The organism is Paenibacillus sp. 1011MAR3C5 (assembly GCF_003591485.1).
Lineage (GTDB): Bacteria > Bacillota > Bacilli > Paenibacillales > Paenibacillaceae > Pristimantibacillus.
This window is the reverse complement of record NZ_QZCF01000002.1, coordinates 915,321-967,991: the sequence shown is the minus strand read 5'-3', so window position 1 is coordinate 967,991 and position 52,671 is coordinate 915,321. Positions and strand designations below refer to the sequence as shown.

Sequence of the window (52,671 nt, the reverse complement as noted above, 5' to 3'; positions counted from 1 at the left end):
TACGGACGGGATAAGCGCTGAAAGCATCTAAGCGTGAAGCCCCCCTCAAGATGAGATTTCCCAATTAGTAAGACCCCTTGAAGACGACGAGGTTGATAGGTTCGGGGTGGAAGCACAGCAATGTGTGGAGCTGACGAATACTAATCGGTCGAGGGCTTATCCTACTGCTTAGGATGATTCAACAGTTACTTTCGTATCCAGTTTTCAAGGTGCAAAAGCACATTTAACCACCTATAGGTGGTTTTTATTTTGTCTAAAATGAATTGTCATTTTCAAAGTTTAATACGGTGGAAGTACGAGTGCAGATTTCAGATACGGATTGTTCTTCAGGAGTTCCCAATAACTTGGGATGAACTCTTGCAGACGTATAACATGCAGATGCTTTCTTAATAATTGATTGTCATCACATAATCATCTCTACAAAGCCCGCCAACCATGAGGTTAGCGGGCTTCACTTTTTTGATCAAAAGCTGCAACAATTTTTATAGGAAACATGGAATGTGGTGTTTATTTTCCTCTAACAACTCTGGTTGTCAGGACGCTTAATGCATCCTTCGTTTTCCTTGCAAAAGCAACCGGATTATCGATGGATTCCCAGTGCATAAACATCAGCCGCGGGCTGTCAAACAACCAGTGATTGTGAATCGCAGTTACCTTAATTCCATGTCTGCGAAGTCTGCTTGTAAACCGGTTGATTTCCGATTGCAGAATGACCGTTTCACCACTGCAAAGTGCACGACCATCTTTTGTCATAGATTCAAAACTAAACATTTGAGGAACCAGCAAAAAAGAATTGCCACGTCTGCCAAGAACGACAGGTTTGATATTCGTTCGTGATTTCATTACGGTGCATACGCCATTTTGTGAGGTATGCATGCCTCCTAGAATCCTTCCAAATTGTCTACACGTATTTTCGAATGAGCTCACTAGTTGTAATCCTCCCTATTTTGTCGATACTTTCCCTCGGATAATCCGTGACGTAAGTACACGATTGGCAAAGCGTACCTTTCTCGCAAAATCAAGTGGTTTATCGATAGCTTCATAGTGGATATACATGAGACGGGGGGAGTCAAATAGCCAGTGATTATGAGTTGCTGTGACCTTGATGCCTTGTTTCCGAAGACGCGAAATAAATGGGTTTAATTCAAATTGCAGGATCACCGTTTCCCCCAAGCACAAAGCCTTCCCCTGACTGTCGACATTCTCAAAAGAATAGGCTTGAGGGACAAACATAAATGATTCTGCTCTTCTGCCTAACACCCGTGGTTTGATGTTCGTTCGGGACCGTGTTGCGGTGCATACACCATTAATAACAGACGGCGTTGCATTTAAAATCTTTGCGAATCTTCGACATAATTCTGTAGGCTGCTTATGCATAGCCAATTTCATCACCTCAACCTCATACTATGAACTTCCAATAGAAGAATATTGTACGATTAACTAAAGCCATTAAGTTTATTTAAAAGCTTTGAAGGGATACGATGATTCAGAATCCGGAATGAGATCAGAGGCTAACGAAGACTAAAAAGGCTGACGACTTCATCCTAAGTATTTGTGATAAAACGGATCGATTGCCCAAATCCATCCACATTGTCAACAGATGAATCTAAGCGGGAAAAAAATTATAGCCTTTGTTCAGCTTCATGCTTGGAATAATAGGGCTAGAGTATGCTTGGTTCAGGTTTACGAGCATTCTTCATGGGGAAGGTATAAACTGGTATACCCGCAAAACGATACTTTTGAAGATGAATATATTGCTTGCATTTTGCAAATGATTAATGTATAACTAAATACATGAGGTGAAGCCAATGGAAAATGTTCGAGGTCTCTTTCAAATCATGACACGCCGGTTTGGGTTTCTTAATAAAAACTGTTGTACAGCTGGCGGATTCGAGATTTCGCTGGTTCAAAGCCATATTCTTTATGAAATTGACAGACAAACCAAACCATCCATACAGCAAGTATCGGAGGCGCTAGGTACGGATGTAACCACTTTTAGCCGGCAGATTCAGGCACTTATAAAAATGAAATTAGTCAAAAAAGTTCCTGATTCCGAAGACAGGAGAGTACAAGTGCTTTCACTGACGACGGAAGGGAAGTACGTAGCCGCAACGATCGATCATCAAATGAACGAATACCTGGATGAAGTGTTCTCTCATATGAACGACTTTGAGAAAGAAACCGTTCTGCGGTCGATCAAGCTATTAAATGGAGCTATGGCCAAATCGAGCATGTGTTGTATCACCCCCATCGGGTGATATTCTTTTGAAAAATACTTGCAATTTGCAAATAATAACTAGAAGGGAGGTGAGAATACATTAACCAACTAGCTTGATGAATGCTGCATGAATCATATCTGAATAATTGGAGGTTATCCCTATGAGTCAATGTTGTTCAAGACCAGTTCCGGTTCAGCTTTCGAGGAAAGCTTCAACTCCTGTGTCAATAAATCATGATTTGCCAGTAGCCATAATCGGCGGGGGGCCGGTAGGCTTGGCCGCTGCTGCCCACCTAGTCACGAAGGGAGAGTCGTTTATTCTCTTTGAAGCCGCTGCGCATATAGCAGGAAATGTGGGCAATTGGGGGCATGTACGTGTATTTACTCCGTGGCCATTTATTGCGGATAAAGCGGCTAGGCAGTTGCTGGAAGCTTCAGAATGGAAATTGCCCAATGAAGAAGCATTCCCAACAGGCAAGGAGATAATCGACGAATATTTGGTTCCGCTGGCACAGCTTCCTGCGATTAAACCATTTGTCCATTATAATGCCAAAGTAGTGGCTGTGAGCCGCAAAGGTTTGAGCAAGGTGAAAACAGCCGGTCGCGATAAGCTGCCCTTTGTCCTGCATGTTCAACAGGAGAATCAAACGATCAGGTATGAAGCCAAGGCGGTCATAGACGCCTCCGGCACATGGTCGAATCCGAATCCTGCAGCTTCAGACGGGGTCTGGACAAGGGAGGAGCAGGCATTAAGCAGCCAGATTACGTACGGCATTCCGGATTTAGGCAAGGAACAGAAGCGATATGCAGCCAAGCATGTGCTTGTAGTCGGAAGCGGCCATTCCGCCATTCATGCGTTGCTGGACCTGGAACGTCTGCAGGAGCAGCAACCGCAAACAACGATAACTTGGATCATCCGAAAATCCAACGTACAAGAGGTTTTTGGTGGACAGGAACGAGACGCTCTTCGTGAGCGTGGTTTGCTCGGAATGCGGCTTCAGGAGTTGGTCGAATCGGGAAAGATCGCGGTATATACTTCTTTTCTAATTAATGGATTTGAGAAGGATGGAGCCAGGATTAATGTTCTGGGCAAAGTGAATGGCGAGACGGTGCGGATCAATGGATTGGATGAAATCATCAGCAATACGGGATCACGGCCGGATATCTCTTTCCTTAGAGAAGTCAGGATTGACATGGATACAGACATTGAGAGCGTAACTGCGCTCGCGCCATTAATTGATCCGAACATTCATAGCTGCGGAACCGTAAGACCTCATGGTGAAAAAGAACTGCGACAACCGGACCCGAACTTTTATGTTGCCGGATCAAAGAGTTACGGTCGTGCGCCTACTTTCTTAATGGCTACCGGCTATGAGCAGGTCAGGTCCATTGTTGCGGCCATTAGCGGGGATTGGGAAGCGGCTGCGAATGTAGAGCTGGATTTGCCAGAAACGGGCGTGTGCAGCGTCAATGGATCGGTTCTATACAGCAATAGCCTTTCAGAAACACAACAAGCAGAAAACCAAAGCAGCCAAACAACAGCATCAAGCACAAGCCATACTTCATGCTGTAACTAATAACTGTACCCGCTGGCCATTACGGTCAGGGGGCATAGTTATTTGGGTCAACATCGTAGAGTACAAGTCCAAGATAGCTGACTGAAGGTCGATGGAACTGTGGGTGGTGCTTTGGGTTTTTCTTTTGTTTACTCCTTATTTCCAGGCTGATTCCCAACGTCCGCTTTCAAATGTCCGTAGGCGACGAGTTTGCTAAATTGGACTGAAACTTCTTCAGCAGGAAGAGGCTTATCGTTCCTAATCCACCATAGGACAATCCCCATGAAAGACGTCACGAGGTATTCGAGCAGCAATTCTTTGGATATTGCAGAATTCCCCTGCGGAGGGTTCCACCCCTCATTTAACTTATCTTTAATCATACTCTCCATTTTAATGTGGAACTGATAAATTCTGTTCTCATCAATCAGCATCGCGTGGTAAAAGGTCATATTCTGAGAGATATGGTCCAGCACGGTGTACATAACGGATTCAACTGCAGCTATGCTATACGGATTCATGCCGATGGGACAAAGAATGACGGCATCCTTTAAATCGCTTAACAATTCATGGATACATGTATCCAATAAGTCGGGTTTGCTTTGATAGTGCAGATAAAAGGTGTTTCGATTAATGATCGCCCGATCTGCAATATCCTGAATGGTGATCGCTTCGTATCCTTTCTCCTGAATCAGGTCATAAAACGCCTTGCGAATGGACTGTTTGGTGCGCACGATTCTAAGATCAATTTTCTTGTTTTGGGTCATTCTTTGGTTCTCCCTACATTTATTTATGGTCGTTAAGCGACAAAGCTTGATGAAATGACTGTTATCCTTCATAACACAGATTTTTGAATATTGAGCGTGATATTCAGCTCTATTATAATGAGCGAGAGATAAATAAACAACATGTGCACATTATTTATCTAATGACTATAAACGTTTAGGAGGATTATTCCATGACCATCCATCATCAGAATGAGCTTGTGCGCAAGGCAATCGCCGTGCTGGAAAGCTTAGAGAGCGGCAATCCAGAAGCGATTGCGAAATACGTTCATCCGGATCGATATATTCAGCACAATCAGGCTTTGCCCGACGGTAGGGACGCGCTGCTTGGCGCATTGGATCATTTGCAAGAGATCGGAACCAAGGTAAGCATTAAGCGTGCAGTAGTCGATGGAGACTATGTCGCCCTTCATTCTGTGTATCATTTCTTTGGTCCTAAAATTGGCATTGATATTTTCCGTTTTGAGAATGGGCTTATCGTCGAACACTGGGACAACCTTCAGGAGATGGTAGAGAAGACACCAAGCCATCATACGATGATTGACGGGCCGGTAACGATCAAGGAAATAGATAAGACAGATGAGAACAAAGCATTGGTTACGAGCTATGTGGAGAATATTTTGCTGGGGAAAAACCCAGATCTGCTAAACTCGTACTTTAATGGCGATCACTACATTCAGCATAGTCCGCATATCGCAGACGGTCTCTCCGGTCTTCATGCTGCCTTGCAATCGTTGAAAGAGAGGAATATCGAATTTCAGTATAATCGAATCCATCAGGTGATTGGGCAAGGCGATTTTGTGCTTACGGTAAGTGAAGGGACGTTCAATGGTCAGCATACCGCTTTCTACGATATTTTCCGTGTGGAGAATGGAAAGATTGATGAGCATTGGGATGTGATCGAGGCTATCTTGCCAGAAGTGAAGAGGAAAAATGCAAACAGCAGATTTTAAAGTTGAATCAGTTGAACCTGAATTACGAAAGCCTATAAAATCAAGCTTTGGATACAGGACGATCAGGGAATGAGTTCCAATTGTGGGTGTAGAATTTAGGGAGGTTCAGTTTGTTGGTTACAAATCCCCCTCCCCACACGAAGAGGCAACGGTATTTCCAAGACTAATTATGGGATTATCGATTATTCCAGAAAAATACTTTTCCGTTCCATTTGCAGCCACGCCCATCGGTTTTGGAACGATTCGGCCAGTTTTAAAGTGAATCTGCGAGCGCTTCGAACCAGTACGCCGGCACAGAGAATGAATTCCCGCCGAAAGCGCTGGATTGTAAAGGAACGATGAATGGGATCACAACATTGGAGTTTCAATCGCTCGAACAGATTGTAGGCCAGCAACTTGAGTAATAGATCGATCTCATTAGCGGCAAAGGATTGGGTCGGGATCCGGTGGATGGAAAATCCGTTCTTTCCTTCTTTGATGTAGTTCTTCATGCAGCAGCGTTGGTTGTAGAAGCGCCATACATCAATAGCCTCCCAGCTTTCAGTGGTGACCATGGCTTCGTACTGCCAGAATAAGTCGAGTTCGAGCTGTGGATGATCGTCATGGCAACGCATCATTTTGCGAATGACAGCTACGCGTCTTGTTTTGTTCCAGGTAGTGGCTTGGTAATTCACGACGATGCCTTCAATGATCCAATCCTCGTCGACGAAGCGCGTCCAGTGCTCGCACTTTCTTACATGTTCAGTAAGGCGATTCGTCCATTTCAGCTTGCCGACCGATGGATTTCGCTTCCTAGAACGCATAGAACTCTTCGCCGCTAAAGCCTTTGTCAATCGGACGTGGCTAACTTTTCGTTCGCCTAATAGTTGTAGCGTCTCTTCGGCAAACGGCAGGACATCTGTAGAACTGCCGGTATTGCCCGATCGCAGCATGGCATTGACGAGTAGGCGCGATTTTCCTTCATAAACGAGCAAAGGATGATAACTTTTACGTCCTCGTTTATGACTGTTGACACCAACAGCGGCGCCTTGTTGATGGCCATAAACGGTTTCTACGGATGAATCCAAATCGAGAATCGAGCATTCAGGCAGGGCCGGTGCGATGATGTCGAGATTGAGTGCTCGCAACTTCGGTATGAAGGACTCCTGCGACTTGCCGAAGCGAAGCAACTCTTTATTCAATAGCGTATGATGGGGCAGACGACCGCCAAGGGCATGCCGGATGAGGGAATCTTGCCTCAGAGATTTAAAATGATAGAGGCGTTCGCACCCGAGCAACCAGCCAATGACGAGATACTGGAGGATGCGATGGGTAGGAAATAACGCGTTGGCTGCTTTGGAAAGACCGAGGGTCTGAAAAGCTTGGCTCAAGCCGATGGTTTCGAGAAAGGCTAGCACCACCTTGCTGCCTGCAAAATTTGTTGCATTTCTCATAGAAAATTCCGTTTTCAAGTTCGAGATTTTTGTGATAGACTTCACTTTAAGGGTGCTCCTCTCTTTGGGTGATGTTGTTCCGACAAACACCATTCTACCAAAGATAGGGGCACTTTTTATATAGCGTTACTTTCGTAATTCAGGTTAAAGGTGAACATCCCTCTGCACCTACGCAAACCAACATTATAAGTCAAAAATCGACAACTGCAAACAAGCAGTTAGACCCATACCAGCAATAATCATTTAGAAGTAATATATATAACAGTAGGCTGAAAAGGGAAATTCTATGAGAATATTTAAAGAAATGCTATAATTCAAATTAGAGTTGAAATATTATTTTTAACGCAGGACATAATGACGAATGATCTTCGCATTTAATAGGGGGGTTCCTGTTGTATTTCGATTGAATAATTGTTTATTTATTCTTTTGAAAGGAGATGAAAGATTGAAAAAATATATAATTATTATTGTTGTTGGAATATTAGCTGTCTTTTCTTATTTAACCTATACAAATCTTACTTATGAATTCAACTATGACAGTGGGGTAAAGGATGAAGAATTAATATCACCTTCAGGAAACTACACCGCACAAGTATATTACCATTATTATGGAGGTGCTGCTGGAGGTGTAAATGTGTATGTAAATGTGATTTTTCATTTGGAAGACGATATTGAGAGGACAGTATATTACAGTGATGCAAAAACATTTTTTCATATAAAATGGTTAGATGATGATAAGCTATCAATTGCAAACATAGGCGGTGGGGATAGAAGTATTGTACTAACTGTCGGTAAAGACATCTATGATGAAACTGGAAAGGCATGCAGAAAATACGTGATTAATAAGAAGTATTCTTGTTATAGTAAAAATTCAGTTTAGTTTACTTTGACTATATGGACCAGATAGTTATATTTGTACAAGTTCTGTGAGCACTAATATGGTATTCCTCCATTTGCTAATATTTATGTGGATTTATAAGGATCTTTCTGTTAACCTTGTTCATTATCAAATATCGATAGGATAGATATTACTAATTACTAGTTCAATCTAGGTTGAATAACTAATCCATACATTTGACATATTACGTAAATTGGGTATAATGTAAAATTGTAGTGACAATATGAAGTTACAAGGAGGTTTTTTTTGAAAAGGATCGTATTAATCTTGCTAGTCATCTCACTAATGTTGTCAATTTCGCCTGTTACTAGTGCGAGCAATCTAATCGAGGAAGTAGATTTAGTAAAAGAAGCAGCGATAATAAGTGATTTGACTGATGAACATAAGCACGAGAATGAACTACTCAAAAGGATTCACACTGAAGTAGTTAATCGAAATGGTCTTTCGCTAAATGAGAATGGACAAATGGAAATTAATGTAACTGCAGAAGATGTATCTTTAGACAAAGAAATATTCGATAAATACCTATTGAAAATTGAAAGATCAAACTATCTTGTTAGTGTAGGAGGAGTCTACTTTGACAATAACTTTGAGTTGGTATTCTTACCTCTTGAGGAAGCAGTGAATGATATATATACAAAAGACATGGAGAAACAGAAATTAAACAATATATTGAATGAGGATGTACAACGTGAATCATCATTAAGAGAGGAGATATTTGCAAAAAACCTGATTCCTCTTAATATACCACCTGATTTATTTGCATATCAAATAGTAAAGGCAAATAAGCAAGAAATTCAAGATTATTACCTAGTAGCTTTGTACATTGAAGGAAATAGACCTCAGGCATTACTGGCAACAACAGCATTATGGATATCAAGAATCACGAATCAAGGTATTTGGGATTATAAAGTACAGCCGGGATATACGCCCCACGATAAAAAATGGATGGCATATACAAGATCCTCACAATATCCTTCCACTAGAACCTCTGAATGGTTTGGAAATTATAATTATGGATTTACTGGTAGATTTCTATTTTCATTAAGTATTTTATATGCAGGTGGTGATGGAGCTGGAATCATGTGGGGCAATGGGTTCGATAGTGTAGAAGATAAAGCAGCTATAAAAATGGGGTATGATGAATCATATTAAAATTAATTTAACGTTTCTTAATAAGTATTTTTAAGTCAAAAGGCCATGGTTCATAGTTTTGAACTATGGTTTTTTGTGTACTTAGCAGCGCAATTGACTAAGGAGTGAGAGTCTCCAATGCACCAAGAGTGAAAGTACGGACGCGTATTGCATTGTCCGTGAGGATAAGTGTAAAGAATGCGAAGGCAAACCGGAACAGACGACATGTTAGGTTAGCCAAGTAGGATAATCTTGCAGAAAAAGTAAAAGCCCCATGCCACTAATGTCTTCAGGAGTTAGGAGAACAAGGCCGTGAAGGCCGAGTCTGTAAAATACTTTGTGTAAACTCCAAAACCTATTAAAATGGAATAAGAAGAAAGGTTGGGAGAACACATGGGATTTTGGACGAAACAGCAGCTACGTGCTTTCATCAAGGAGAATAACTTGGTTACGGCTAAGGACGCTCAGGACGCGCTTAAAGAGCCTTTCGCTGAGACGATCCAAGAGATGCTCGAGGCGGAAATGGATACACATCTGGGCTACGAGAAGCACGATGTAAAGGTCAAGTCAACGCCGAACAGCCGCAATGGCAAGAGCAAGAAAACGGTAGTGAGCGAGTACGGCGAGCAAGAGATCACCGTGCCACGCGACCGTCTGAGCGAGTTTGAGCCGATTGTTGTGAAGAAGCATCAGTCAAACGTGACCGGCATTGAAGACCAAATTATTGCTCTCTATGCAAAGGGTGTAAGCACACGTGAAATCCAGGATCACTTGCAGAATATGTACGGCATCGAGGTCTCTCCTACGCTAATCTCGAACGTTACGAACAAGATCGTGCCGATGATCAAAGAATGGCAGAATCGGCCGCTGCAGAGCGTGTATGCGGTTGTTTTTCTCGACGCCATTCACTTCAAAGTGAAGCAAGACGGCGCCATTGTAAATAAGGCGGCGTACATGGTCATTGGCATCGATCTGGATGGTAATAAGGATGTACTGGGCATGTGGATTGGCGAGAATGAATCTGCCAAGTTCTGGCTCGGTGTCTTAAACGAACTTAAAAACCGCGGCGTACAGGACATTCTCATCACATGCGTGGACAACCTGACGGGCTTCTCGCAAGCCAATACCGCTTGCTATCCCGAGACGGAGATTCAAAAGTGCATCATTCACCAGATCCGCAATTCTACGCGCTATGTCTCGTACAAAGACCTGAAGAAGGTTACCGCTGATTTGAAGCCGATCTACAAAGCTGCGACAGAGGAGGCAGCGCTCGTAGAGCTGGACCGCTTTGAGGAAGAGTGGGGCAAAAAGTATCCGCTAATCGTCCGCTCCTGGCGTAACAACTGGGAGGAGTTGGCCATATTCTTCAAATATCCGCCGGAGATCCGCAAGCTCATCTACACAACAAACATCATTGAAAGCTACCATCGTCAACTGCGCAAGGTGACGAAAGGTAAGAGTATCTTCCCAAGTGATGAAGCCTTGCTCAAAATGCTGTATTTATCCACAATGGATGTTGTACGGAAATGGACAGGACGCGTTCAAAACTGGGGACAAATGTTACTACAACTGTCCGTTTTCTTCCCCGATCGTGTTGGTCAGCACCTGAGGTAGGGGGCGGAGTCCCCCTCCATCGCAACACCCTCTAAATTCGTTTACACAAAATTCTTGACAGACCCTGAAGGCCAAGGCTTTGATAAATCCATTCATTTCATTGAAGCTTCGATGAGGGATAATCTCGATCTGCAAGAGAACAATTATTGTACTTGGTAGGACTTAAACCTAGAGAAGACTATGTCAAAATTTATAGAAGTCAAAAGAGTGGCCTTTCATTTTCTGTTAGGAGCATCTCATCCAAAGTGCAGTCGAGTATAGTATTAATCAATTGTCCTACAGACGTTCATTATAGGAGGACTCTCAGAGTTATGAAGTTTGGCATTGCAAAGGAAACATGAGAGATTTATTATGACAAGAAAGCCTGCTCAAAAAAAGCGGGCTTCTTCATATTGGAATCTCGCCAAGCTCGAAGAATTATCTGTTTTTACATCAAAATTGTTGATAAATGCTCAAGAGCTATCGAGGGTATCCGCTTTTCTTCCGAAATATTCTCGTAAAGAAGCTGCTCTTTACTCGCCTCATACATTTGCTTGCGCAAAGCGGCAATCCGGCCTTTACTGGAATCAATAAATCGAAAGTCTACCTGCCGCAGATCATTCATTTCGGTTAAGCCGGCCAAGGCTTCCGCCTTTATTCCCTTATGGATCTCTCTTAGTTCGGTATTGAAGATCAAATAGTAGCGCTGTACGCAAAGGAGACAGCATGAATCGAAAATTATTGTCACCATGCCCCTGATCCAAGTGAGACAGAAAAACCTAAACCTGAATTACGAAAGCCTATAAAATCAAGCTTTGGATACAGGACGATCAGGGAATGAGTTCCAATTGTGGGTGTAGAATTTAGGGAGGTTCAGTTTGTTGGTTACAAATCCCCCTCCCCACACGAAGAGGCAACGGTATTTCCAAGACTAATTATGGGATTATCGATTATTCCAGAAAAATACTTTTCCGTTCCATTTGCAGCCACGCCCATCGGTTTTGGAACGATTCGGCCAGTTTTAAAGTGAATCTGCGAGCGCTTCGAACCAGTACGCCGGCACAGAGAATGAATTCCCGCCGAAAGCGCTGGATTGTAAAGGAACGATGAATGGGATCACAACATTGGAGTTTCAATCGCTCGAACAGATTGTAGGCCAGCAACTTGAGTAATAGATCGATCTCATTAGCGGCAAAGGATTGGGTCGGGATCCGGTGGATGGAAAATCCGTTCTTTCCTTCTTTGATGTAGTTCTTCATGCAGCAGCGTTGGTTGTAGAAGCGCCATACATCAATAGCCTCCCAGCTTTCAGTGGTGACCATGGCTTCGTACTGCCAGAATAAGTCGAGTTCGAGCTGTGGATGATCGTCATGGCAACGCATCATTTTGCGAATGACAGCTACGCGTCTTGTTTTGTTCCAGGTAGTGGCTTGGTAATTCACGACGATGCCTTCAATGATCCAATCCTCGTCGACGAAGCGCGTCCAGTGCTCGCACTTTCTTACATGTTCAGTAAGGCGATTCGTCCATTTCAGCTTGCCGACCGATGGATTTCGCTTCCTAGAACGCATAGAACTCTTCGCCGCTAAAGCCTTTGTCAATCGGACGTGGCTAACTTTTCGTTCGCCTAATAGTTGTAGCGTCTCTTCGGCAAACGGCAGGACATCTGTAGAACTGCCGGTATTGCCCGATCGCAGCATGGCATTGACGAGTAGGCGCGATTTTCCTTCATAAACGAGCAAAGGATGATAACTTTTACGTCCTCGTTTATGACTGTTGACACCAACAGCGGCGCCTTGTTGATGGCCATAAACGGTTTCTACGGATGAATCCAAATCGAGAATCGAGCATTCAGGCAGGGCCGGTGCGATGATGTCGAGATTGAGTGCTCGCAACTTCGGTATGAAGGACTCCTGCGACTTGCCGAAGCGAAGCAACTCTTTATTCAATAGCGTATGATGGGGCAGACGACCGCCAAGGGCATGCCGGATGAGGGAATCTTGCCTCAGAGATTTAAAATGATAGAGGCGTTCGCACCCGAGCAACCAGCCAATGACGAGATACTGGAGGATGCGATGGGTAGGAAATAACGCGTTGGCTGCTTTGGAAAGACCGAGGGTCTGAAAAGCTTGGCTCAAGCCGATGGTTTCGAGAAAGGCTAGCACCACCTTGCTGCCTGCAAAATTTGTTGCATTTCTCATAGAAAATTCCGTTTTCAAGTTCGAGATTTTTGTGATAGACTTCACTTTAAGGGTGCTCCTCTCTTTGGGTGATGTTGTTCCGACAAACACCATTCTACCAAAGATAGGGGCACTTTTTATATAGCGTTACTTTCGTAATTCAGGTTGAAAGGTATGAAAGACATTCCCGAATAACGGTGATGTCTTTTTTACTCATGACTTATGCAGTTCATTCCAAGTGATGGAAATCGATTAATAGTCATAGAAATGTAAGCTAAAAACCGGAAAACCCCTTGACTTTCGGAAATCACCACAATAATCGCGGAGAATACCTTTTCTAACGGGTATACCTTTCGAGATAATAGGAGATTTTGGTGAAACAAACCCTTGAAGATCCACGGTTTCGTAAGCTTTCTCAAGGCGAATGCGCAGGAGCGCCGATTTTGAGATCGCTTGGGAAAAGTTCGACTTTTCATTGCTCTTGACACAATCCGGGATATTCAAACGTAGCGGAGCTCCGTCATGGATGCTTTGCTTTATGTACATCATTGGATTAATCTCTGGATGCTCTTCGGTTGTACAAATGAGCGAACTAGCTAGCAAAGATGCTCTACTAAAACTCATGTTTAAACCTTACAAACTCGCACAATACACGATTAGCCGATTCTTCACAGTTCCACATGCCTGGCGGACGTTTGGGAAAAAGCGTGTTGCAAGGCTTCAAGAAGAACGGGAAACCGCGCTTCAGGAAGGCGATGTTATTAATCTCGACGATACACACAGCGCCCATCCCTATGCGAAGAAATTACCGTTTCTTTGTTGGCTCAAGGACTCTTCATCCAAGACATACAGCTGGTGCATGAACCTCGTTGTCCTGCAGGCGGTGCTCCAAAATGGACTTGAATATCCGTTGTTTTACAGTGTCTGGCGCAAAGTTTCTGACGATCAGGCTGGTTTAACCAAGTTTGATCTAGCCAGACAAATGTTGCTCATGCTGCGTGAGTCGGTCACTTGTCGTCTCTGGGTAGCGATGGACCGATGGTATTTATGCAAAGACTTTTTCGTTTTCTTACAAGAGCATTCCTTTGACTGGGTAACCAAAGCCAAACGCAATACCGCACTGTACCGAAAGATTACGGTCCCCGGACGTCGTGACCGGTATGTGCCTGTTACAGCACGACAACTTATTCAGGAAGGATACAAGCGTTTATCTGCATCGGGCAACGGTCTGTCTGCCATAGCTGTGTCTGATATCTATATGAAAATGCCTTATCTTGCCGAAGGACGGAAAGGACAGCCCGTAACGAAACAACGATTCGTTCCAATCGCTGCCGTTGTCGCCATGCGCCTTAAAGAAGACGAGGAAATGGTTGAAGAAAGGGAAGACGCCCAAGATGAGCCGGCAACCTACAGAGGGGCGTATTTGATCATTAGCAACCGTCATGATGTGCCAAAGCAGGCGTTTGAAGTATACGGGAAGCGCTGGCGAATTGAAGTGTTTTTCCGCGCAGCCAAGCAAGAACTTGGCTTTGAAAAGTGCCATTCTACAACCGAAGCGCATCAGCACGCACATATGGAGTTACTTTTTGCTGCGGAAACGTTACTTGCCTATGCTTTATGGCAAGTAAACAAAGAAAAAACGAGCGATGAGAGCCACACCCACGGCGAAATGGTTCGCGGTCTCTTCCACACTCGTTGCCAGGTTCGCACAAGAAACCACAAGGGGTTAAAGCGAATCTACATCGATTTTGACATAGAGGCAAGCCGTTTTGCAAGCCTTATTTCCGCATACTGGCCTAAGATTCTCTCCATGACCATGTGGCCGGTTTATTCAAGCTTAGATTCTCACAATTATCGGTTAATCTCATGAACTGCATAAGTCATGTTTTACTGTTACTCAAGCAGGATTAATCCCTTATTTGTCGAAATAATCCATTAGAGAAATCATAGATTTACAATAAAATAAGAAATGTAGATCAAGATGAAGCGATTACACATCCTACTGATTATGCTCACATTATTTCTGTTGACTAGCTGTACAAACTACAATTCGAATAAGATTTTAGAAGATTTAAATGTTCCTAAGCCAATTGCGGTTGAATTTACTCATCAAGATCGAAAATTTGAAATTAACCCCCTTTATAAAGAAGTACTTCATTATACGGCTTCCATCAAGGAAGATCCTTCTCTGGACACTAAGGAGGAGCATAACAATAAAGTGCTCGCCCCTTTCTATAATATGACAAAGAAGAGGAACTTGGTCGTGTTCAAAGACTATGATTCTTTTTTTACGCCGACTCTTCTCGAGCAACAATTGGAAGACAACACGATAGAATTGCTTAACAATCAGGAAAAAATAAATTCTATCATTGAGGAAGCGATTATAACCTCTATAAAACTGCTTAAAGGGGGCAATAAAACAATCTTTATTATGCCCCTTAACCCGGATAAAACAACTCATCTTCGAGAGATGGGTGGTGTAACAGGTGTTGCACTTAGTAGGGACGTCATTTTATTGCATATTGATCCTACATTTTCAGAAGAGTTTCTTAAATATACAGTGGCACATGAATATAATCATACTGTCGCCTTGGAAAGTCTCAGCGTGCGTGACGATACATTATTAAATTCCGTCATTATTGAGGGAAAAGCGGATGCTTTCGCCTCATTGGTTTACCCGAATCAGACTGTTCCATTATGCAAAGTTACTTAAAAAATAATCCTGAAGTAACAGTTAATAAATGGACTCGATTTAAAGCGGAAGATATTGTTAGGGGCAGTGACTATCAAGATTTATTGTGAAATCCATATTTAACGATGTTAACTATTGTAAAGAGCGTGGTCCTATGTGGATTGCGCTCTTTTTATTGGAGCTTAGCTAATAGGTCGAGGATATTAATTATTAAACCCTATTAAATTTTACTTTGCGCTTAGTTAGATTTTAGGTTGACGGCAACTTATTCTAATGAGACTATTTGTCTCAAGCAGTTATGTTATGCAGTTGAAACACATTACTGAATCTAGCAACTAGATCTGTTCAATGAGGAGAGTGATGATTTCAATGGATATCAAGGCGTTTTGCCATGGCATCGAGTTAGGGGAGGCAGCTAGCCGGATTGTTGTTGATTATCGTATGAAAGAGAGTGAATACACGGAGTTAAAACGACAATTTCTAAGTGATCGCCATGCGTTCTTCCAGCACATCAAAGGTGTTGCGGGATACAGGCAAATGCTGCTTTACCTATTCGTGAGATTTGCCATGGACGCTTATGAGGAGTACCAGGTTCGAGAAATCGCCAATAACGTTTATTTCGATACGTTTTCGGATATCCGGATTTGGAGCGAGGTTTGTTACCGGATTTATGGCGAGTATGGCATTGAGGAGTACAACTGGCTGCAAGAGCATGTTCAGCTCAGGCTGTTTCGACTAGGCAGACTGCAGTTTCAGCCTATCGCAATTGAAGGCGACCTAAAGGCAGGGGACCTGACAGTGGAGAAGAATCAGCTCGTGCTGAATGTCCACATTCCGGAAGGGGAAGCGTTAACTCCGCATGAGGTGGTTCATTCCTTCTCGTTAGCCCGGGCATTCTTCAGAGGCATACCGCCCGTTTTTGTGTGCCAAACTTGGCTGCTGTACCCCGGTCTTGAACAAATTCTGAAGGCCGATTCGAACATTCTACAGTTTCAGCGGCTGTTCCATATTTATGAAGTCGATGAATCATCGAAGGAAGCCGAGCAGCGAATCTTCAATAGAGTCGCTGCAGATCCAGCCGAATATGGAGAGGAAACGAGCTTGCGGCGTGCAGCGAAAGCGTATTTGCAAGCTGGCGGCAGGCTGGGCAGGGGCAGCGGCCTATATGCGCTGGGAGAGCTCTAGGATTTAATGGAGAGTGTAATGTCTCACCAACTAACGTAAGTTTTGAGTTTAGAGGATGTGGATATCATGAGCAAAAAAATGAAATTGATTATGTTTTGGGCTAGCTGCCTCATTCTGTTGTCGGTTTGTATCACATACTTCATGACTAGGATATATCCTAGTAACGTCATGGATTCTGTATCAGAATTGGAAGCGATAAATGAAGCGTCGGCACGGGATTATTATGTCTCGCCGCAAGGAAATGATACCAATCCGGGAACGATGAATGCACCGCTCGCCAGCATCCAGAAAGCCATTGAATTCGTGCAGCCAGGGCGTTCCGTCATTCTCCTTGAAGGCGTATATCACCAGACCGTAAGCATCGAAAAATCAGGATCGCCAGAGCAGGGCTACATCACTTTACGCAATGCAGAGGGACAAACCCCAATATTGGACGGCAAAGGCGTACAGCAAACCCAGGATGGTGCCATCAGCATTGACAATGCGAGCTATGTACGGGTAGCAGGCCTGGAGATACGCCATTACAATACAAGCTCCGCTGATGTCACACCTATCGGGATTCATGTAAGCGGCAGCGGCGGAAATATTGAACTTATAGGCAATCGCATTCACGATATGGGAACCACTGCAGGTCAGAAGGCAGGCGGCGGCAATGCACATGGCATTGCTGTTTACGGTAACTCGGAAGTTCCGCTAAACCAGATTGCGATTATCCAAAATGAGCTGTACAACCTGAAGCTGGGCGCCAGTGAAGCGATGGCGATTAATGGGAATGTAGACGGCTTTCGTGTTATGCAGAACATCGTGCACGATAACAACAACATCGGTGTCGATATCATTGGGTTTGAAGGTACGGCACCGGATAATGCCCGTGATCAGGCAAGAAACGGTGTGATTCAAGGAAATCATGTATACCATAATTCCTCTTATGGCAATCCCGCCTATGGCAACGAGTATTCAGCTGCTGGCATCTATGTGGACGGTGGCAAAGCGATCAAGATCATCGACAATGACATACACGACAATGATTTTGGGATTGAACTCGCCAGCGAGCATGCCGGAGGTGCAACTTCGCATGTAGAGGTGTCTCTTAACCGCATTTATAATAATAGTGCGTCAGGCATTACGCTGGGCGGTTATGATGAAGATCGCGGAAGGACGGAAGATTGTATCATTATTGAAAATACACTTTCGGAAAACAATTCCAAGCGACTTGGTTATGGTGAAATCAATCTGGCCTTCGACACAAGGAACAATGAATTAAGCAACAACGATATTCATGCGAATGAGGATGGACTAATGATCACAAACGAGTTCACTCAAAACGAAGGCAATAAGGTTGACTTTAATCATTATAGCACCCAAGCTCAGGCGTATTGGATATGGAAAGGCGAAGAATTCGATGAGTTCTGGGCCTATCAGTCACAGACAGGCAATGATAGGCATTCCGACTTGAGCTGAGCGGATAGGGTGCATGTCACAGACAGGAGTAGGGTATGAAAGCCAAAGCTGCATTTCAAAAACTCACCCGTACAAACAGGGACAACTTATCGAGTTGTCCCTTGTTTATTGCGATCATCTGGACCTTTGAGTTTGCTTTTCGACTGTGCTGCGGGAGCATTATAAACTTCGCTCCAGCAAGGTCCCGATTTGCTTGGCCATCACTCGTGGGGGATAGGGCATTCCCGATCGAATCCACCATTCAATGACACCTACATAAGCGGTGCCGGAATATTGCAGGATGACATCATCATTCAAATCGGTATTTCTTTCGCTGTCTCTGTCGATCTCGCCTTTAAAGCCTTTCATAAAGGAAGCAAGGAGCCGGGTTCTGAACGATGAAGGAACGCCCGTGCTTGCCAGCATCGCTGAAAAAAACAAATAGTTTTTTTCGAAATATTCAAAGTAAGGGACAAGCGCATCGGTCCATTCCATCTCGCATGCCCATTTATCCATCGCTCCTAATTCATTAAGATGGGTTTCGATGAGTTGGTCCAATAGATCAAATTTGTCCTGATAGTGAAGATATATGGTCCCGCGGTTTACGTTGGCCCGGTCTGCAATATCTTGAATGGTGATGTGATCGAAACTTTTTTCGGCCATAAGTTCGATAACGGCATTTTTCAAAGACTCTCGTGTTTTAAGGATTCTCCGATCCAATTTAGCCAATGTGCCACCAATCTTTCTAAAATAATAAACAATTTCGGCGCATGTGTTGAGATATCAACAGAACGCGCTTTTTTAACCATTGAATGTTTGGACTTGATTCCATAATAATAGACATATGTCGATTAATCAAATCTAGTTGATTAGTTTCCACGTAATTTTTAGGGAAAAGGAGATCCTGCATATGTGCAAAACATACGTTTTAAGCGTTCCAACTGCGAAAGCGCCGTTTGAAAAAACGACGATTGAAAGAAGACCACTGCGGTCTCATGATGTCTTGATCGATATTAAGTTTAGCGGCATTTGCCATTCCGATATTCACAGTGCTCACGGGGATTGGGCGGGAGGAATTTTCCCTATGGTGCCTGGTCATGAGATTACCGGGATTGTAACGGAAGTAGGGGAGAAGGTAATGAACTTTGCTGTAGGCGACCGGGTTGGCGTAGGTTGCTATGTGGATTCTTGCGGAGTGTGCGAGTACTGCCTCCGTGGAGAAGAGCAGTATTGTACCAAAGGGCATGTAGCTACCTATAACTCTTTGGATTACGACGGCAATCCCACTTATGGCGGTTACAGCCAAATGATTGTGGTTACCGAAAGATTCGTTGTGCATATCCCGGATGGCTTGGAGCTGGATGCAGCCAGCCCGCTTCTATGCGCGGGTATTACGACATATTCTCCGCTCAAGCGCTGGAATGCCGGTCCAGGGAAGCGGGTAGCCATTCTGGGAATGGGCGGTCTTGGTCATGTTGCGATACAGTTTGCGCATGAGATGGGCGCCGAAGTTACCGTATTAAGCCGGGCCAAGGATAAGGAAAAAGAAGCGCTGTCCTTTGGTGCGAATGAATACTATTCAACCCTGGATCCAGAAACGTTTGAAACGCTCGCTGGCCGGTTTGACCTAATTCTGAACACGGTATCCGCTACGATTGACGTCGATTCGTATTTATCGCTGCTTCGCGTAGATGGTACGCTGGTTAATGTAGGCGCGCCGGCTGAGCCAAGTCAATACCAAGTGTTCTCGCTAATCATGAGTCGCCGCAGCATTGCAGGCTCCTTGGTTGGCGGACTTTCTGAGACGCAAGAAATGCTGCATTTTGCAGCTCAACATGGGATTGCTCCTCAAATTGAGGTCATTCATGCGGATCAAGTGGATGATGCTTACGAGCGGATCCTGCGAAGCGACGTGCGGTATCGGTTTGTTATCGATATTTCCACATTGTAAAGATGAACAATAAAATCAAAAATCTTTCGCTTCAACTGGCTTTGATCCTGGCTGCATTTTCCGCGCTTGGACCGTTTACAGTCGATATGTACCTTGCGTCGCTGCCGCAAATTATGGATTCTTTCGATACGAATGCATCCTTGATTCAAGCCAGTCTAACCGCTAGCCTGTTAGGATTAGGCTTGGGTCAGTTAGTCATGGGACCGTTAAGCGATAGCTATGGCAGACGCAAACCATTGCTGATCGCCATGATTTTTTACATCGTTTCATCGATTGGTTGTGCTTTTGCTCCCAATATTGAATCCTTTATATTTTTGCGTTTCATCCAAGGGGCCGCCGCGTCGGCCGGACTTGTCATATCCCGAGCGATTGCTCGAGATAGATATAGCGGAGTCGAGCTTACGAAGTTTATCTCACTGCTTACTTTGATCAGCAATGCTGCACCCTTAATCTCTCCGAACGCAGGGAGTGCTGTCACATCATTTAGCACCTGGGTTAGCGTATTTGTTGCTCTGGGAGTGTTTGGAATTGTATTAACAGGAGTCACAGTATGGGGCTTGAAGGAGAGCTTGCCTGTACAGCATCGCGTCCCTAGCAGCTTCATGACACTGATGAGCAATTACAAGCGATTGGTTTGTGATCGGATGTTCATGGGATATGCTTTAGTTAATGGTATTTTATTCGCTGGGGTATTTGCATTTGTTGCTGGAACGCCGTTTATTTATCAAAATATATTCGGGGTATCTCCGCAACAATTTTCGCTCCTGTTTGCACTGAACGGCTTGGCTATTATGATTGGTTCGCAGGTCGTTAAACGAGCGGCAGGCAAGTTGAAGGGACACAGTCTATTGCGAATGGGATTAACGTTATCTTTTATTTCAACGGCTGCTCTCTTCATTGTAGTATTATTAAAAGGATCGTTATGGACCATATTTGGTTCTACCTTCTTATTCGCGGTATCCATTGGAATTGTGGGACCCGTTTCTGTTAGCTATGCGATGGAAGCGCATGGACAAATGGCAGGAAGCGCCTCTGCTATACTCGGCAGCTTGCATTATGCTTTAGGCGCAGTTACATCCCCGCTAGTAGGCATTGCGGGCGAGCATTCTGCCATTCCTTTTGGCATCGTTATTTTTTCAACCAGTGTTCTGGCCATCCTTTCTTATCTTGTCTTCATTAGGAGAGCAAAGCCTGAATACGAAACTTAATTGGAGGGATGAAACGATGGAAATTAAAAGAGCAGGATCACAACCTTCAGGTAAAGGGAATTCTGATTATTTTACCGGCACAGTTCGCGTTGATCCGCTGATTGAGACAGCAGAACCTGCACGCGTAGCTGCAGCGAGCGTTACATTTGAACCAGGGGCACGGACAGCATGGCATACTCACCCTCTGGGCCAGACCTTAATCGTAACCGCAGGAAAAGGACGAGTTCAACGCTGGGGAGGACAGATAGAGGATATCAGTCCAGGTGACGTAGTCTGGTTCCCGCCAGGCGAGAAGCATTGGCATGGTGCGTCGCCCGCTACAGCTATGACTCATATCGCCATACAGGAACGACTTAACGGTCAGGCGGTTGAGTGGCTGGAAAAAGTGAATGATGCTCAATACTCCCCTTCATAGAAGCATGAACATGTAACCAGATCGAGATAGCGATAAGCCGGGAACCATCCAAATGGCCTTGCAATTATTTGTTCATGAGAAAAAGTGGCGACGGTACCGATCCGTTGCCACTTTCTCTTATGTCATAGGAGCTGCAGCTCTCTTATCAAACCTTCGAGAAGCTGCATTACGGTTATTGATTTGCAACTAAACGATTAAGGAACGTATCAGCGTCACGATTAAACTTCCATGAAATACCGAATTTATCAACAAGCATTCCGAAGCAGGAAGACCAAGGCACTTCTGATAAAGGCATGATGACATAACCACCTTCAGCTAAATTAGAAAAGTAATTTTCCAAAGTCTGTTTATCATCAATAACGATACTAATCAATATATTATTGCCTTTAACCAATTCGCCCGTCACATTCTTCATCGAAGGCAGAATATCCGACATCATTATTTTCCCGCCTGCAAATTCCAACGATGACTCCATAATCATATTCAATTCATTTTCCGGCATAGGGTAGTTCGGATCTTGCGGCAAATCCCCAAATTTTACTTTTTTTACTTGACTAGCTTTCAGAGCTTCTGAATAAAATCCAATGACCTCCTCTGTATTTCCATCAAAATTCAAATATGCGATAACTGACATGTGAAAAACCTCCTTCTTGTAATACATGAAGTATAAGCTATAATAGGTGACAGCATGTTGTCACCTTTCAAAACCTTTTTTAAAAATATTTTTGTTATAGTAGGGGATTCTCAGAACGGTTTGAGCCGGGAGGGTACTATGGAGAAAATAGAAAGACTAATTTCTATCGTAATGATCTTGCTGCAAAAGAATATTGTTTCTACAACGGAGTTTTCGCAGTTATTCAAGGTGTCCAAAAGAACGATTCTGCGTGATATGGAGACCCTCAGCATGTCTAATATACCGATTTACTCCATAAATGGTGTTTACGGCGGCTACGGGATTATGGATGAATACAAGTTAGATAAAAGACTGTTAAGCAGCAATGACTTGGAAAATATCTTAACCGCACTGGGCGGAATGGGGCAAATTCTCTTCAGTGATGAAGTAGAGCTCACTCTTAAAAAGATTGAATCGATGGTAGACTCAGCATCATGGAGAGGTTCAATTCACCTGTCATTTTATGATTGGGATGGCCGTACGGAGATTGTTCAAATGTTAAAGACCTGTCAAGAAGCCACCGTGCGAGGAAGGTTGCTTACCTTTGATTATATGGATCAAGATGGAGTCGAGACAATTAGAAGGGTCGAGCCATACCAGCTTCATTTTAGTGAAATGAGTTGGTATTTAAAGGGGTTTTGTTTAAATCGAATGGGCTATCGAACTTTTAAATTGTCCAGAATGGAAAATCTGAATATCGATATCCAAACTTTTGTTCCCCGAGATTTTGTGACTGAGCAAAAAACGGAACAACAGTACCAACCGCAATTAATTCCAATCAAAGCATTGATCGCACATAGTATAAAGGATCACTTTATTGAACGATACGGCCATAAAAGGATTGATGCCTATAATTCTGACTATCTAATTGCAACAATAGATGTGCCGCAAAACCATTACGGCTTTCAGTTTTTGGCTGGTTTTGGAAAAAAACTGGTCATCTTAGAGCCAAAAGCCTATGTGGATGAGTTTCGAGCGTTTCTTAACGGCATACTCAAGAATTATGATTAACGAATCTCTATTGAATAAATGAGAGATAATATGAATCCGCAGGTACTGGGTTTTTGTACTTGTGATCGTCCTGGAACGCCATACATCACTGTTTTGACCATTCAAGGCAAGCTTGCTACAATGAGAACAGTATGAACAATTATTCATGGGGTGGTCTAGTCTTGCATAACAATACCGAACGTCTGGATCTATGGCTGTCTGTATCCCATTTCCATTCTAGCGTCAACGATAAGTTGGAACAGGCGCTGCTGGGGCAATATGATATCTCCTTAAAGGAATTTTACGTCCTTAAATTTATTTCCAGCTCACCGTGCAAAGAACTGCGCTTGCAGCAGCTGCAAGAGAAGGTGGGATTAAGTCAAAGCGCGACGTCGCGACTTGTGGATCGCATGGAAGCGCCTAGTGTTGGGGCGCTGGAACGGCATACTTGCACGCTTGACCGGCGTGGCATTTACACCCGTATTACAGCGTTAGGAGAACAAAAGTACCTACAGGCCCTTGCAACGGTTAATCAGGTACTGAATGATGAACTTCAACGCCATGGCATTTTGACTGAGCTGGATCATTTTGTTCGACAACTATTGAAATAAAGGTTACTTGACAGAATGCTTTTATTTCTGTAATTTTATATGCATGCGCATGCTTTTAAAAAAGATAATGGAGGGTAACCATGACTAATACACAAACATTGCAATCCCTGTTTCGTCCTTTTACGTTGGGCAAGCTATCCTTGTCTAACCGAACGGTAATGGCGCCAATGACGCGTCAAAAATCGCCAAACGGCGTACCTGGATCGGATGTCGCGGCTTATTACCGTCGCCGGGCAGAAAACGGAGTCGGACTAATCGTGACGGAGGGCACGGTCATTAACCATGCCGATTCGAGCAACCAGAAGGATGTCCCATATTTCTACGGGGAAGAAGCCTTGAACGGCTGGGCGAATGTCGTATCCGAAGTGCATGATGCAGGCGGCAAGATCGTTCCTCAAATCTGGCATATGGGCGCTCGCGGCAATGTCAATGAGTATACGGAAGAAGAAATTGCACATATCGTGCAGGAATTCGCAAATTCTGCAGCAGCAGCCAAGCGTCTGGGATTTGACGGCATTGAGTTGCATGGCGCTCATGGTTATTTAATCGATCAATTTTTCTGGGAGAAAACGAATCAAAGAACGGATCGCTACGGAGGCAGCTTCATCGCGCGTACAACCTTTGCCGCAGAAGTCGTGAAAGCTTGCCGCGAAGCCGTTGGCCCTGAATTCCCGATCATCCTGCGTATTTCGCAATGGAAGGGTATCGATTATTCGGCGAAGCTCGTAGGAACAGCGGAGGAATTAAAGCAATTTCTTGAACCGTTGGTGAACGCTGGTGTAGATATCTTCCATTGCTCGACGCGGCGCTTCTGGGAACCGGAATTCGAAGGTTCTGAGCTGAATTTCGCAGGCTGGGTGAAGCAATTGACCGGCAAACCGACCATTACAGTGGGTTCCATCGGCCTGGATGGGGACGTGTCGACCTTCTTCACGACAGGAAGCGGCTCGGGGAACGCTAGCTTGGATGGCTTGATTCCCAAATTGGAGAATCAGGAGTTCGATCTAGTCGCCATCGGACGGGCGCTGCTTGCGGATCCGGCTTGGGTCAGCAAGATTAGGGAAGGCCGGGTGGAGGAGCTTATTCCTTTCACGCCTCAATCCGTGCAGACGTTATATTGATTCGTTGGATTTCGCCCCAATGAGAGATCGGATGCACCTCTTAGAAGCTAATGCTTTTGAGGGGTGCTTTTTATTTATGGCAAAGTGACAAGGATAACGCGCAGGATCGTTAAAACGTTTCGTAAGTAATGTCACGTTATAAAAACACGAAAGCTGAAAAGTTAATTGGTGGTCTGTTCTATCCGTCAAACTAAGAAATCCAGGAATACATAACTCTATCCAGGAAGGCACAAACTAAGTCAACCCTTTATGGAAAGGAGGTATTGATTTGGCAAATAATAAAAACTACAATCATAACCAGCATGATCATACCGATAATAATGAGCAACGTCAGAATGAAGTGCATGGCGGCGAGTTTCGCAATGGGCGGCTTAGCCAAATTAAGAATAATAACCCTAATGGTGATGCAGTGCAAAATGAGTATTTAAGTGAAAAAGAATAATAACATAGACATCAATCCAACACGACAGCAGCTGACATGATAATCGGCTGCTGTTCTTTGTCCTCTTTGCCGCTATATATGTACGCGGGGATAAAGATTGAAAGGAATACATAGGTGAATGTGGAATAAGAATACAAGCTCACCTTGATAGGAGGGATGTCAAATGACGTTTCCGACACATATTGTTTCGGCAGGCGGTATTGTAGAAGATGGAATGGGAAATATCCTGTTAGTAAAAGCTCATGACGATGGCTGGGTGTACCCTGGCGGAATAACGGAAGTAGGAGAAAACCTGATAGACGGCGTGATTCGTGAAATCAAAGAGGAAAGCGGAATAGATGCGACTGTCAGCCATTTAATTAGCGTTGTTTCGAATTCAGCGATCCACAAGTGGTATGACGGTTTGACGGATGTTCCTACGAAGGTCATGTTTGATTTTGTGTGCAAGGCTGCGGGTGGAGAACTGGCTGCTTCTGATGAAACGAGCGAGTGCAAGTGGGTTCCAAAGGAAAAAGTTCTGGAGTTCATTACTTTACCCGGAATACGTTTGCGGTATGAAGCTTACTTGAACTTTAACGGCTCTGTGAATTATATAGAGTACGCTACTGAGACAAACACGGATTGCAAAGTCAAAGTTCAAAGGCTTGTTTAGCTGCGTGATGGGCAATACAAAAGTGAAAGCAATACCGTCGGGCTTAAACCGGACGGCACAGTGATAGCTGTGGGTGATAATAAATATGGCCAATGTAATGTAAGCAGCTGGCGCGATATTCAATTGCCTGGCAATTAGTTTGTGACTTCATTTTTATAGAAATTCCCGTTGTTCAAGCTGTAAAGTCAATCATCCGCCTCTAATAAATTCATGTGAAATGTCTATTCCGTTTGTTTTGGTGCGGCAATACGCATACTACGATGAGTAATTGCTCCAATACCAATAGCGAAAGGAAAGGGCTGCCCATGAATGAAGAACAGATAATGACGGCACTTGAAGAAGTGATCGATCCCGAGATTGGCATCAATATCGTTGACCTTGGGCTTGTATACGGGATTGAAGATAAAGGCAACGGGAATGTCGTCGTTGAAATGACGCTCACCATTCCCGAATGTCCTTTGGTTGATCAAATCGTAGCAGACGTCAAAAAAGCGGCAGAATCGGTCGAAGAAATCGAACAAGCCGAAGTGAAGCTTGTGTTTGAACCGAAATGGACGCCTGCGCTAATAAGCGATGATGCCAGGGAACAAATTCGAGCCCGGCAAATGAGCGCGACGTAGAGAACACGAATGCTAGGACAAGAAAGATGCATGCTTAAGAAACCGCGGTCATCGCGGTTTTTTTTGAGTTATGTTGCAAATACAACAAATATGAGTTAAATTATATTTGCGCCGTATTTGTTGCAATTACAACATAATATTCAAAGGAGTTCATGATGAAGGAAATTCTACGTGAGATTGGAATGATAGCAAGAGCATTGGATTCAATTAGCAATATAGAATTCAAAGAATATGACCTAACTAAAGGGCAGTATTTATATCTTGTGCGGATATGTGAGAACCCAGGGATTATTCAAGAAAAATTAGCTGAAATGATAAAGGTAGATCGAACAACTGCAGCCCGTGCTATAAGTAAACTTGAAATAAGTGGATTTATCGAAAAGAAAGACGATTCTCATAACAAAAAAATAAAAAAACTTTTTCCAACTGAAAAAGGGGAAAAGGTATATCCCTTTATAAAACGGGAAAATGATTATTCCAATGGGGTCGCGCTAACTGAGTTCTCCGAAAGTGAAGCCGAAACCATTTTCAGCTTACTGCAAAGAGTCAGAATAAACGTGGAGAAGGACTGGGAACTTGTGAAGAAGGGGAAAAAGAGAAATTATTAATCTTTATAGGGAGGACAATGAAATTGACTATTCATATAACAAAGTGCATGTTTGAAGATATAAACTTGCTTCAAGATATTAGTGTTGAGACGTTTACTGAGACTTTTGAGAATCATAATTCACCCAAAAATATGAAGGTTTATTTGGAAAAAGCTTTTAACATAAAACAATTAGAAATGGAGCTATCCAATCATTGTTCGGAGTTCTTTTTTGTTTATATGAACAATGAAGTTGCCGGTTATTTAAAGGTCAATATTAATGATGCTCAGAATGAAGACATGGGAGATGAATCACTTGAAATGGAGAGGATTTATATAAGGAGCAGATTTCAAAGGCATGGACTTGGGAAGTGCCTGCTTAATAAAGCTATTGAAGTAGCAATGGAACGCAGTAAAAAGAAAATTTGGCTCGGTGTATGGGAAAATAATGATCATGCAATTGCATTTTATAAGAAGAAGGGCTTTGTTCAAACAGGAGTACACTCATTCTTTATGGGTAGTGACGAACAAACAGATATCATCATGACTAGAACCTTGTAGAAGCAGCCAGCGGGGAGGAGAAAACTATGTATATTCCTTCATATTTTAAAATGGAAGATTTAAATGACGCTTATGCAGTTATAAGAGAAAATAGTTTTGCAACACTATGTTCACAACATAATGAAGCACCCTTCGCGACACATTTGCCATTAATATTAGATCAGGAAAACAAGTGCTTATACGGGCATTTTGCACGTCCTAATCCGCAGTATAAGGATATCGGCAATCAAAACGTATTAGCTATTTTTCATGGCCCGCATTGCTATATCTCTCCTTCATGGTATGAAACAGAAAATGCAGTTCCAACTTGGAATTATGTGACCGTTCATGTATACGGCGAAGTAACATTTATTGATGACAAGAAGGAGTTAATGGACTCCTTGCATGACATGATTATGAAGTATGAAGCTCCTGATCGTCCCTATAAACTCGAAGAAGTAGATGCAGAATATATAGCCGGAATGAATAAAGGAATTCAAGGATTCAAGATAACAATCAACAAGATAGAAGGGAAAGCAAAGTTAAGCCAAAACCATCCCGTTAAACGGCAAGAAATGGTTATTAAGCAACTGGAACAGATTCAGAATGAAGATGAACGAAAGATCGCTTTACTTATGAAAGCAAACTTGCATAGATGAAAGAAGGGCAAAGTCTGCGGCGACGCAGACTTTTTTTGTTCTGTTTTTTACAAATAGGTCGATGAGACCGTCATAAATGCGCGAGGGTGCGCCATTTGTTACTTTAAGTGGGTTAGATCGACTTAATCGGGATGAAAATGAAAACGTCTCAATCTGAGCTTAGTAGGTGATGGCCGATTTTTATTTCTATTCAGTACAGACAACTTGTTTAACTTCTAGTAGAATGCTCTTTATGGACTTCATGATTGAACAGATTGAAAGGGTGGAATAACGACATCATGAAATTAAAGCAACCAGTCAAAAGCCTTCCGGGAGAGCCGAAAGGGAGTTTTCCGATCTCATTGATCTCGCTCACCGTTGGCGCATTTGCCATCGGCATGACCGAATTCGTTATTATGGGCATCCTGCCTAACGTAGCGGGCGATCTGGGCGTAAGCATACCCGCAGCGGGCCAGTTGATTACGATGTACGCGCTAGGAGTGGCGGTCGGCGCCCCAATCCTTACGCTGCTGACTCACCGAATTCCGCAGAAAAAACTGCTGATCGTGCTTATGCTGCTCTTTATTGCGGGGAACGGCTTAGCTGTTATCGCACCGAACTATGCCGTTTTAATGGGCGCGAGAGTGCTCACCGCACTCACGCACGGCACCTTTTTCGGTGTTGGGGCGGTCATCGCGTCAGGCTTGGTACGGCCCGACAAGAAAGCTGGTGCCGTATCCGTCATGATGGCCGGCTTGACCATTTCGAATATTCTAGGCGTACCGCTAGGTACTTACATCGGGCAAAATTGGGGATGGCGCGCGTCCTTCGGAGCTATTGCCCTGATGGGAGTCGTCGCCTTGATCGGCATCATTATATTAATCCCGCGTTTGCAACAGCCGAAGGCGACCGGCATTCTTCAGCAGGTAGCAGCTCTGATTAATCCGAAACTAATGGTATTCCTGCTCATCTGTGCGCTGGGCAACGCGGGGTTATTCGCCGTCTTCACTTACATTACGCCGCTGCTCGTCGATATTACGGGATTTGCCGAGCATAGCGTCACCTGGATACTGGTCTTGTTCGGCGTTGGCGTAACTGTCGGCAATATCGTCGGCGGCAAACTGGCGGACTGGAAGCTTATGCCCTCGCTTCTGGGAACCTATGCGGTTGTCGTTGTTGCATTAACGGCGTTGACCTTTACGATCCAAAATGAGATTGCCGCTATTGTGACGATCTTTGTCTGGGGCGCCGGTGCCTTTGCCGTGATGCCGGGCTTGCAGGTGCGCATTATGAGCATTGCCAAGGACGCACCGGCATTAGCCTCCACATCCAGCCATTCTGCGGGGAATCTCGGCAATGCGGTGGGCGCTTTTGTCGGCGGGTGGGTCATTACCCATATGTCGCTGGCTTCGCTTCCGTGGGTCGGAGCAATCCTTGTGGGCCTCGCTCTAGCCATCGGAGCGGGCAGCATGCTAGCGGATAAGCGGACGGCAGTGAGTTCGTTACACAAATAAACGAGGAATGAGCAAGAATAATAGCCCCCTGCTTGGTCAAGGATGACCGGGCGGGGGCTTTTGGTTATGTTGGCATTTTCCAGTCTCGTTTTACAAAACATCCAATCTCCGCTAGTTCATTATCCGGTATGATAGCAGTAAACAAAAAAATAAAATGAACAGGCGGCGCAATTCTATGAATACGAACATAATGGATGTCGGAATAAAGCTGATGGGGCAAACGATCGATCTTGTACTGCTGGAGCTTGAGCATAAGGAAGAACTGGCTGCTGTGCTGCACGACGATGCCATTTGGGCATTTACATGGCGGAAAATCACGACGCTGGAGCAAGCGCAGGCTTTGGTTGACGAAGCGCTGCGGGAGCGGTCGGGAGGTTCTCAGCTTCCTTTTGCCGTTATCGAAAAGAGTACGGGTCTCATCGTCGGCACTACGAGAATCGCGGCGATCAGCCAGGGACATCGTCATGCGGAGATCGGCTATTCCTGGCTGTCGCCACGCGTATGGCGAACCTCCGTCAATACGGAATGCAAGAGGCTTTTGCTCGGCTACTGCTTCGAACACTTACATATGCTTCGCGTCCAATTTTCGATTAGTCACTACAACGTCAGATCGCAGCGCGCCGTCGAGCGGCTTGGGGCCGTACAAGAAGGAGTTCTGAGGAAGGCAAGAATCAAACCCGATGGAACAGTGCACGATGTTATGCTCTACAGCATTCTGGCTAGCGAGTGGGAGGTCGTCAAGGAACGGCTCGACGGCTACTTAAGCCATAGAAGCACTAGCGTTCCTACTATAGAAGCCTAATGTCTCTAAAAGTAGTTAAGTGATTAGGCTGGAGACAGCACTCGATGGTTTGATAGGGAAGAAATCATGCTTTACAAGATAAACGATAATGATTTTGAATCGTTCAATTCATTGGAAAGAGGAGCAGCAGTTCAATTGAGGAATGAGAAAACCTTATCGGCCAAATGAATGGAGGAGCCTGAACAACTATTTACTGGCTTGACGGCAATCCTCCTTCATGTCGATCCGGAACGTATCGAGTAGAAGGTTAGGTCAACAAACGAAAATAACGCAATGGAGCAGCGAAAAATACTTCCCTGTGACATTGCGTTTTTTGTAGTGGATGCGATTATTGCACCGAGTAGGTGAGGAATGAAGGTTAGGGGTCCTTAAATCACGCACTTGGCAGAGCAGGATGGGGTTCACAGATACCTCTAATTGCTTCCATTAACAATAGTGCTGCCTTGCCGAGGAAGTTTTTGTCTTTATAAGCGATGCCTATCGTTACGACAAGGTTCAAATCGGCTAGAGGTCTTATGACCAAGGAGCCCTCCTGCTCCAGACTACTGTATATCGGAACAATCCCCATGCCGAGCTCTGCCTTCACCATTTGTTGAATAACAAAGAAGCTTCCAACCTCCATACATGAGAACTCGTGTTGTCCAGCTCTATCAATTGCCGTTTCCCAAAGCTCACGATAGATACAGCTCGGTTCTTTGACCAGAACGGTTTGCCCTGCGAGGTCGCTCGCTGAGATCCTGTCTCGTTCAGCTAATGGGTGATTCTTATTTAACATGACTCCTAATTGTTCCTCTAGCAGCGGCTCAAACTCCAGCATGAGCTTTGAAGGCGGAGCCGAGCATATGCCGAAATCCAGTTCGCCAGCCTTAAGCCTCTCCGCGATTAATCTGCTGCCGCCTACTTCCATGGATAACGCCACTTTCGGCCGAGTTTTGCAATAGTCAGCTATAACGGTCGCTAGCTGCTGGCTTGCGAAGGGCTCGATAGAGGCAAAACGCACCGAGCCGTTATCTCCCTCTGCAATATCCGATACAGTCTGCCTTATGGCACCAATCGACTTCAGTAAAGTTATAGCCTCATGATAGAGCCATCGGCCGGCTTCGGTCACGATCACGCGTTTTCCGTCGCGCACGAATAAGGAAACGTCCAGATCAGCTTCGAGACGCTGAATTTGAAGGGTTACCGTAGAGGGCGCATATTGGAGTTCCTCGGCGGCTTTCAGAAAATGTCCAAGACGCACGCAAGCCTCGAAGGTCTTTAAAGCTCGAAGATCCATTAACCTCACCTTTGTTTAAGTAATTTGAATCATTTGTTCATATTATTCAATTTTACAAAACAATACTACAATTTTACAATAGGGTCAACGGTATCTTTTTGAATGGATATCACAGAAGGGGGATTTACAATGACAAACTTGGTCATTACTCACGGCAATACAGCCATTTCTCAATGTGCCTTTACGTTCGATGACGGTCCAATGCGGATTTCGATTGACGCATGGCTGGATGCCTTGGAGCAGGGAGGCGCGCGAGGGACGTTTTTTTTAACAGGCGAATGGTTCGATCGGTACCCGGCGAAAGCAAGAGAAATGTTAGCCAGGGGCCATGAGCTCACAACGCATACCTACCATCACCGGAGAATGGCGGACGTGACCAAAGAGGTATTCTTCGAAGAGCTGAAGCTGGCTGAGCTCGCTTATCAAGAAGCGACGGGAAGGCCCGCACCGACCTTCATGCGTTTTCCTTATGCCTCTTATCGGGAGGAGAATCTGGAATGGCTCCGGGAATGGAATTATCTGCTCATCGAAGGGGAGGATACCGTCGACTGGTCGGGACCGCCAAGCGCGCAGCTTGTGGAGCGGGCGATACCCGAGCTAGTCAATGGTTCGATATTAATTTTTCATGCCAATGAAATCGCCAAGGAGACGCCTCAGGCTGTCAAATCACTTGTACAATATACACATGCCAAAGGTCTTGCCATCGTTCCCGTATCTGAGCTGCTTCATGCTAATGGCATCAAGGCAGGTGAACGCAGCTGGCAAGTCCGCTTCAAACCGTCTCTCCAAGCTTCTATCCATCTTGAGCAGTGGAAGCGTGTAGTTGGGGAAGAGGAATTGCGGAAGCTGGCCGCCGATTCACTTGAATGGGGGAACCCGAAAGCCCCGACAGGATCAGGCGCCTATAGCAAATGGCTGCAAATGCTCTCCATGCAGATCCAGTCGGATGGCGAAACGCGTGTTGTCGCTCGCAGCTTTGCTGATCAGCACTGGGCCTATGTGTGTGCTTCGGTACGCGGCGGCGCGCTGGTGCTGGAGGACTTCGCTACGAAGGAACCCCATGCGGATGCCTTGGTCTATATGCTGCAATGGGCGGCTCACGAGGCATCGATCTTAGGTTGCGAGTGGGTTACCAGCACACAGGACATGCGCCGTATTCACAAGCTATGTGAACAGTTGGGCTTCGAGTCGGAGATTGTTTTGCAAGAAGGATAACGGCAATGTAGATCGATTTATTACTTGGGGGAAGATGGGCGATATGGGCACAAAATCCGCATTGAATTGGATTACGCTATGGGCATCGTTATTGTTTGTGGTCATACTTGGATTTTCCCGTCTTTCCTACGGCATGTTCTTGCCTGGGATACAGAGGGTGATCGGGGGAAGCTACGGACAGCTCGGTATACTCGGGACCGTCAACTTTATTGGTTATTTAGTCGGGACATTATGCCTTTCTCCTTTGATCTCGCGGTTTCCAGACCACAAACCTGTCATTAATCGGTTGACGTGCTTATTGCTCGGATTGACGTTGATCGGCTCGGCATTTAGTGATCATTTCACCGAACTTGGACTTTGGCGGTTCGCCATCGGATTGTTATCGGCCTTAGCTACCGTATTAGTCCTGTCCATTGCCATGGATGCTGTTCGACCAGAGGAGCGTGGAGCGGCATCGGGTCTTATATGGCTGGGCGGATCGGCCGGCATACTAGTGACCGGTTTATTCGCCCCCTTTACGATAGATCCTTCACACTTGCAGGGGTGGCGATATGCTTGGGTGATCATGGGCATATTCGGGGTCATTGCCGCGATCGGTTTCGAGTTCGTCACTAGAAAAAGGGGAGACGAAAAAACATTCTCACAGACCGAATCGAAGCCACCGGACAAAGAAAGCGTAAAGGTGTATCGTCTCCTGTTGAACCCAAAGAAGCTCTTGTTCCTTATCGCTTCTTATTTCTTCTTCGGCTGGGGTTACATCATTTATTTTACGTATTTGATTCCCTATCTGGTGAGCAAAGGCATTCCGTCCCTCTATGCCGGGTTGATTTGGTCCGGAATCGGATTTGCGGGATTGTTCAACGGATGGATTGGAGGCAAGGCCATTGACCGATGGCCAAGCGGGTATACGCTTGCGTCGGGGTTAACCTTGGGGACAATTGGGGTGATTGGGGTAGTCACCAATCATATGTTATTTACGGTGCTTGGAGCCGCCATGATTGGGCTGGTGTCCTTTATTACCCCGCCGCTGATGACGACTGCACTCCTTCGTCGCCATGTCCCTCATCACGCGTACGCGGCATGTCTTAGCCTAGCCACTGCTTTTTTTGCCTCAGGACAGATTATCGGCCCCATCGTTGGGGGCGTGGTGGTCGAACAGTTCGGCTTGCAATCCGGCGTGGCATCCAGCGCCATCTTTATGGCGATTGCCGCTGCGCTGGCTGGAGTGTATGGACAACAGCAACGAAAGCTGGCGCTCCGTGAGCTGCCAATCACCGTTTAATTTCTATAGAAAACACGCGATGTCACATTGTGATATCGCGTGTTTTCGTATAATCCGAAATCAGCTGGCTCATATTAATAAAAATCAGTTAGCCAAAAAAAGGATGATTTTGAATTGGCGCCCAACGAGCGACGAGACAGCGCTGCCAGCAGTTATATGCTATGTGCAGATTTGGATGAAAATTTTAAGCAATTCCAGGCTGTTTTTAACAAATGCGGGGATATCCAGTACCGGCAGTTTGAACTGAATACAGCGCAGCAAGGTGCGTTTGTTTTTTTAAGCGGACTAGGCGATATTAACGCCGTTGATATGGATTTGTTGAAATATGCCATTGAATCAAGCCTAATAGGAAGGTCGGAAGGGCTAACTGAGGCTGCTAAAGCTTCTATCCAGTCAAAGCTAAGCTTCACGTCACAAACGAGCTGGAGCGACGATTTTCAAGCATCCGTTGCGAAGATTTTATCGGGAGAGCTTGCAGTGCTTCTGGATGGTTTCACACAAGTCTTGTTACTGAACGTGAAAGAAATGGAGACAAGATCCATTGAAGAACCGGCTACGGAAGCTGTAATCCGCGGCCCAAGGGATGGCTTTCAAGAAAACATTAGCACGAATATCAGCCTGATTCGCAGAAGGCTAAAAACAGCGCAGCTAAAGTCGGAAATGTTTACAGCAGGAACGTTATCCGGAACCGAAATTGCAATGGTCTATCTGGAGGGCATTACAAAAGAAAGTTTAATAACAGAAGTAAAGGAACGAGTTGGCCGGATTAAAATTAATGCCATATTGGAAAGCGGATATGTGGAAGAACTGATTGAGGATAATTCCGTATCGCCGTTCCCTCAAGTGATGGTAACCGAACGTCCGGATAAAGTAGTCGGGAACCTGCTGGAAGGCAAGGTCGCCATCATCATAGACAATACGCCATTCGTGATTGTCGTACCAGGCACTTTTTTTCAACTGCTACAATCTCCTGAAGATTATTATCAACGCTATTTCATTGCTTCTGCTATTCGGATTTTGCGATTTATAGCGGTTGTTTCTTCTCTGCTCTTGCCGTCTCTATACGTTGCTCTAACAACCTATCATCACGAAATGATACCGACGATGCTGCTCATCAGTATCGCTTCTTCCCGGGAAACGGTGCCTTTTCCTGCCTTTGTTGAGGCTTTGCTGATGGAGGTTGCTTTTGAAGGATTGCGGGAGGCCGGTGTCCGTCTACCGCGTCCAGTGGGACAAGGGGTAAGCATCGTCGGAGCCTTGGTCATCGGTCAGGCCGCCGTAGCAGCTGGTATTGTTTCCTCGCCACTGCTGATCATCGTGTCGATGACCGGTATCGCATCCTTTTTGTTCCCCAGCTTTCAATTGGGGCTTGCCTTCCGGCTGCTGCGCTTTCCCATGATGATTGCCGCTGCAACGTTTGGCCTCTATGGCATCTTAATGCTTGTATTGCTGCTGCTGCTTCATATGCTTCATCTCCAGTCGTTTGGTGTTCCCTATATGGCGCCATTGTCGCCAATGCGTGCACGAGAACTCAAGGATGTCATCCTTCGGGACAACTGGTTGAAGATGACCAAGTCTCCCAAATGAGAAAATCGATCCTTCTGTTGCTCACGCTACTAATCCTTATATTGCAGACTGGCTGCTGGAGCAGGATAGAATTAAATGATGTCGCTATCGTTACAGCGTCAGCCATAGACCTAGCCCAAGATGGAAAGTACAAACTAAGCGTGCAGATTCTAAAAATGAAAATGACCAAGGGAATGAGTGAAAAAGGCGGTTCCAGTGAAAATGCTACCCTGATTATCTCTGCAAAAGGGGATACGATCATGGATGCCCTTAACGTTCTTCAGAAAAAGATTCCCCGGCAAATTATTTTCTCTCATAATCGGGTCATTCTTGTCGGTGAAAAATTGGCCAGAGCAGGGATTGCACCCGCTATAGACTTCTTCTCCAGGCATCGAGAGGCCCGGGGGAACAGCTATTTGCTGACGACAAGGGGAGAGGCCGTCGAGTTATTGAAGGCTCCTCCGAACTTTGAAATTTTTACAGGAGAGGAGATGCGTGAAGAAGAGAAAGCAAGAATGCTGGATAGCGCCAGTATCAGAGATTTTATCTACCGCTTGCTTGAAAAAGGAATAGAGCCTACAAGCTCACAGATGCAGGTCGTACCTTTGAGCGATCCGAACGGCAAGCCAATGAAAGAAGAAGAGCTGGGGCTAGGGCTGGTCGGTGTCGGGATTTATCGCAAGGACAAATTAATAGGGTGGATGAACCGGTCTGAAGCCGAATGTTTATTATGGCTGAGAAACAGGATGAAAAACTCCGTTCTGACAGTTGCTGTTCCCGGGAAGGATCAATCGTCAGGTAAAGTAAGTGTTCAGCTTATCCAAGCAAAAACCAAGTTCAAATCGAAAATCTCAGGGGAGAAGATTCAATTTGAGGTAACGGTAAAAATGACCGGTGAATTATTTGAAAATACAACTAAGCTAAGTATTAAAGAAATAAACAATTTGAACAGCATTCAACATGCGCTTGAAAAAGAGATCGAAAACCGTGTAACCATGACGATAAACAAGCTGCAAAAGCAATTTAAATCGGATGCCATTGGTTTTGGAAGCATCCTGCACCGGCAGCATAAGAGCGACTGGAACAAAAAAATAGCGGCTAGATGGGAAGAGGAATTCCCGAATATTGAAGTGAACACGAAAGCTGCTTTTAAGCTTACCGGAACTGGACGTGCGAATGAATCCATTGTAGATGAAGAAGAATTGGAAAAATAGAACCAATAAATTCGCATAAGGAATAGGAATATTACGGTATGGACACTATTTCTAGGCACCAATTGCTGGCCATCTCCATTATCTATCAAATCGGGACTACCATCATATTTGGTTTTGCCTCCGGGGCAGGAAGAGATTCCTGGCTGGCTGTTTTGATTTCCACCCTGTTGGGAACAGCCATCATCTTGGTTTATGTCAGTGTAACGCATTTGAACCCGGGCTTGACCTATATTGAATGTTACCCGAAACAATTCGGCAAATGGCTGGGCACGCCTATCGCTTGGCTTCATCCGTTACTGTTTTTGTATATCGCGGGGAGGATTGTCGCAGACATCAACAATTTGGTGCCATCGACGATTTTGCCAGGCACACCTTCATGGGCTATTCTTGCAGTCTTTATGATAGTGATTGGCTATGCTCTTTTTCTGGGCTTAAAGGTGATGGGGAGATTGGCCGAAATCATACTTCCGCTTCTGGGTCTCATCTATATCGTAGAAGTGGTATTAATTATGAGCTCCGGCGTTATCGATCTCGATAACTTATTCCCGTTATTGGACAAAGGATGGAACAGGGTGTGGAAGGTGGTGTGGCCGCTGGGGGTCATTCAATCTTATGGGGAGTCGCTTGCTTTGGCCATGATTTGGACTTCAGTCAAGCCTAAGGGGCGGGTGGCCCGAACGATGATTCTGTCGACTCTTCTGGCAGGCAGCTTTATCGCCTTCACGGATGCCATGGTGGTTGCTGTATTTGGTGAAGAAATTTTTATGCGGGCGACTTATCCCATGTATGTGTTAATCCAAACCATTAACGTTGCGGATTTCATTACACAGCTTGATGCGACAGGTGTATTGTACTTTTGCTTTATGGCGTTTTTAAAGACTTATATTTTTCTGTTTGCTACGGTACGAAGTATTCAAAAGCTAACCTATGCGCAAAGCAACCGTAATTTTATTATACCTGTCAGTGCCATAGCGTTTGTACTCGGCCTAACTATGGCACCGAATGTGATCGTACATATTACGGTGGCTGAGAAGATCGTTCCGTACAGTCCCATTTATTTATCCTTAATGATTTTCATTCCAATGGTACTGATGGCCGTATCCTGGATACGAAGAAAACAAGCCTGATCTGACAAGCGGGAGGGGACAGAATGGCAAGCTTTATGGCGTTTTGGAAATCCGATATGATGCTGAAATATCCTTGGGCACAACCGGTGGTTTTTGCCGCGGCTGCAATCGTGCTGTCATTCTTTACCTGGTTCAGAAAGCCCCGGCAAGATCGCTCGAAGGATTCCGATTCCGAGGAGCTATAGCTTTCTTGCTTTGATGACAAAAGTTACAGGAAGCATCTTGGCTTTCTGCGCAAAATCGCTGTTATCGTTCCGCGACTGCATGATATCTTCATCAGATTCCTCAATCATTTGCTCGATGACAAATCCCGACTTTGCCAATGCATTCACATAGGTGGATAGTTTACGGTCCGACAATGTCAGCGCACCTTCATCAAGAGATACCGAATACCACGATTCATCGAAGTACCTTTTTTTGAAAGCAAGCCTATTATTTTCTGCGGCAACACATTTGTGTATAGGATGAGACCAACTGAATATAAATACACCGTCCTTCTTCAGGTAAGAAGCGATCCGGCGGAAAGTACCCTCAAGATCGGTGGTCCAGCCTATAGCATAAATCGAATACACGCAGTCAAAATAATCCAAGGGCAGGCCACATTCTTCTTCCATGGGAGAGCAGAGCAATTGTGCTGAAAGACCGCATGTCTTCAACTGTAGTTTTGCCTTTTCGATTTGTTTTTCTGATAGATCCACTCCCCAGAGTTCAGATGCCTTCCGTTCCCCGTGATATTGCAAGGATTGACCATTGCCACAGCCTATCTCCAGCATCCTCTTCCCTGAGACATCGCCAAACAGCTGGCATTTTTCTTCAGAGACATATGCTCCATAATAGGGAAGCACGATAGCTCCTAAGAAATCATTTCCTTTCGTATCCCAATAGAAGCTGTTTGTTTGATAGACAGCATTTTGGTCCATGTCGACCGAGATGGCGCGGCCAACCTCGCCAGCGCCTATAATGTTTGTTGGATACACAGCATCCTTGTTCATGTCTTTTCCCTCCTCAAATGTTTCGTTATGACAATGGTAGGTCGCTTCGTCAAATAACAAAGTAGATAAATTAATTATTTTAAGTATAAAAAGCTAGTTTAAAAAAGAGCATCGATTATATACAATATATGTAGTATGAGATGACGAAATCAAATAGAATGTGGTGGGAAGACAATGAAAGCAAAATTTATTGTGTTTGACATTGATGGAACATTATTAACAACGGATATGAAGTTCCTCGACAGTACAAAACAAGCTTTGGCTTCTCTTAGAGAAAACGGACATGCCATAGGTATTGCGACAGGAAGAGACTACGCTTCAGCAATAGCCATCATAGAAGAACTTGAAATGGATACCTATGTTTTATGTAATGGATCAGTCGGTTATGTCCGTCATGAATTAGCCTATGAGGTCAAATTATCCAAGGAATCTATTAAGAGACTAATTGAAATTGCAACAGAAAACAATGACCAAATCGTTTTTCAAACAGCGAATGGATTAAAAAGACATTTTGAAGAACCGGGAGAGTCGTTAACTCAGGCTTATGAAAGTTTGGGATGGCCCATCCCTGACTTTGATGACATGTATTGGAATCAAAACCCTATTATCCAAGCTATGCTTTTCTGCAAGTCAGAAGATCTTCATAAATACGAGATCCATGAATTCAGATATGTGAGTTGGCACAAATTCGGTTTAGATGTTATACCAAAAGACGGCTCGAAAGCAAAAACCATTCTGAAAATCGCCGAAAAAAATGGGTTTCAGCATGAAGATATTGTGTTTTTCGGAGATGGGATGAACGATATTGAACTAATAGAACTTTCGGGAATAGGGATTGCAATGGGAAATGCTGAAAAGGAAGTAAAAGACAAGGCAGATTTAATCACGGATAGTTGTAATGAACATGGGATATATAATGCTTTAAAAAGATTGTCATTTATTTAAGAACAACAATCCAGCTAACGGGAACGTTTATTTCAATCCATAAGCGACAGTTAAGGACTTTCTATTTCAAGTCTTTGGCTGTCGCTGTTTCATTTTCTATGGTATGAGCTGTTAAATACCGCTGAAATAGTATACGTAGTCGGTCGGAGGGAGTCGTTACCCACAAAGCAGCAAGAGGGCTGTTCCGGTTGTCTCATCAATGACTTCTCGCAGTCAGGTTGGATAATTGCCAAGCTGGTCCTCAATTAACCTTTCCCCGTTCGCCTGTCTTAGCAGATAGGTCATCCCAAATTCTCATCAGCAGAGTGATAGCAGCATCAATTTCCTCAAGTGAAACACCATCCCTGGCTTGTGATGAAATACCTTGAAGAAAGGTGTCAAACAAAGTAACGAGCATGGAGATATCCGTAGAAGCGGGCAACTCGCCATTAGCTACGGCCCGTTCTATACAATCTTGCTGCCAACCGCGTACCTTAGCTCGTTCCTTGGAGAGCATGTTTTGAATGTGCTTTTGTTCAGGTGAACAGGTTACAGCGGATAAAATCAACAGACAACCTAAAGGATGGGACCGCTCTGTTTGCATCTGCGCCGATCGTCGTAATCCCTGCTCAATGGATGCTTTCGCTGTCCTATTTTGATCCCTGAAGCTTTCCGAAACTTGTCCATAAGTAGAGATATACTGATCCACCACTTCGCGGAACAGCGCTTCTTTGGATTCGAAGGCCGCGTAAAAACTCGCAGCTGATATACCTCCCATCGCAGCGCGCAGCTGAGCAAGGGAAGTGGATTCAAAGCCATGTTCCCAGAAGAGAAGCATAGCCGAAATGACTGCCTCATCACGATTAAATGCGCGAGGACGTCCCGTACGTGGCATAAGATAACCTCCTTCAATACTTCTATACTAATCGATCCATAAGTCCTTGACAAGTAAAGTGTTGTAGATTAACATTTGGAATGATCGATCCAGAAGTAAACTGATCTTAAGGAGGAAACAAACTTGTCTAATTTTTCATCATCCGCAGGTGTGCTTCAATCGGACAACAAGCCTGTTAGACTTCCTTGGCTTGCCTTACTGGCATTAGCGATGACAGGGTTTATCTGTATTCTTACAGAAACCATTCCAGCCGGGCTGCTGCCATTAATCGGGGAAGGACTGCATATTTCGAAAGCGATGGCCGGGCAACTCGTAACCCTATATGCGATTGGCTCGCTTGTTGCGGCGATTCCATTTGTCATGTTCACCGGAGGGTTGCGGCGGCGTCCGCTGCTGCTCGCCATTATTGCGGGATTTTTAATCTTCAACACAGTTACCGCTTTGTCGACTAGCTATGCTCTGACGCTTGTCTCACGATTTCTCGCCGGTGTAGCTGCAGGCGGAGCTTGGGGGATGATCGCCGGTTATGCGAGACGAATGGTTCCTGAGGCCCTGAGGGGACGCGCACTTGCTGTCTCCATGGTAGGAACACCAATTGCGCTTACCTTGGGGGTGCCGGCCGGAACTTTGCTTGGTGACCTTGTCGGTTGGCGAGTGGTATTTGGGCTTATCTCTTTTCTGACTCTTTTGTTAATCTGCTGGGTGCTATGGAAAGTGCCGGATTATCCCGGACAGCCTGCAGTGAAGAGAATGACAGTTCGTCAGGTGTTTGTAATGCCGGGTATCCGTTCGATTCTAATGGTCGTGCTAACCTGGATGCTGGCTCATAATATTTTATATACGTATATTTCACCGTTTCTTGAGCATTCCGGACTTTCAGAGCGCGTCGATCTTGTATTACTCGTCTTTGGAATCGCCGCTCTCGTCTCCATCTGGATTGTCGGCATGCTGATAGACCGCAAGCTGCGCTTGATGGTATTGATCAGTTTATTCGGTTTTGCGATGGCGTCCGTTGCGCTATGGGCTGGCGGCACATCGGCGTCGATCGTATATATTGCAGTTGCGTTATGGGGGCTAACCTTCGGAGGTGCCGCCACGTTATTGCAAACCGCGTTGGCTGATGCAAGCGGTGAAGAAGGCGTTGATATCGTGATGCCCATTAATGTAATGGTATGGAATGGTGCCATAGCCAGCGGAGGCATTGTCGGCGGGATATTGTTAGAGCATGTTGGTGTACAGGCTTTCCCGGGAGTACTGTTGGTACTCTTGCTTGTGGCGCTGCTTATTGCATGGAGAGCGAAGAGATACGGCTTCCCCCAAAAACAATAAAGGTCGCAAACAAGAAGCCGGCTACGAAAAGTTTCATGCAAACCAAGTAACACTTCCGCCTCACCTACAATATGATGAGTCTAGAAATCTAAAGAGGTGAGCCAATGGCAGTCGTAAAAGCCAGGGAACAGGATATTAAGATGTTGGCAAGGTTGCTTCGAGCTGAGGCTGAGACCGAAGGCGAAATGGGCATGCTCCTTGTTGGAAATGTTGGCATTAATCGAATAAGAGGGAATTGCTCCGATTTTAAAAATCTCCGGACCATTCCCCAGATGATCAACCAGCCGCATGCGTTCGAAGCGTTGCAACATAGTTTGTACTATCAAAACGCAAGAGAGAGGGAACGCCGTCTGGCGCAACGGTCTGTGAATGGGGAGCGGAATTGGCCAGCCAAATTCTCCTTATGGTATTTCCGCCCAGGATCGTTCGAAAGTCCCGGACCATGTCCACCAACTTGGTATAATCAGCCGCTCGCAGGACGATGGAAGAAGCACTGTTTTTATGAACCGACCGCGGGTGAATGTGATAATATATATAATACGTATTAATTTTATAAACGGAATGAGCTCATTAGGATCTCTTTATCTGACTTGTCACAGCCATGTGTCGGTTGACTAGAATGTTATTTCATTAAGTGCCGCGTAAATCGCGGCTTTTTTTGGTTTAGCGAAATAAAGTTATGCGTAAGACTGAAGGACTTGATCCTAACTGCGAAATGAAGTATATTTATTTTACATTGACATCCCAGCAGGTCTAAAAAGGAGGAGCCATGTCACCACGTACAAAAGAACAGAATGATGCGATCCGGGAATTGCGGATGAGCCAAATTATGCAAGCGGCTGCGGAAGTATATATGGAGAAGGGCATTCAATTGGAAGTACGCGATGTTGCGGTCAAGGCAGAGCTTGGCTATGGAACGGTATATCATTACTACAAAAATAAGCACATGCTTTTGGAAGATTTACTGTGGGATGCCCTGAATCGAACGGAGTCGGCAGTAATGCCCGTTTTGATGGGGGATAGCGGCAGTTTGCTTAAGGCTGAATCATTCTCCAGGCTGCTGCTGTGGAAGAGCATCCAGGATCCTTCTATATTTATTTTACTTAAAACGGTTGTAGATAATTTTCATCACTTCCCTGGAAACCGGTTCAGCAAGCTGTTTGCCGATTTTCAGGAACGAATCTATTCGCCGTTTGTGGAAATGATTCGTGAAGAAATGGGTTCCACAGCACCGGAAAAAACGGCTAATCTGATATTTGGCACGCTTGTTGGCTGCACAACATTGAACATCCACCACAATATGCAAAGCGAGATAGATGTGGATAGGATCGTCGACATGATTTTTTCAGGCATACAGTCTAAGGAGAGATAAATGGAATGGTCATTCTGAAATCGAAAACTGAAATTGAAGAAATGAGAAAGGCCGGCCGAATTGTCGCTGCTTTTCATCAAGCGATCGCAAGTATGATCCGGCCGGGAGTCACAACGCTCGATATCGAGTCGTTCGCGGTGCGATTCCTGAAGGAAAATGACGCTAAGGCTTATACAATAGGCTACAACGGCTATCCGTTTGCGACATGCGCGTCTGTCAACGACGTCATTGCGCATGGTTTTCCGAGCCGGGAGCCGCTCAAGGAAGGCGACATCGTCACAATCGACATCGTCGCGGAGGCGGATGGCTGGATCGGCGATTCAGCTTGGTGTTATGCGGTCGGCGAGGTGTCGGAGGATGCCCGCAATCTGATGCGTGTAACGAAGGAGTGCCTAGATCTAGGTATCGAAAAAGCTGTCGTCGGAAACCGGATCGGCGATGTGATGCACGCGGTTCAAACCCATGCCGAGCGAAACGGATTTTCGGTGGTGCGCGATCTGCTTGGTCATGCAGTAGGAAGAGAGATGCACGAGGAACCTAATTATCCCCATGTTGGACATCCGGGCAAAGGGTTCCGCTTGAAGGAAGGAATGGTTTTGACGATCGAGCCGATGCTAAATGCCGGGAAAGCGATGATGACAATAGATGAAGACGGATGGACCGCCAGGACCGCTGACGGCTCGCTTTCCGCACAGTACGAGCATACGATTGCCATTACTGCGGATGGCCCGATTATATTGACCGCGCAATAGAAATTTTACTCAATCCATTTATTTAATCAAGTTTTCTCCCCCAGCCTTTAAGAAAAAATCGGCCACTGTTCACATATTTGTGAAAGGGCCGATTTTTTATAATAGGATAGCGACCTTCGCCGAAATAGACATGAATATATATGGAAAATCAGAGCAAAATGCTCAACTAATTAAAATAGCCGGATCAAGCCCCAGAGGGAATATTTCTTCAAAGTGGTCCTTTTTCTCGTACATATGATACCAAGCGTCTGCAATAACATCCGGATCTCCTGCTGTTCCGGATTGTATCACGGCTCCGATTGAAAGATGTCCGATAAATACGCCTTTTTCTTTCAACTCGTTGTGCAGGTTTGCAGCATAATTACGCAGACCCGCCCCAACGATTCCGGCATTCCCCGCAAAAGGTAAAGGGAACATAGCAGATACGCCCGTTGTAAATAGAATTGCGCCAGAACCGTTATTTATCATATCCGGCAGAACCTCATTAACGGAAAGAACGGCAGGCAGCAAATAGCTTTTCATTAATCCTAATACACTTTGAGGCGTAGTTTCTAGCACGTTTGTGAAATTATCCTCCTTGGCATAGGGGCTAAATTCTAGCACATCAATGGAACCAAACTCTTTCTTAGCTGCTTGAATGGCTTGTTTTAAAGCAGCTAAGTCCGTGACATCCGCTACAAAAGACTGCGTTTCAATATTTAATGTTCTAAGTTCACGTTCAATACTTGCTAATTTCTCAGGGTTACGCGCAATCACAGCTACCCTAAACCCATTCTCTCCGAATTTTTTGGCTAGAGACAACCCTAATCCAGGACCTGCACCAACTATGGCAATAGTTTTCATTTTTCGTTAACTCCTTATCTATGATATATTAAAGTAACACATGTTGCTTTAATGAAAACTATATAGCCAAAGATATAATGCGACAATCAACAACCTGCGTGTGAATGTTGCTATAGCGACAATATTGTTAAATTGTCGGGCGAGAGGTGAAAGATATGGCATCAAAAGTAAGGGATTTACGTATTACGCAAACGAAACAGTCATTGATTAATGCTTTTTTTAGTTTGGCTTCTAAAAAGGATTTCGAAAAAATTACAATCGCGGATATAACAAAGGGAGCACAAGTTAATCGGGCTACATTCTATGCACACTTTAATGATAAATACGATTTAATAGATTATATTATGGGGGATTTCGCTTCGGCTTCTATCGAAAACCATACTTCAGGCATTGTGAAATTCGATCAGCACAGCATTATAAAACTCATTTTAGCGGTTTGCGATTTTTATCAACAACCCAATATTGAATGTCGCAGCAGCTATGGCGGCTTAGTCTTGCCTCAAATGAAAGAAAAAATACTGAAAGAATTGAAGGTTTATCTGTCGAAAAGTATGGAGCATATTTATACAGATAGCGAAAAAAACATGTTTGTGCCTATATTTGCTCAAATCATTCATGAAGGTGCATTGCAATGGTCCAGCGGTGACCTCACCATGAATAAGGAGGAAGCGGCCAAGAAGATTGCATTATTTGTATTGGGCGGATCTCAGACTTTCGAAGAAACTGACGCTAACGAGTAACTACAGCGTAGAGCTGCTAAAAGCATAGCCCCACACTTGGAGCTGGTTTTACAACAACATTAATAATTAACAAAGAGGGTCTCAAACTATCGGTCAAGAAGTTTTCTGAAATAAAGAATGATGATTACGAAATACGAGTTGCATTTCTGAGGAAGAAGACATACAATAATCACTATGTTAGTGATTGATCAATTACTAATTATCCACTTTCGAATAATTGCTAAGCAATAAATCTTGAGTGGAGGGAGGGATTGTCGATCATGTCTTGTGCAGGCAGTGTGATAGATGTTGTGGCCGAGACATGTGTTGTTCTCACTTGTAGTAATAGATCAATCAATAACTTAACTTATTTAAATTCGAACTGTACAACGAGAGGAGACCCCCCTATGAAACATTTAATCATCTATGCTCATCCTAGAAAAGAAAGCTTTAACCACGCCATTCTGGAAACCAGCGTCCGAGGCCTTCGCCAAAAAGGACACGAGGTTGTCGTGCGCGATTTATATGCAATGAAGTTTCAACCCGTCATCAGCAGCAGTGAAATTCTTGGCGGCGTCGGCGAGGATATCGAGCAGGAGCAAGAGTATTTAAAGTGGGCGGAAGTTATCACCTTCATCTATCCGATATGGTGGACCGGACTGCCGGCAATCGTCAAAGGCTATATTGAGCGGGTCTTTTCTTACGGGTTTGCCTACCGTTACGTGAATGGCGAACAAAAGGGAATGCTGAAGGGGAAAAAAGCCGTAGTTATTAATACACTAGGAAAGTCGCATGCCGAATATGTGGCCAGCGGTATGGATAGGGCGCTGTTGCTGACTTCTGACAAAGGAATATTTGAATATTGCGGTATGGAAGTGCAGCAACATGTTTTTTTCGAGTCTGTACCGAGCTCCGACGAGGCGACGCGCACGGCTTGGCTCCAACAGATCGAGGAGTTGGCGGGCAAAAATTAAATTGTGAGGTGGATCAAGATGTTGAAAGCAATCGTAATGAGAGCCGCCCGCCCCTGGGGAAGCTCGCTAGTTGCACGTCTACTGGAAATGGGGACGGAGGTTATCGCGCATTCCCGTTCAGAACGCAAGCTGAAAATGTTGAGGGAGAGGCTAGGATCTCCGGCCCAACTTCGAACTGTGAGTGGAGCCTCGGGAAACCTGGAGGAATTGCTGACAATGGCGCGGGGGACGCAGATCATCTTCTGCGATGCCTACCTCACTTATGAGGATGAACCGGAGAAGGTGCAGCGCTATCTCGAAGTCTTAAGCACCATCTCTGTGGAAACCGGGGCGAAGCGAGTAATCGTTGAAGGAATCTATCGTCCCGGTAATGAAGGGGAGGCTGAGATCGGCATGGGCTCTAATATGTTGAGGATTCTTAGCCCGGAGTTGTATGGCTCGGAAGCAAAGAACACTATTGTATATTACGCATTTCAAAAGATGGCACGCGGCAGGCCTATCAAGCAGCTACTCGCCCCTTCAGTAAGGCTGGAGTATGCGTTCCTGGAGGATGCCTCTCGAGATGCGCTCGAACTAGCATTATCTTCGTCCGCCAACGGGAGAACTTGGAAGCTCCGCACTTATTAAATATAAATTGTTTTGAGTTTGATGCTTGCAGCATTACCTCCCACTTGGACTTTAGAAATCCCTTGTGTTACAGCATCGATTGTCAATCTTGCCTTTATCTCGGATGGACGATTCATCGAATTGCCTTGTTTATGAATATATTCTGGGTTGGATCATCAGGAAGCCTTTTATTTTTCCAGAGGTAACACAGTAGAGCCCCATTGGATGTACCCGTTGCGCTTTCTTCCGGGATATCGTATAGTGACGCAAAGTTTCTGCACTCTGCCAAAGCCCCAGGGTTCACATCAAGAGTAAACAGATGGTAATCAACAACCTGATAATCAAAACTTATTTTGGAAATTTTCGTGAAATCGGGAGTTATGTGTTTTAATATTTGACTGTTCTTAATGGGGTGGAGTTTGCGTCAGAAATACCTCACCATTTTCATGTAGGGTTACTTCCAGCATGCCGGCTTTCGTTTGCAAAGTATAGGTGCCAGCTCTAATCTTCGCCTGTGTCCACAATAAGTAAAATGCAGAAGCGGTTTCTGAAGCACCAATGATTCTGGCTGTCTCCTGATGGAATTCCTCATTTCTTTTTGTGACAACACTGAGACATGCCATTAAGCGATACAGCTTGAACGTTTGGGTTAGCAGTCAGCCGAACATCGCCATAGAAATATATAAAAAACAACGCTTTGGGAGCGCTGTCTTCGTAAAATGACGTATTTTAAGCAAGAAATCGACCTACGACCCTTATGATAGCAGTAAAAACCTCCGTTTCATTATAAATCTTTATTTCGTAGACTATATGTTTAAAGTGAGTTCAGACGGAAAGAGAACAAGCAGCGGAGCCCGAGCCGTCCTCCCAGTAATTACGGAAACCGACGTAACAGGCGTTACCCTTATGGGTTCTCATCTATTTAAGATTGGAACAAGTTCTAGTCCCGCTTAGGACGAGAACTTGTTCCGAATACCGTAATGGACGAAATTTAACCGATAGGATAGACTATCTCCTTTAATACTTGTAGATCGTTTAAGCGGATATGACTCCCGAGTATAGACTTAATTAGGTTTTGTCGTACCGTTTGGAAACAACCCTGTTCATGGTTAGGACCGTGCTGCCATTACTTGCGATCAGATGTTCTGACCACCCGAGACTTCGATTCTCTGCGCATTAACCCAGCGATTGTCGGATCCAAGCAGGTTGGCGACTACGGGACCAATATCGTCGGGTACGCCGACTCGACCAAGGGCAGTCATCGCGGCAAACGTGTCATTGTAAGCAGGAATATCGCGTACAGAACCTCCAAGAAAATCGGTTTCGATTGCTCCAGGTGCAATGGTATTAGCGGTGATACCTCGGTGACCAAGTTCTTTGGCCAAATAGATGGTTAGAATCTCGACCGCCCCCTTTGCGGCAGAATAGGCGGAGAATCCGGGAAAAGAGACGCGAGTGAGTCCCGTTGAGAAGTTCACAATACGACCACCATCTGCAAAAAGTGGCAAAAGGGCCTGAGTCAAGAAAAATACGCCTTTGACATGTACATTAAACAGGCCGTCGAACTGAGCTTCTGTAGTTTCGGCATAATCTACCATTTCTCCGTGGCCGGCATTATTCACCAGATGATTGAAAGTGGCACTATCCCAAGTAGACCGCAGGGTCGAACGAACTGTCTCAACAAAAGCCGTAAAGCTGGCAATGTTTCCAACATCAAGTTGTAATGCCACAGCCTTACGACCCAGAGATTCGATCTCAGCAACAACAGACTTTGCTTCATCGGCTTGGCTACGATAGGTCAGGATGACATCACCGCCATGACGCGCAATACTGATAGCTGTATTGCGACCAAGTCCACGGCTACCGCCAGTGACGATTGAGATATTTTTCATAGTAACTTCATCCTTTCAGAACTCTTTTTAATTACATTGCTATCATAGATTATAAAGTTCACTTTAAGTCAAGACTTTTTTGCTGAAAAATTAAAAGTATAATAAAACCATGAAACCTTCAGTTTAGTCCTATTTTGCTCATCTTATATAGCATAAAAATTTTATGTTTTAGTTATATATTCCATTAACATGATTAAAGTTCACTTTAATAGGAGGCGATAAGTTTTTTATGTTGACTATAAGGGAAGTTACTGAATTGACAGGTATAGCGGCTCCCACACTTCGATATTACGAAAAGGAGGGGCTGCTTCCACATGTGAAGAGAAATGAAAATGGCAAACGGTTATATGACGAAGATGATTTAAGCTGGATACACTTTGTTACTGCACTTAGAGCAACAGGAATGCCGATTGCTCAAATTCAGAAGTATGTATACTTGTATAAAGAAGGGGACGCGACGATTTCGGAACGAAAAATGATGATGCTCCATCATAAAAAAGAAATTGAGAAAAGCATAAAGGAACTCTATTTTAACTTGGATAAAATTAACTATAAACTTGCTCTATATGATGTAATAGAATCTCAGATTGAACGAACTAACATCAAAATTTGATTAATACAAAAACCGGAGGAACGGTAGAAGCAACCATTCTCGGGGGAACGGACCAAAGGTGCTTCTCTATCATAAAGTTCTAGTATTGACTTGAGGTTGAAGTAGCAATTGCAGACTGCATTAATAATGGAAAGGGGGGGCAATCATGAATTTTTTGATCTTAATTTTAATCCTGGGTTTCTTGTATATTATTTTCTATCTTCGAGCGATATACCTATCTTTAAAGGAGATAGAAAATAAACTCACTGGAAAATAACTCAATGTAAGGTCCGATTGACTACCGCGTAAATCGCGGTTTTTTATTTTATAAGAACAATTTTTTCCACATCCAAATGTCAAGAATGTGCGCCTATTGCCTATAAGGTAAAAAACTGTGCCTATGAGGGAACGCGAAGGCCAGTCATAAACCAGAACTGATTTTTCATTTACAATATCTATAAAAGATTCCGAATATCGATAAAGAAAGCAGGCTAACCGTTTTTTGTAACTGCCGATATTCCTGAAGTAAATAGCATATTTATCAAACTAATTAATTCATCTGGGGGAATATCTTTTTGCCTGCGCTGCCAAAGACGAAGCAGTGAAAACGAAGTCGAGATGTGAAACTCTATTAAATATGGTGTTAGTGAATTATCGATAGGTAAGCAATAATTCTGTCCATCAGAAAAAAATTCACCTTTCAGCTTCTCCATAAAGCGAAAACTACCGTAATCACCCAATAAAGCATTCAGGTATGTCCCTTTTTCCTCAAAAAGCAGGAGTATATCCTGTGGTTTTAGAGCACCTCTCTCTGTGTTTTTCAATTTCTCCCGAATATAGTCTAATATATCGTTTTCAATGAAGCTAAGTAAATCGTAAACATCGATAAAGTACTGATAGAAGGTGCTTCGATTATATCCAGACTTGTTTGAAATTTCACGTATCGTGATTTTCTCTATTGGTTTTTGGCAATAAAGTTCACAAAAAACGCTGATAAATGTTTGCCTTGTTTTTTTCGTTATTTCAGGCTGCTTTTTCATTTCTGCTCCTTTCGCTAGCAAGATATCATCCGACAAATTAAAAAAGATTGTTGGTTGTTGAATCTGAAACAAAGCCGTATGATTCATCATACAACACATTGTCTTATATTAAAATGCGAGGAGATTAAGAATGAAAGTAACCGTTAGGCATCAGTCCCTGGGAGGCAATACGAAATCAGTTGCGGAAAACAAAGTACGAAGGAGAGGTGTAATATGAAAGTGCTAGTGTACGGAGCCGGCGTTCTCGGCAGCTTGTTATCCGCCCGCATGCATGAGGCTGGACACGACGTCTCGCTCCTAGCCCGGGGCGAGCGCCTGGCCGCCCTGCGTCGGCACGGTGTGCAGCTCGCAGAAGGTGATAGCCCAATCGTCAAGCAGGTACCGGTGCCAGTAGTCGAGCACCCTGCAGGGGAGTACGACCTGATCGCCGTTTTCGTCCGCACCCATCAAGTGGACACGGTGCTGGAGTCACTCGCCGGTTTCGAAGGTGACGTGCTGTTCATGCTTAACTGGGCGGCCGGCGCGGAGCCTCTGGGTGCGGTGATTGGCCACGATCGTGTGCTGCTCGGCTACCCCACGGCCGCAGGCACGATGGACGGCGACGTGGTCCGTTACCGTGCGACCAGTCTCATGACTCGGCTGGTCCCGATGCCGATCGGCGAACCCGACGGTCGTAACACTCCGCGACTGGAACGGATCGTGCGTGCGTTCCGCACTGCCGGGATCAAAGCCAAGGCCGAGCCAAAGATGGATGCCTGGCTCAAGACGCACGCAGCGTTCGAGGTGCCACTCTTGCAAGCGGTGAATGCGGCGGGCGGCCCGGTAGCGCTAGCCGACAAACCGGACGCAGTCCGCAGCATGATCCGCATCATGAGGCAGAACCTGATCGCCATGCCGACGCCGCCGGTCCCTCGCGGGTTCATTGCGTTGCAGACTCTGCCGGTAGGGATGCTCATGGCTATGCTGCGGCGTTTCTTGCGGAGCTCCACGGCCGCACAGCTCGAAAACCCCTCGCTTTCGGCGATAGCCGAACTCAAGCAGTTGGCCGAACAATTGCGTACCTATGCGAGTATCAGGTAGACGATAGGCGACTGTGTCTCCTCCGCCAAATCGTATGTTCGGCGAGAAGATTCACGGTCTGCATGGAGTCATTGACGATTACCGCTGAGAGGGAGCCTTATAATATAAGAATTCGAGTAGCAGCTTCGTATTTGCAATCATCCTCCTGATAACG

54 protein-coding genes, 1 rRNA gene and 1 pseudogene are annotated in these 52,671 nt (G+C 44.8%); 42 read left to right on the top strand and 14 right to left on the bottom strand.

Annotated features, from left to right (window positions below; all coding sequences use genetic code 11):
• Positions 1 to 164: ribosomal RNA gene (locus tag D3P07_RS09670) — 23S ribosomal RNA — on the top strand; the annotation flags it as partial.
• Between the two features lie 343 nt (positions 165 to 507).
• Here the strand turns inward: D3P07_RS09670 and D3P07_RS09665 are convergent.
• Positions 508 to 927 (bottom strand): DUF1259 domain-containing protein, encoded by a 420-nt coding sequence (locus tag D3P07_RS09665; protein WP_259391415.1) that lies wholly within the window; start codon positions 925 to 927, stop codon positions 508 to 510.
• A 15-nt stretch (positions 928 to 942) separates the two neighbouring features.
• Entirely contained in the window at positions 943 to 1,389 is a 447-nt protein-coding gene (locus D3P07_RS09660) for a DUF1259 domain-containing protein (protein WP_259391414.1), read from the bottom strand.
• Between the two features lie 419 nt (positions 1,390 to 1,808).
• On the opposite strand from D3P07_RS09660, the gene D3P07_RS09655 reads away from it, so the two are divergent.
• Together D3P07_RS09655 and D3P07_RS09650 are read left to right on the top strand one after the other, a co-directional pair.
• Complete coding sequence (locus D3P07_RS09655) at positions 1,809 to 2,258, top strand: MarR family winged helix-turn-helix transcriptional regulator (protein WP_119799954.1); 450 nt, start codon at positions 1,809 to 1,811, stop codon at positions 2,256 to 2,258.
• A gap of 121 nt (positions 2,259 to 2,379) precedes the next feature.
• On the top strand, positions 2,380 to 3,795 hold the full coding sequence (locus tag D3P07_RS09650) for an NAD(P)-binding domain-containing protein (RefSeq protein WP_119799953.1): 1,416 nt from the start codon (positions 2,380 to 2,382) through the stop codon (positions 3,793 to 3,795).
• 128 nt (positions 3,796 to 3,923) lie between these two features.
• Here the strand turns inward: D3P07_RS09650 and D3P07_RS09645 are convergent, their stop codons facing one another.
• Positions 3,924 to 4,538: a TetR/AcrR family transcriptional regulator gene (locus D3P07_RS09645; protein WP_119799952.1), complete on the bottom strand. Its 615-nt coding sequence runs from the start codon at positions 4,536 to 4,538 to the stop codon at positions 3,924 to 3,926.
• A gap of 191 nt (positions 4,539 to 4,729) precedes the next feature.
• On the opposite strand from D3P07_RS09645, the gene D3P07_RS09640 reads away from it, so the two are divergent.
• Positions 4,730 to 5,509 carry a nuclear transport factor 2 family protein gene (locus D3P07_RS09640; protein WP_119799951.1) on the top strand — a complete coding sequence of 260 codons (780 nt, stop codon included), beginning with the start codon at positions 4,730 to 4,732 and terminating at the stop codon, positions 5,507 to 5,509.
• A 182-nt stretch (positions 5,510 to 5,691) separates the two neighbouring features.
• Here the strand turns inward: D3P07_RS09640 and D3P07_RS09635 are convergent, their stop codons facing one another.
• Positions 5,692 to 6,987: an IS1380 family transposase gene (locus D3P07_RS09635; RefSeq protein ID WP_182914242.1), complete on the bottom strand. Its 1,296-nt coding sequence runs from the start codon at positions 6,985 to 6,987 to the stop codon at positions 5,692 to 5,694.
• A 400-nt stretch (positions 6,988 to 7,387) separates the two neighbouring features.
• Here D3P07_RS09635 and D3P07_RS09630 point away from each other — a divergent pair, with 400 nt between their 5' ends.
• From D3P07_RS09630 to D3P07_RS09620, 3 genes are all read left to right on the top strand, one after another.
• Complete coding sequence (locus D3P07_RS09630) at positions 7,388 to 7,822, top strand: DUF5412 family protein (protein WP_119799950.1); 435 nt, start codon at positions 7,388 to 7,390, stop codon at positions 7,820 to 7,822.
• Between the two features lie 264 nt (positions 7,823 to 8,086).
• On the top strand, positions 8,087 to 8,995 hold the full coding sequence (locus D3P07_RS09625; protein ID WP_119799949.1) for a polymorphic toxin type 44 domain-containing protein: 909 nt from the start codon (positions 8,087 to 8,089) through the stop codon (positions 8,993 to 8,995).
• A gap of 372 nt (positions 8,996 to 9,367) precedes the next feature.
• Positions 9,368 to 10,588, top strand: a complete 1,221-nt coding sequence (locus D3P07_RS09620) for an IS256 family transposase (RefSeq protein ID WP_119799948.1) — start codon at positions 9,368 to 9,370, stop codon at positions 10,586 to 10,588.
• A 427-nt stretch (positions 10,589 to 11,015) separates the two neighbouring features.
• On the opposite strand, the gene D3P07_RS09615 is transcribed toward D3P07_RS09620, so the two are convergent.
• Positions 11,016 to 11,318 carry a hypothetical protein gene (locus tag D3P07_RS09615; RefSeq protein WP_259391412.1) on the bottom strand — a complete coding sequence of 101 codons (303 nt, stop codon included), beginning with the start codon at positions 11,316 to 11,318 and terminating at the stop codon, positions 11,016 to 11,018.
• Between the two features lie 199 nt (positions 11,319 to 11,517).
• The gene (locus tag D3P07_RS09610) at positions 11,518 to 12,813 is read right to left on the bottom strand and encodes an IS1380 family transposase (RefSeq protein WP_182914242.1); all 1,296 of its coding nucleotides are present in this window, start codon (positions 12,811 to 12,813) and stop codon (positions 11,518 to 11,520) included.
• Between the two features lie 472 nt (positions 12,814 to 13,285).
• Here D3P07_RS09610 and D3P07_RS09605 point away from each other — a divergent pair, with 472 nt between their 5' ends.
• The 4 genes from D3P07_RS09605 to D3P07_RS09590 all read left to right on the top strand — a co-directional run bounded on the left by D3P07_RS09605 (position 13,286) and on the right by D3P07_RS09590 (position 18,085).
• On the top strand, positions 13,286 to 14,617 hold the full coding sequence (locus D3P07_RS09605) for a transposase (protein ID WP_182914241.1): 1,332 nt from the start codon (positions 13,286 to 13,288) through the stop codon (positions 14,615 to 14,617).
• A 111-nt stretch (positions 14,618 to 14,728) separates the two neighbouring features.
• The gene (locus tag D3P07_RS09600) at positions 14,729 to 15,460 is read left to right on the top strand and encodes a DUF2268 domain-containing putative Zn-dependent protease (RefSeq protein ID WP_119799945.1); all 732 of its coding nucleotides are present in this window, start codon (positions 14,729 to 14,731) and stop codon (positions 15,458 to 15,460) included.
• A gap of 339 nt (positions 15,461 to 15,799) precedes the next feature.
• Positions 15,800 to 16,624, top strand: a complete 825-nt coding sequence (locus tag D3P07_RS09595; protein WP_147384500.1) for an acyltransferase domain-containing protein — start codon at positions 15,800 to 15,802, stop codon at positions 16,622 to 16,624.
• 66 nt (positions 16,625 to 16,690) lie between these two features.
• On the top strand, positions 16,691 to 18,085 hold the full coding sequence (locus D3P07_RS09590) for a right-handed parallel beta-helix repeat-containing protein (protein WP_259391411.1): 1,395 nt from the start codon (positions 16,691 to 16,693) through the stop codon (positions 18,083 to 18,085).
• A gap of 159 nt (positions 18,086 to 18,244) precedes the next feature.
• On the opposite strand, the gene D3P07_RS09585 is transcribed toward D3P07_RS09590, so the two are convergent.
• Positions 18,245 to 18,793 (bottom strand): TetR/AcrR family transcriptional regulator, encoded by a 549-nt coding sequence (locus D3P07_RS09585; protein ID WP_119799943.1) that lies wholly within the window; start codon positions 18,791 to 18,793, stop codon positions 18,245 to 18,247.
• 181 nt (positions 18,794 to 18,974) lie between these two features.
• Between D3P07_RS09585 and D3P07_RS09580 the strand changes: the two genes are divergently transcribed.
• From D3P07_RS09580 to D3P07_RS09570, 3 genes are read left to right on the top strand one after another with little or no spacing between them, the layout of a single operon-like run.
• Entirely contained in the window at positions 18,975 to 20,015 is a 1,041-nt protein-coding gene (locus tag D3P07_RS09580; RefSeq protein WP_119799942.1) for an NAD(P)-dependent alcohol dehydrogenase, read from the top strand.
• 2 nt (positions 20,016 to 20,017) lie between these two features.
• Positions 20,018 to 21,223: a multidrug effflux MFS transporter gene (locus D3P07_RS09575; protein ID WP_119799941.1), complete on the top strand. Its 1,206-nt coding sequence runs from the start codon at positions 20,018 to 20,020 to the stop codon at positions 21,221 to 21,223.
• Between the two features lie 16 nt (positions 21,224 to 21,239).
• Positions 21,240 to 21,638 (top strand): (R)-mandelonitrile lyase, encoded by a 399-nt coding sequence (locus D3P07_RS09570; protein WP_119799940.1) that lies wholly within the window; start codon positions 21,240 to 21,242, stop codon positions 21,636 to 21,638.
• Positions 21,639 to 21,810: 172 nt separating this feature from the next.
• On the opposite strand, the gene D3P07_RS09565 is transcribed toward D3P07_RS09570, so the two are convergent.
• On the bottom strand, positions 21,811 to 22,272 hold the full coding sequence (locus D3P07_RS09565) for a VOC family protein (RefSeq protein WP_119799939.1): 462 nt from the start codon (positions 22,270 to 22,272) through the stop codon (positions 21,811 to 21,813).
• A 138-nt stretch (positions 22,273 to 22,410) separates the two neighbouring features.
• Between D3P07_RS09565 and D3P07_RS09560 the strand changes: the two genes are divergently transcribed.
• The 12 genes and pseudogenes from D3P07_RS09560 to D3P07_RS09510 all read left to right on the top strand — a co-directional run bounded on the left by D3P07_RS09560 (position 22,411) and on the right by D3P07_RS09510 (position 30,827).
• Positions 22,411 to 23,322, top strand: coding sequence for a helix-turn-helix transcriptional regulator (locus D3P07_RS09560; RefSeq protein WP_119799938.1), 912 nt, complete (start codon positions 22,411 to 22,413; stop codon positions 23,320 to 23,322).
• A 161-nt stretch (positions 23,323 to 23,483) separates the two neighbouring features.
• The gene (locus tag D3P07_RS09555; protein WP_119799937.1) at positions 23,484 to 23,912 is read left to right on the top strand and encodes a MarR family winged helix-turn-helix transcriptional regulator; all 429 of its coding nucleotides are present in this window, start codon (positions 23,484 to 23,486) and stop codon (positions 23,910 to 23,912) included.
• Positions 23,913 to 23,992: 80 nt separating this feature from the next.
• Positions 23,993 to 25,033 (top strand): NADH:flavin oxidoreductase, encoded by a 1,041-nt coding sequence (locus D3P07_RS09550; protein WP_119799936.1) that lies wholly within the window; start codon positions 23,993 to 23,995, stop codon positions 25,031 to 25,033.
• Positions 25,034 to 25,301: 268 nt separating this feature from the next.
• Entirely contained in the window at positions 25,302 to 25,475 is a 174-nt protein-coding gene (locus D3P07_RS26945; RefSeq protein ID WP_182914240.1) for a hypothetical protein, read from the top strand.
• Positions 25,476 to 25,638: 163 nt separating this feature from the next.
• Complete coding sequence (locus D3P07_RS09545; RefSeq protein ID WP_119799935.1) at positions 25,639 to 26,127, top strand: NUDIX hydrolase; 489 nt, start codon at positions 25,639 to 25,641, stop codon at positions 26,125 to 26,127.
• A gap of 27 nt (positions 26,128 to 26,154) precedes the next feature.
• A pseudogene (locus D3P07_RS27460) lies at positions 26,155 to 26,265 on the top strand (chromosome condensation regulator); the annotation flags it as partial.
• A 167-nt stretch (positions 26,266 to 26,432) separates the two neighbouring features.
• Complete coding sequence (locus D3P07_RS09535; protein WP_182914239.1) at positions 26,433 to 26,747, top strand: metal-sulfur cluster assembly factor; 315 nt, start codon at positions 26,433 to 26,435, stop codon at positions 26,745 to 26,747.
• A gap of 155 nt (positions 26,748 to 26,902) precedes the next feature.
• Positions 26,903 to 27,355: a MarR family winged helix-turn-helix transcriptional regulator gene (locus D3P07_RS09530; protein ID WP_119799934.1), complete on the top strand. Its 453-nt coding sequence runs from the start codon at positions 26,903 to 26,905 to the stop codon at positions 27,353 to 27,355.
• A gap of 23 nt (positions 27,356 to 27,378) precedes the next feature.
• Entirely contained in the window at positions 27,379 to 27,894 is a 516-nt protein-coding gene (gene paiA / locus D3P07_RS09525) for a spermidine/spermine N(1)-acetyltransferase (protein WP_119800035.1), read from the top strand.
• A gap of 26 nt (positions 27,895 to 27,920) precedes the next feature.
• Positions 27,921 to 28,532 carry an FMN-binding negative transcriptional regulator gene (locus D3P07_RS09520; RefSeq protein WP_119799933.1) on the top strand — a complete coding sequence of 204 codons (612 nt, stop codon included), beginning with the start codon at positions 27,921 to 27,923 and terminating at the stop codon, positions 28,530 to 28,532.
• 278 nt (positions 28,533 to 28,810) lie between these two features.
• Entirely contained in the window at positions 28,811 to 30,025 is a 1,215-nt protein-coding gene (locus D3P07_RS09515; RefSeq protein WP_119799932.1) for an MFS transporter, read from the top strand.
• 175 nt (positions 30,026 to 30,200) lie between these two features.
• Positions 30,201 to 30,827, top strand: a complete 627-nt coding sequence (locus tag D3P07_RS09510; protein WP_119799931.1) for a GNAT family N-acetyltransferase — start codon at positions 30,201 to 30,203, stop codon at positions 30,825 to 30,827.
• A 373-nt stretch (positions 30,828 to 31,200) separates the two neighbouring features.
• Here the strand turns inward: D3P07_RS09510 and D3P07_RS09505 are convergent, their stop codons facing one another.
• Positions 31,201 to 32,103: a LysR family transcriptional regulator gene (locus tag D3P07_RS09505; RefSeq protein WP_119799930.1), complete on the bottom strand. Its 903-nt coding sequence runs from the start codon at positions 32,101 to 32,103 to the stop codon at positions 31,201 to 31,203.
• A gap of 129 nt (positions 32,104 to 32,232) precedes the next feature.
• Between D3P07_RS09505 and D3P07_RS09500 the strand changes: the two genes are divergently transcribed.
• From D3P07_RS09500 to D3P07_RS26940, 6 genes are all read left to right on the top strand, one after another.
• Entirely contained in the window at positions 32,233 to 33,318 is a 1,086-nt protein-coding gene (locus D3P07_RS09500) for a polysaccharide deacetylase family protein (protein ID WP_119799929.1), read from the top strand.
• A 43-nt stretch (positions 33,319 to 33,361) separates the two neighbouring features.
• Positions 33,362 to 34,600 (top strand): YbfB/YjiJ family MFS transporter, encoded by a 1,239-nt coding sequence (locus tag D3P07_RS09495; protein WP_119799928.1) that lies wholly within the window; start codon positions 33,362 to 33,364, stop codon positions 34,598 to 34,600.
• Positions 34,601 to 34,714: 114 nt separating this feature from the next.
• Positions 34,715 to 36,187 carry a spore germination protein gene (locus tag D3P07_RS09490; RefSeq protein ID WP_119799927.1) on the top strand — a complete coding sequence of 491 codons (1,473 nt, stop codon included), beginning with the start codon at positions 34,715 to 34,717 and terminating at the stop codon, positions 36,185 to 36,187.
• Positions 36,184 to 37,380: a Ger(x)C family spore germination protein gene (locus tag D3P07_RS09485; RefSeq protein WP_119799926.1), complete on the top strand. Its 1,197-nt coding sequence runs from the start codon at positions 36,184 to 36,186 to the stop codon at positions 37,378 to 37,380. Before D3P07_RS09490 ends, D3P07_RS09485 begins: the two co-directional genes overlap by 4 nt.
• A gap of 38 nt (positions 37,381 to 37,418) precedes the next feature.
• Positions 37,419 to 38,507, top strand: coding sequence for a GerAB/ArcD/ProY family transporter (locus D3P07_RS09480; protein WP_119799925.1), 1,089 nt, complete (start codon positions 37,419 to 37,421; stop codon positions 38,505 to 38,507).
• 23 nt (positions 38,508 to 38,530) lie between these two features.
• The gene (locus D3P07_RS26940) at positions 38,531 to 38,692 is read left to right on the top strand and encodes a hypothetical protein (RefSeq protein WP_182914238.1); all 162 of its coding nucleotides are present in this window, start codon (positions 38,531 to 38,533) and stop codon (positions 38,690 to 38,692) included.
• Here the strand turns inward: D3P07_RS26940 and D3P07_RS09475 are convergent.
• On the bottom strand, positions 38,687 to 39,499 hold the full coding sequence (locus D3P07_RS09475) for a class I SAM-dependent methyltransferase (protein WP_119799924.1): 813 nt from the start codon (positions 39,497 to 39,499) through the stop codon (positions 38,687 to 38,689). The genes D3P07_RS26940 and D3P07_RS09475 overlap by 6 nt on opposite strands.
• 174 nt (positions 39,500 to 39,673) lie before the next feature.
• On the opposite strand from D3P07_RS09475, the gene D3P07_RS09470 reads away from it, so the two are divergent.
• Complete coding sequence (locus D3P07_RS09470) at positions 39,674 to 40,444, top strand: Cof-type HAD-IIB family hydrolase (RefSeq protein ID WP_119799923.1); 771 nt, start codon at positions 39,674 to 39,676, stop codon at positions 40,442 to 40,444.
• A gap of 241 nt (positions 40,445 to 40,685) precedes the next feature.
• Here D3P07_RS09470 and D3P07_RS09465 read toward each other — a convergent pair whose 3' ends face one another.
• The gene (locus D3P07_RS09465; RefSeq protein WP_119799922.1) at positions 40,686 to 41,318 is read right to left on the bottom strand and encodes a TetR/AcrR family transcriptional regulator; all 633 of its coding nucleotides are present in this window, start codon (positions 41,316 to 41,318) and stop codon (positions 40,686 to 40,688) included.
• Positions 41,319 to 41,441: 123 nt separating this feature from the next.
• On the opposite strand from D3P07_RS09465, the gene D3P07_RS09460 reads away from it, so the two are divergent.
• From D3P07_RS09460 to map, 4 genes are all read left to right on the top strand, one after another.
• Positions 41,442 to 42,647 carry an MFS transporter gene (locus D3P07_RS09460; RefSeq protein ID WP_397334563.1) on the top strand — a complete coding sequence of 402 codons (1,206 nt, stop codon included), beginning with the start codon at positions 41,442 to 41,444 and terminating at the stop codon, positions 42,645 to 42,647.
• Positions 42,648 to 42,751: 104 nt separating this feature from the next.
• A complete protein-coding gene (locus D3P07_RS09455; protein WP_119799921.1) occupies positions 42,752 to 43,195 on the top strand; it encodes a cell wall hydrolase in 444 nt (147 codons plus the stop codon).
• Positions 43,196 to 43,416: 221 nt separating this feature from the next.
• Positions 43,417 to 44,019, top strand: a complete 603-nt coding sequence (locus D3P07_RS09450) for a TetR/AcrR family transcriptional regulator (protein WP_119799920.1) — start codon at positions 43,417 to 43,419, stop codon at positions 44,017 to 44,019.
• A gap of 5 nt (positions 44,020 to 44,024) precedes the next feature.
• A complete protein-coding gene (gene map, locus D3P07_RS09445) occupies positions 44,025 to 44,771 on the top strand; it encodes a type I methionyl aminopeptidase (protein ID WP_119799919.1) in 747 nt (248 codons plus the stop codon).
• Positions 44,772 to 44,933: 162 nt separating this feature from the next.
• Here the strand turns inward: map and D3P07_RS09440 are convergent, their stop codons facing one another.
• The gene (locus D3P07_RS09440; protein ID WP_119799918.1) at positions 44,934 to 45,614 is read right to left on the bottom strand and encodes an SDR family NAD(P)-dependent oxidoreductase; all 681 of its coding nucleotides are present in this window, start codon (positions 45,612 to 45,614) and stop codon (positions 44,934 to 44,936) included.
• A gap of 155 nt (positions 45,615 to 45,769) precedes the next feature.
• Here D3P07_RS09440 and D3P07_RS09435 point away from each other — a divergent pair, with 155 nt between their 5' ends.
• From D3P07_RS09435 to D3P07_RS09425, 3 genes are all read left to right on the top strand, one after another.
• Positions 45,770 to 46,354 (top strand): TetR/AcrR family transcriptional regulator, encoded by a 585-nt coding sequence (locus D3P07_RS09435; RefSeq protein WP_119799917.1) that lies wholly within the window; start codon positions 45,770 to 45,772, stop codon positions 46,352 to 46,354.
• A 386-nt stretch (positions 46,355 to 46,740) separates the two neighbouring features.
• Entirely contained in the window at positions 46,741 to 47,307 is a 567-nt protein-coding gene (locus tag D3P07_RS09430; RefSeq protein WP_119799916.1) for an NAD(P)H-dependent oxidoreductase, read from the top strand.
• A gap of 18 nt (positions 47,308 to 47,325) precedes the next feature.
• Positions 47,326 to 47,934: a Rossmann-fold NAD(P)-binding domain-containing protein gene (locus tag D3P07_RS09425; RefSeq protein ID WP_119799915.1), complete on the top strand. Its 609-nt coding sequence runs from the start codon at positions 47,326 to 47,328 to the stop codon at positions 47,932 to 47,934.
• Positions 47,935 to 49,049: 1,115 nt separating this feature from the next.
• Here D3P07_RS09425 and D3P07_RS09415 read toward each other — a convergent pair.
• A complete protein-coding gene (locus D3P07_RS09415) occupies positions 49,050 to 49,805 on the bottom strand; it encodes an SDR family NAD(P)-dependent oxidoreductase (RefSeq protein ID WP_119799913.1) in 756 nt (251 codons plus the stop codon).
• A 229-nt stretch (positions 49,806 to 50,034) separates the two neighbouring features.
• Between D3P07_RS09415 and D3P07_RS09410 the strand changes: the two genes are divergently transcribed.
• A complete protein-coding gene (locus D3P07_RS09410; RefSeq protein ID WP_119799912.1) occupies positions 50,035 to 50,418 on the top strand; it encodes a MerR family transcriptional regulator in 384 nt (127 codons plus the stop codon).
• 470 nt (positions 50,419 to 50,888) lie between these two features.
• Here D3P07_RS09410 and D3P07_RS09405 read toward each other — a convergent pair whose 3' ends face one another.
• Positions 50,889 to 51,527: a TetR/AcrR family transcriptional regulator gene (locus D3P07_RS09405; RefSeq protein ID WP_259391410.1), complete on the bottom strand. Its 639-nt coding sequence runs from the start codon at positions 51,525 to 51,527 to the stop codon at positions 50,889 to 50,891.
• A 123-nt stretch (positions 51,528 to 51,650) separates the two neighbouring features.
• Here D3P07_RS09405 and D3P07_RS09400 point away from each other — a divergent pair, with 123 nt between their 5' ends.
• Positions 51,651 to 52,517 (top strand): ketopantoate reductase family protein, encoded by an 867-nt coding sequence (locus D3P07_RS09400; protein ID WP_119799911.1) that lies wholly within the window; start codon positions 51,651 to 51,653, stop codon positions 52,515 to 52,517.
• The last annotated feature ends 154 nt before the right edge of the window (positions 52,518 to 52,671 follow it).

Coding starts and splice junctions, on each gene's coding strand:
- D3P07_RS09495 (WP_119799928.1), top strand. CDS start 33,362: ATGGGCACAAAATCCGCATTGAATTGGATTACGCTATGGGCATCGTTA.
- D3P07_RS09590 (WP_259391411.1), top strand. CDS start 16,691: ATGAGCAAAAAAATGAAATTGATTATGTTTTGGGCTAGCTGCCTCATT.
- D3P07_RS09620 (WP_119799948.1), top strand. CDS start 9,368: ATGGGATTTTGGACGAAACAGCAGCTACGTGCTTTCATCAAGGAGAAT.
- D3P07_RS09405 (WP_259391410.1), bottom strand. CDS start 51,527: ATGATGAATCATACGGCTTTGTTTCAGATTCAACAACCAACAATCTTT.
- D3P07_RS09455 (WP_119799921.1), top strand. CDS start 42,752: ATGGCAGTCGTAAAAGCCAGGGAACAGGATATTAAGATGTTGGCAAGG.
- D3P07_RS09535 (WP_182914239.1), top strand. CDS start 26,433: ATGAATGAAGAACAGATAATGACGGCACTTGAAGAAGTGATCGATCCC.
- map (WP_119799919.1), top strand. CDS start 44,025: ATGGTCATTCTGAAATCGAAAACTGAAATTGAAGAAATGAGAAAGGCC.
- D3P07_RS26940 (WP_182914238.1), top strand. CDS start 38,531: ATGGCAAGCTTTATGGCGTTTTGGAAATCCGATATGATGCTGAAATAT.
- D3P07_RS09550 (WP_119799936.1), top strand. CDS start 23,993: ATGACTAATACACAAACATTGCAATCCCTGTTTCGTCCTTTTACGTTG.
- D3P07_RS09480 (WP_119799925.1), top strand. CDS start 37,419: ATGGACACTATTTCTAGGCACCAATTGCTGGCCATCTCCATTATCTAT.
- D3P07_RS09580 (WP_119799942.1), top strand. CDS start 18,975: ATGTGCAAAACATACGTTTTAAGCGTTCCAACTGCGAAAGCGCCGTTT.
- D3P07_RS09435 (WP_119799917.1), top strand. CDS start 45,770: ATGGCATCAAAAGTAAGGGATTTACGTATTACGCAAACGAAACAGTCA.
- D3P07_RS09660 (WP_259391414.1), bottom strand. CDS start 1,389: ATGAAATTGGCTATGCATAAGCAGCCTACAGAATTATGTCGAAGATTC.
- D3P07_RS09425 (WP_119799915.1), top strand. CDS start 47,326: ATGTTGAAAGCAATCGTAATGAGAGCCGCCCGCCCCTGGGGAAGCTCG.
- D3P07_RS09520 (WP_119799933.1), top strand. CDS start 27,921: ATGTATATTCCTTCATATTTTAAAATGGAAGATTTAAATGACGCTTAT.
- D3P07_RS09465 (WP_119799922.1), bottom strand. CDS start 41,318: ATGCCACGTACGGGACGTCCTCGCGCATTTAATCGTGATGAGGCAGTC.
- D3P07_RS09575 (WP_119799941.1), top strand. CDS start 20,018: ATGAACAATAAAATCAAAAATCTTTCGCTTCAACTGGCTTTGATCCTG.
- D3P07_RS09570 (WP_119799940.1), top strand. CDS start 21,240: ATGGAAATTAAAAGAGCAGGATCACAACCTTCAGGTAAAGGGAATTCT.
- D3P07_RS09485 (WP_119799926.1), top strand. CDS start 36,184: ATGAGAAAATCGATCCTTCTGTTGCTCACGCTACTAATCCTTATATTG.
- D3P07_RS09645 (WP_119799952.1), bottom strand. CDS start 4,538: ATGACCCAAAACAAGAAAATTGATCTTAGAATCGTGCGCACCAAACAG.
- D3P07_RS09655 (WP_119799954.1), top strand. CDS start 1,809: ATGGAAAATGTTCGAGGTCTCTTTCAAATCATGACACGCCGGTTTGGG.
- D3P07_RS09530 (WP_119799934.1), top strand. CDS start 26,903: ATGAAGGAAATTCTACGTGAGATTGGAATGATAGCAAGAGCATTGGAT.
- D3P07_RS09450 (WP_119799920.1), top strand. CDS start 43,417: ATGTCACCACGTACAAAAGAACAGAATGATGCGATCCGGGAATTGCGG.
- D3P07_RS09650 (WP_119799953.1), top strand. CDS start 2,380: ATGAGTCAATGTTGTTCAAGACCAGTTCCGGTTCAGCTTTCGAGGAAA.
- D3P07_RS09565 (WP_119799939.1), bottom strand. CDS start 22,272: ATGTCAGTTATCGCATATTTGAATTTTGATGGAAATACAGAGGAGGTC.
- D3P07_RS09470 (WP_119799923.1), top strand. CDS start 39,674: ATGAAAGCAAAATTTATTGTGTTTGACATTGATGGAACATTATTAACA.
- D3P07_RS09545 (WP_119799935.1), top strand. CDS start 25,639: ATGACGTTTCCGACACATATTGTTTCGGCAGGCGGTATTGTAGAAGAT.
- D3P07_RS09410 (WP_119799912.1), top strand. CDS start 50,035: ATGTTGACTATAAGGGAAGTTACTGAATTGACAGGTATAGCGGCTCCC.
- D3P07_RS09640 (WP_119799951.1), top strand. CDS start 4,730: ATGACCATCCATCATCAGAATGAGCTTGTGCGCAAGGCAATCGCCGTG.
- D3P07_RS09600 (WP_119799945.1), top strand. CDS start 14,729: ATGAAGCGATTACACATCCTACTGATTATGCTCACATTATTTCTGTTG.
- D3P07_RS09510 (WP_119799931.1), top strand. CDS start 30,201: ATGAATACGAACATAATGGATGTCGGAATAAAGCTGATGGGGCAAACG.
- D3P07_RS09500 (WP_119799929.1), top strand. CDS start 32,233: ATGACAAACTTGGTCATTACTCACGGCAATACAGCCATTTCTCAATGT.
- D3P07_RS09605 (WP_182914241.1), top strand. CDS start 13,286: ATGTACATCATTGGATTAATCTCTGGATGCTCTTCGGTTGTACAAATG.
- D3P07_RS09430 (WP_119799916.1), top strand. CDS start 46,741: ATGAAACATTTAATCATCTATGCTCATCCTAGAAAAGAAAGCTTTAAC.
- D3P07_RS09475 (WP_119799924.1), bottom strand. CDS start 39,499: ATGAACAAGGATGCTGTGTATCCAACAAACATTATAGGCGCTGGCGAG.
- D3P07_RS09505 (WP_119799930.1), bottom strand. CDS start 32,103: ATGGATCTTCGAGCTTTAAAGACCTTCGAGGCTTGCGTGCGTCTTGGA.
- D3P07_RS09415 (WP_119799913.1), bottom strand. CDS start 49,805: ATGAAAAATATCTCAATCGTCACTGGCGGTAGCCGTGGACTTGGTCGC.
- D3P07_RS09615 (WP_259391412.1), bottom strand. CDS start 11,318: ATGGTGACAATAATTTTCGATTCATGCTGTCTCCTTTGCGTACAGCGC.
- D3P07_RS09400 (WP_119799911.1), top strand. CDS start 51,651: ATGAAAGTGCTAGTGTACGGAGCCGGCGTTCTCGGCAGCTTGTTATCC.
- D3P07_RS09560 (WP_119799938.1), top strand. CDS start 22,411: ATGGAGAAAATAGAAAGACTAATTTCTATCGTAATGATCTTGCTGCAA.
- D3P07_RS09515 (WP_119799932.1), top strand. CDS start 28,811: ATGAAATTAAAGCAACCAGTCAAAAGCCTTCCGGGAGAGCCGAAAGGG.
- D3P07_RS09440 (WP_119799918.1), bottom strand. CDS start 45,614: ATGAAAACTATTGCCATAGTTGGTGCAGGTCCTGGATTAGGGTTGTCT.
- D3P07_RS09595 (WP_147384500.1), top strand. CDS start 15,800: ATGATTTCAATGGATATCAAGGCGTTTTGCCATGGCATCGAGTTAGGG.